A 47071-nucleotide genomic window follows, 5' to 3' on the forward strand; every position below is an offset into this window, starting at 1 on the left:
AGGATAATAAGTAAGTCTACGGCTGTCCCAGAATACAGGATTATTGAAGTAACAATATTTTGAATCATAAAACACCTCATTCAAATATATTTTTGAATGTATTCTAACATTAACCTTTGTAGATGTCAACTTAAAATCCACCAATTAATAATTGCATGTCAATATTTGTATTGTGAAACTAGTTTCAGAAATATATAGTCTTAAAGTATGTCCACTGCCAATGGTTTTTTCAATATTTAAAAGGAGAGAACCAATTTGGTCCTCTCCAGGGTATAATTTTCCACCAACCCACTACAGTTGACAAAGAGCCGTTATTCTCAAATGAGACAACTCCTTTTAGTTTTTATAACCTCAGCTTCTCGGTCTCTTACCTACTTTTAATAGAAAGACTACGAAGGACGATTCTTAAAGTAGTCAGATTGTGCAATATCGAAAGATTAGATGGGCTTAACCAATTTAACAACCCAAATCCAATTAAACTTCCATTTATTACAACTGTTTCTTGAATATTTCTTTGAATTAATTTCTGCAACGATTCAGATAAAGAATTCAATTCCTCGAAGAAATCTAAACGATTATCTAATAATAAAATATCACTCATCTGCTTAGAAATATCAGCACTTTCATTCATCACAACCCCAATATCTGCAAGCGTCAAGGCAGCAGAGTCGTTTAACCCGTCTCCAACCATCAAAATAGTTCGGCCAGCTTTCTGTAATTCCTGAACCAACTGAAACTTACCATCTGGTTTTAAATCAGTATAAACGTTGTCAAATGGCAGATCTTTAACCAACTCTTCTGTTCTAGCCAACGTATCACCAGTTGCCAGAATCAGTTTTTTCCCTTGGCGCTTTAGCTTTTTCAATGCAACTTTCGCCTCGCTTCTCAAGGGAGTGTGGATACAAAACATCCCAATTAATTCTTTCTTATAAGCCAAAAACAATAAATTGTAATGAGTCTTATATTGCTCAATCAAGGCCAGCTGCTCAGAACTAATTCTTACCTGTTCGTCTTGCATTAGTACATAATTTCCAATGACAACCGATTGACCATCAATTTGCGATTTAATCCCTTTGCTTGCAACATACTGAAGCTTGCCATGCATTTCTTCGTGTTCAATGCCTTCAATTTCAGCTTGTTTAACAATTGCATTGGCAATAGGATGATAGATATGTTCCTCCAAACATGCACTTATTCTTAAAATATCTTTCTCAGTATAATCTCCGAAAGGAAGAACCTTTTCAACCAAAGGATAACTCGTCGTGATGGTACCCGTTTTATCAAACAAGAAAGTATCCACTTCCAGATATTTTTCTAATACATCACCATCTTTAATAACCATTTCTCGATTTAGACCTTCCTTTATGGCCGTAAGGTAGGCTACAGGTGTGGATATTTTTAGAGCACATGAAAAATCCACCAATAAAAAGGAAATGGCTTTTGAAAACGAACCTGTTAACAGATAAGTCAAACCAGCACCTAAGAAGTTATATTTTACAACCTTGTCTGCCATCCTAATAAAATGACGTTGTTTTGTCTTCTTACTCTCTTCAGATTTTTTCATCAGATTGATGAGTTGCAAAATACGACTGTTTATCTGATTATCAGTCACACGAATTCTTAACTCTCCTGTTTCCAAAACAGTATTCGCACATACAGAATCTCCCTCTTTCTTTTCAACAGGGAAGCTCTCTCCAGTCAAGGAACTCTCATTGACCATGCCTAATCCTGAAACCACTTGGCCGTCAAACAAGATTTCATTACCTTGGGAGACAACTAATACATCACCTACTTGAACATCAGAACTCTTGATGCTGATGACCATGTCTCCCCGCACTAAGAAAACATCACTTTCTTTAGCAAGAAGGCTTTGTTCCAAATCTGTTGCTGTTTTTTTTAAAGACCACTGATCCAGATGATTACCCAAATCAAGCATAAACATGATGTTGCTAGCTGTCTTGGATTGGTTCATAAACAAGGACAACAAAATGGCCGAACAGTCCAAGACCTCCATGGTTAGTTCCTTGCGCGCTAAAGTTTGATAGGCTTCTTTGACATAACCCAAAGCCTGATAACAAGTCCAAATATAACGAATAGGGTAGGGTACAAAACTTCGAAACAGCAAACGCTTAATCGCTGCACCCGATACAATTGAATAAGCACTCTCTTCTCTACGAATGGGAAGAGTCATCAAGTCCGAAACTTTCCCCTTGTCAATTTTTTTTAAAAAGGCCTCTGCATTTTCTAATACAGAGAAGCCTTCTTTCATACGTAGAGTAAAGTGCTGCTGATCCATATAAAACTGAATAGAGTCGATCCCTTTTTCATCTTTAGCCAAGGAACGAAGATAATCTTGAATATCCAAGGTCAGTGAAAACGAGGACGATAATCGGATATGTTGATATCCTCTGTGTAGCACTTTAAAAGACATATTATTCACCTGTCAGGCTATCTAATTGTTCTTCTTTCTTTTCCTGTTCGTATAAATATTTAGCGTCTTGTAAAACATCATCACCGTGTTGTTTTACAACAGAAACAGATGCATCCAGTCCATCTTTCAATTTGTAAGCTTTAGCCAAGGCCTTAGAATAGCCTTTCTTAGCTTCTTTACTTGCTAAGACTTTCAAGCCAAGCGTCCCAAATGCTACCCCTCCTAAGAAGAGAGATGATTTTTTCGCAACTTTTGCGACGTTTAATACTTCTTTTAACATGTTTATTTCCTCCTTGTAACTATTGTAGCGAAAAATGACAGCAAAAGCAATTGCTGATATCTGATATATAGATAAAATTCTCTATACTGATATTTAATTATATTATGATGAAAACAATATACTTTATTTTTTGATACTGTAAATAATTATGTGTAAACACTTAAGTAGAGTTACGGAGTGTTAATTAAATAAGCTTTCAAGTGTATCAGAACATTGACCAAACCCTTTATGGATTCGTTGACTTTGCTTGAAATTATAATCTTCAAACAACGTAACTAAGTAACGTTCCAGAGCCTCCTCATTAGGAAAAAGAACCTTCTTTTTCGTTTGATGTTTGATTTCTTTGTTAAGAGACTCAATGAGGTTTGTCGAATACATGCTGTGCCAAATCTGGTAGGGAAACTGATAAAAAGTTAAAAGATTATCCGTCTTCTCCAGACTTTCCATGACTTTCCTATACTTTGGTTTCCATTCGGCGAGAAAGTCCTCTAAAGCTTGTCCTGCCATTTCTAAATTTTCAGCACGATAAATCATTATAAATTGCCCCAGAATAACCGCTCTATCTGCTCGTTTCACTTTACTAGCTAGATTTCGACTAATATGAATTAAGCAACATTGTTGTTTAGCTAATGGGTGAGCCTGACTGATAATCTGCTCAAGCCCCTTAAAGCCATCTGTAACTACAAGAGAAATCTGTTGGATTCCTTGGTTTTGAAGCTTGTCTAACAGGGTGGACCAAGAAGCATTGTTTTCTTGAGGCAACTGTGCATAGCATATCTCTATGCGACTAAAGTCGCTAGAGCTATCCTAATTGCGCACCGCCAGTTCTCATAGAAAAAAACACCTTGCAAGATGCAAAGTGTTTTCGTTTGTATTCTGCTGTCCAGTAACGAATTAACGTTTACTAAATTGTGATGCTTTACGGGCCTTTTTCAAGCCTGGTTTGGAAAGTATGAATTTCAGTTGGACTAAAAACAGCGTAATATCAAGACTTTTCTCCGCTTTTATAAAAGCGTTTTTCCAATCAAATTCAACTAATTTTATCTAAATGGTGTGGATTTTACCCCCAAAATTACAGAGAATGGAGCTGATAAACACTAAACGTTCACACCATTAGTTAAATGATTTTTTTCATCATTTTTCTTAGATGATAGAACTTCTAATTTATTTCTTATTCAAGCAAAAACAACCTGCTATAAGTAAGAAAGAGGAAGATACAAGAAAAACACGGCGTAAAAACCGATTCAGTTCATTGTCCTCAATCCTTGTCTGCTTCATTTTCTTTTACGAGATCGTTTTGTGAATCTTTTTCAGAGAGTTTTTGATCAATATACTTGTCAATGTTTTCATAAAATTCCTTGGTCGCTTCACTATCTAATGTTGGCGAGTTCTGAACTTGATTCACTTTCATTTGAACAGATTGAATACCGTAAGAGGCTTGTTTTTGGCGAATGGTTTCTAATTCTTCTTCTGAAATCGGACCTCCAACAACCGTCAAGACTAATTCATTGCTACTTGACTTGTAGACTTGATTAATGACCGTATGATTGGCGAACTCATTTTCTACAAACTGTTTGATCCCTTCTTTTCGAGCTTGATCCATCGTCAGAGTGACTGCTGAATAGCTGGCTGGAAGGACCAACAATACAATCAAGGATATCAACCCAATTCTCATTTTAATGCTTAGCTCTTTAAATGAAGTTAAAGGAGATTTTCTCATCAAAATTCTTGTTCCAACAATGTTGGCTAGCATGATAAAGACACAGTTGATCAAGAAAAGATAGAGAGCCCCCAATAAAAATCGTACATTCCCATTAGCTAAACCATAGCCAGCAGTACAGATAGGCGGCATCAGAGCTGTAGCAATGGCTACTCCTGGCACGATATTGTTTGCTTCTTTTTTCCTTGAACCGATCACACCAGCAATCCCACCAGCAATAGCAATGAGGACATCCCAAATGGTTGGAGAGGTTCGTGCAATCAACTCGCTACTTGCATAAGACAAGGGAGAAATCCAGAAATACAGAGTCGAGACAAGCAAACTGACCAACACTTGAGTCAATAAAACCTCTAGAGATTGCTTGATTAAACGCGTATCAAAAATAGCTAAACCGAATCCCAGTCCAACAATCGGTGTCATGAGAGGTGAAATCAACATGGCTCCTATAATGACAGCTGTTGAATTCATATTTAGTCCGATAGAGGCAATAAAAATTGCACACATCAAAATCGCTGTATCTCTCAATCGAACATGAAGGTCATCGTATAATTTCTCACGGTATTCCCGTGTTGAATAATTGGCAGTCATTTGTCCTCTCCTCTTTCCTTATTTAAATCGGTATAATAATTAATAATAACAGCTGATAAACAGCCAAAAAATATGAGCCCATAAATCGTCAAGAAGACACTGGTAATCCTTCCAATCAAGGTCACAGCTAGGAGATCCCCGTAGCCGACAGTCGTCGAAGTCACAAAAGCATACCAAAGACCGTCTCCGTAATTTGTGATAGCAGGTTCAACTAGGAAAAGCACGCCTCCTGACCCAAAAACAAAGGTCACAAAACTCAGAGCAAACCGAGTAAAACCCGTAACCTGTATAATATGCCATAACATTTTTAAACGTCTCATTTGTTCTCCTTATTCATACTAGCTCCTGACCGAGCCGTTTTTTCCAATAATCAAAGTGAAGATAGGACATGATCTCCATCAGAGAAAGATAGACAAACTGATAGATCTGATTTAAGCTGATTATCAACTGATATTGTTTGAAAAATGACTGGAAGAAAGACCAGATATGACTGTCTTGAATCAGTCCCTTCTTAACATCAGACAGGATATTAGCTAAAGCTCCCAAGGACTGAAACGGTAAATCCTTGACATTTATATAGATCCGGTCCACCACATCATTCAGACTGGTATCTTGGATGGCATGAAATTCTCCAAAGAGAACTCCTGCCGCTCCAAGAGTAGAAACAAATTCCACCAAATAATTTCTGAGGAAATTTTCTCAACCTTTTCCCATAATGTGTTTAGTGCCATCCATAACGATCCCAACCAGAAAAAGGAAAGAAAACAAGCAAAGAAATTTTGCCGTAAATCCCAAAAAGCTTCAAGACTTGGTGTTGTTGGTTTTTCTAACTCTAAAATCAAGATGGTCATAATAATTGCTAGAACAGCATCTGTCAATACAATTAATCTGTCTTTCTTCATCGGATTGCATCCCCTTTCTTTTTTGTAACATTCTATCTTATCGCATAATATTGGATATTCTTTCATAATCCGACTACAAACAAAAATAAACCAAAAAGTCTGTCCCTATTATGCTATATTTAACTCTAGAAGTATTCATCCATCTAATTAATAAATATATCATATTTCACAATAAATGAATACTATCAAAGATTCATCCCCTTTCACTTCATCATTTAGTGTTGCTTAGATTTATCAAAAACAACCAAATTTGTATTAATTTCAAGTATCACCTAGTTACAAAAATTTGGGGTGAACAGAAAAAGCATCCCGTATTTTTGATACGAAATGCTTTCAATAAGTTTAAATAAGTTTTAACGTTTACTAAATTGTGATGCTTTACGAGCTTTTTTCAAGCCTGGTTTCTTACGTTCAACTTTACGTGAGTCACGTGTAAGAAGTCCTGCGCGTTTCAATGAATCGCGGAAGTCTGGGTCTACTTGAAGAAGGGCACGAGCGATACCGTGACGGATAGCTCCTGCTTGACCAGCGTATCCACCACCTACAACGTTAACGAAAACGTCGTATGAACCTGCAGTTGAAGTAACTGCGAATGGTTGGTTGATTACAAGACGAAGGTCAGCGTGTGGGATGTACTCTTCAACATCTTTTTTGTTAACAGTGATTTTACCAGTTCCTGGAACAAGGCGAACGCGTGCAACAGCGTTTTTACGACGTCCAGTACCTGCATATTGTGCTTGTGACATACTTTATTGTTCCTTTCCTTAGATAAGTCCTGAAATATCAAGAACTTCTGGTTGTTGTGCAGCGTGAGTGTGCTCAGCTCCAACGAATACTTTCAATTTCATACCTTGAGCGCGGCCAAGAGTATTGTGTGGAAGCATACCTTTAACTGATTTCTCGATCAAACGTACTGCATTTTTAGAACGAAGTTCACCAGCAGAGATTGATTTCAATCCACCTGGGTGGTTTGAGTGAGTGTAGTAGATCTTATCAGTTGCTTTTTTACCAGTCAATTTAACTTTTTCAGCATTGATAACGATTACGAAGTCACCTGTATCAGTGTGAGGTGTGAATGTTGGTTTGTTTTTTCCGCGAAGCACGCTAGCAACAACTGCTGAAAGGCGTCCAAGAGGTACATCAGTTGCGTCAACAACGTACCATTTGCGTTCTACTTGGCCTGGTTTAGCCATGAATGTAGTTTTGTTCATGATTTCTCCTATATGAATGTCGTTTTTGTTTACAGGGCGGATGTTCCGGTCCGCAAGTTATTTGAAAGGTTCCGGGGCCTTACAAATGGGGTAAACAATACCGCCTACTATTGTATCAAAATTCTAAGATAAAAGTCAACCGATTTGGAAAATTATTTGCGATTTTCTTTTCCAATGACAAATCCGATCAAGGAATTCGGGCCGACGTGGGCTGAAATAACCGGTCCAAGAGGCATCACGAGAACTTCATCGATGCCTTCAAGCGCAAGCATTTCTTGCTTCAGTGCTTCGGCTCCTTCTAGATCGTTGGTATAAGATACCAAGGCTGTGCTTTCACCGATATCTGCTTTGATCAGCTCCAGTAATTCCCGGACAGCCTTTTTGCGTCCCCGAACCTTGCTAATAGGGACTAATTTCCCTTCCGCATCTATCCAGAGAATGGGTTTGATGCTGGCCAAACTTCCCATGATCGCAGCACTCTTAGAAAGACGTCCGCCACGCATGAGGTGGTAGAGATCATCGACGAGGAAATAGGTCCGCAGTTTTGGAGCTAGAGCCATGATTTCTTCTTTGGCTTCTGCTAATGAACGACCTGCATCACGCGCAGCTACTGCCCGCATAACCAGGTAGCCCTCTCCAATCCCAGCCGCCTTCGGATCGACAATCTCAATCACAGCTTCCGGGTAGTCTTCTAAAACCAGGTCTCGTGCCATGACTGCACTCTGGTAAGTTCCTGATAAGACCGATGAAAAGGCTACATAAAGCAGGTCTTTCCCTTCTTTGGCAAATTGTTCAAAGGTTTCCTGAAATTGGCCCACATTGACCTGACTGGTTGTCGGTTTGGCCCCATTTTTCATGGCTTCTAAAAGCTCAGGGCTGGTCAATTGATCTTGGCCTACTGTCTGGTATACTGTTCCCTCTAACTCGATGGTCAAACCGAGAATGGTGACCTGATGTTCCTTGGCCCAGTTTTGGTCCAAATCTGCGGTCGAATCGGTTAAAATAGCAAATGTCATTACTTGTCTCCCATCATTTCTTGTAATTGTCGCAATACTTCGTGATCGAGCGGTCGCATGGGTGGTTTTTGATCGTTGACCACTTGTTGCGCTTGATTAAGGTTTCCTTTGACGACTGCGACCCGTTTTTCTAACTCTCTAGCGGATACCCGAAGGGCCCCTTGAGCAAAGACGGTCCATTGCTCATTTAAGTCACTGGTCGCTACCGATACTTGGTGGAGGGGTGTGTTGAGCTCTGCCGCCAAGCGCTCGATATAGTCATCTGCCGTCTCATCCTCACCGGTAAAGACCACCTGAACATTGAACTCCTCATAGGTCTGCCGCACTCCTGGCATATACTGGGCATCAAAGACACAGATGACTTCGATCCCTTCAAAGCTAGCATAGTGGCTCAGTTTTTGCAGGAGGATGTTGCGCGCCGCATCGAGCTCACTTTTTTGAAAGAGCTGGCGGGTCTCCTGCCAGAAGGCAATCATATTGTAGCCGTCAACCAATAAGATTTTTCGTTTCATATCATTGCCTTTCTACGATTTATAGTCGGTTGCGAAAGACCTCATACATGAGGATGGCTGCTGCCACACTGGCATTGAGGCTTTGAACATGGCCATTCATAGGAATGGTGATCATCTCATCGACTTGCTTTTTGATATTGGTTGAGATCCCTTTTCCTTCATTACCAATGATCAAAGCCAACTTACCAGCCGTATTCCACTGATGAGATGGCGTGCCGTTCATGTCGGTTCCAAAGATCCAGAAGCCCTCTTCCTTCAACTTGTCTAGGGTTTGGCTGAGATTGGTCACACGTGCAATGGGAATGTGTTCCACTGCTCCGGTAGAAGTTTTCGACACCACCGGGGTTACCCCGACTGCCCGGTGCTTAGGAATGATGACCCCTGAGACATTGGTCGCATCAGCTGTCCGCAAGATGGATCCAAGATTGTGCGGATCGGTCAAGCCATCGAGAATCAACAAAAGCGGGTTCTCTTCTTGGGCTGTCTGTTTCAGAATCGCTGCCAAGTCTGTGTAAGCAAAGGCTGCCACACGAAGAACGAAGCCTTGGTGAACAGCTCCTTCTGTCATTTCCTGCAGGGTTTTCTTTGGCGTCCAAGAAATCGACACCTTCTTTTCAGCTGCTAAAGCCTTGATTTTGTCGACATTTTTTCCTCGGAGATCTTCTTGAATATATAATTTATTGCCTGTATTGGCTTGTAAAGCCTCGGTGACTGCATGGACACCGTATACGATATCGTTATTTTCCATAGAACTAGTATACCACAAGAAAGGAGGATGAGGCCAATTCATGATATAATGAAATGAAATCTATCTCAGCGAAACCAACAAAATAGAAAGGAAGCCATGCCTCTTTTTCAACGAACCATCAAGCTCACCTTGGCCACCTGTTTAGCAGCTGCCCTTGCTTATGCTCTGGGCTTGACCTATGCCATCTCAGCTGGCGTCATTGCCATCTTGAGCATCTCTGATACGCGTCGCAGTACGATCAAGCAAGCCTACCAGCGCTTTATGTCGACCTTGCTGGCCCTTGTGATCGGAAGTATCGCTTTTTCCTTTTTTGGATTCAACCTTTGGGCACTGGGAGTCTTTATCGCTCTCTATGTTCCATGCGCCTTTCTAATGGGTTGGCAGATTGGCATCACCCCTAGTACGGTCCTCGTCACCCATCTCTTGATTGAGCAGTCTACTTCCTGGGGGCTCTTGCTCAATGAACTTGCCCTCTTTTTAATCGGGACCAGCTTTGCCCTGCTGGCCAATCTCTATATGCCTTCTAATCAGGCTGCGATTGATCACTACCATGATGTTGTCGAAGACCAACTGAAAAAGATCCTTGGTCGTTTTGCGGAATTACTTGGTAAAGGGGATGGTCGCAACGATGCCCGCTTGATCAAGGAATTGGATGGTATCCTAAAGGACGCTTTAAATCTCGTCTATCTGGATCATTCCAACCACCTTTTTCATCAAACCAACTACCACATTCACTACTTCGAAATGCGCAAGCGCCAAAACGATATCCTGCGGGATATGGCAGAAAACGTCAACCGTTGTCAGTTAGCGGCGAGTGAAAGTATGATCCTGGCTCAACTTTTCAAGAAGACTGCGCAACAGTTAAGTCAGGAAAACCCTGCTCAGGAGCTCCTCAACGATATCGCTCAGTATTTGGCGATCTTCCGCGAACGGCCCTTGCCCAAGACCCGGGAAGAATTCGAAACACGCGCCACCTTGCTCCAATTGTTAAGAGATTTAGAAACCTTCATTCAGGTCAAGGTTGATTTTTACCAACAATTTCATCAGGAGACAGAATAGACAGAGAAGCCCTTGCTAAATGCAAAGGCTTCTTTATTGCGGGATCTATTGAAAACGCTTTCCTAAAATGGTATACTAGAACAGGAAAATAACTTTTTAAGGAGGGTCTTCTATATGAAGTCTTCATATAAGAAACATTTGTACACTACGACACTCAGCCTCTCAGCTGCTGTCTTGCTTTCCGTTATCGGACATGGCCAAGTATCAGCCGATAGCTTAGAAGCACCTCAAACAGAACCAAGTACGGTCCTTGAAGCGGCACCCGCTACTGAGCAAGCTGTTACAGCTGAGACTGCCAGTCCTGCTACAGCTGAAAAAGGAGACACCGCAGCCCCCGCCACTTCTGCAGAAGCAGCAGCGACCTCAGAAGCAACTTCTGCTACACCAACTGCTCCAACATCCAATCGTGCTGCAACGACCGCTGACCAAGCGACACGATTGGCTGATAGCACCATTTATCTCTCTGAAAAGAGCACGATTGATGACAAAGTCCAAGAAAAAGCTCAAGCTGCTGGCAAGATCAACTGGACCTTGGACAACAAGCCTCTCTCTGAATGGAAAACCTGGGATATGGAGACTGGAACCCTGAGCAAGGATCCATTCCTTACTATCACAGAGACTGCAAACGGCAATGATTTGGATCTCCATATGGAAGTAAAAGATCTCTTTGGTGAAGATCTTAGCCTTCGGAGCCCAAATAATATCCGCCGGACTTACCGCAACTACATCGGCAATCATGAGCTGGTCGGAACCAATGCAGACTTGGGTGTGACCATCAATAAAACTCTTGTTTTTCGACCTTACCAAGACTACCATACACATGAAGAGATGCTAGCTGCTATCGAAAAATCCAAGGAAGAAGCGAAACCCGATCGTTTGGTGCAGTTAGAAACCCTTGGTAAGAGCGCCCAAGGCCGGGACATGAAGATGGGAATTGTGAGCAAGGACCAAGCCAGCATCGATCACTACCTGTCTAGCACCAATCCTACAGCTTTGACCAAACCAAGCGAGATGTTGGCAGCTCTGAAGGACAAGACCTTGGATTACAAACTGCCTGTCTTAGTCCACAACACCCACGCGGATGAGCAGCCAGGGATCGACATCATCACAGGCCTCTTCAATACCTTTGCGACCAAGGAAAAGGTGAGCTTTAACACCACAGATGAATCCGGAAATGCTAAGACAGTCACGCTAGACATCCCAACTCTCCTAAACAAATTTATCTTCTTGTTTGACTTCACGGAAAACCCTGATGGGGACGCTCTCAACCTGCGTGCTTTGGCCAATGGACTGGATCCCAACCGCGATGCCAGCTACCAAACCAACCCTGAAGTGCGTACCGTCATCCAAATGATCAACAAGTGGAATCCAATTGCTCTCTATGATATCCATGGATTTGTCAAAGAATTCTTGATTGAGCCTGCAACACCTCCACATGATCCGAACTTTGAATACGACCTCATGTCCAACCTCATGCTAGAAAATGCCCACCATATGGGCAGCGCAGGGGTTGCCAATTCCAAATACGACAGCTACATCATTCCAAAACTGGATTGGGGAGATGGCTGGGATGATTCCTTCTCTGGTTATACAGGTGTCTATGCTGTCTATCACGGCATCTTGGGCCACACCATTGAAATACCAGAATCCAACCAGGAATCTTATTATGCTGGTCGTAATGCTGTCCTCGGCGGCATTGACTTCCTCAACCAAGAGCCAGACAAACTCCTTGAGATGCGGCTCAACTTCTACCTACGTGGTCTCAACAAGATTGAAGATCCAAAAGCAGAAAATGAATTAGTAGGTCCAACTGGTGAAGTTGTCGGTCGTGTGAAGAATGGTCGTCCGAAATTCTTCCCTGACTATTATGTCATCCCAATGAGCCTCGACAAGGACAATGACGCCCAAGAAGCCTTCAATATGATCGACTACTTCAAACGCAATGGTGTTCTCGTCAAAGAACTCAAAGAAGATACAGGCAACTACAAAAAAGGGGACTTAGTCATTGATATGGCCCAAGCCAAACGTGGCTATGCCAACCACATTCTCTACAAGGGCTCCAACGAATCTGCCTGGGCTGCGATGTACGCGGAACTTCTCGTCAACTTCCCTGATATGAGAGGGTTCAAAGCAGAACCAGTCTTCAAGGACGGGCTCTTTACAGGCAAACTAGGGGAGGTCACAACTACCCGTGCCACTCGAACCTCAGAAATCGATCCAAAAGCTCCTTACTATGTGATCGCAAATACCTCAGCCAGTGCCGTTAAAGCTGTTAACCAGGCCATTGCGCAAGGAAAATCTGTCTACCTGACAGATGATGGCTACATCGTTGACCGCGATACCTTTGCTTCGCTCCTGCCAAACTATGCCATCTATGGTGATGCCCTCTACAAGGTACCAAGCGGGCCAACCTTGAAACCGATGAAGGTCTACTCTCCAAACTACCACTATAATTGGGCTGGAGTCGATGCGCCTGCTCATACTAGTCTAGTCCTTGAAAAATTAGGCTTCCAAATTGTCAATACTCCAGAAGAAGCGGATGTTGTTATTTTGGAAAGCAATCGTTTTGATGCTTCCATCTTTGGCAAGAAACCGACCCTTGTCATCGGTGGGGAAGCCATGCAAAAACTGGAAAAATTGGGAGTTCTTGCAGGATTTGACGCTGAAAAACTAAAAGGCGGTAGTGACTACGAAGGCTTGATGAAAGCCATCATTGATGATCAGGATCCATTGACCAGCGGTTACAAGAAGAATACCCTCTTCTACTCCAACTCCGGAAACTGGATTGAAAAGGTTCCAGAGCATTTCAAAACCTTGATGAGCATCGCTTCAAGCGACTACTACATTGCTGGCTGGTGGCCAAAAAATGAAGTCCTAGCCAATAAGGTCATGGCCATCTCTGGAGAACTTCTGGGCCAACCACTCTTTGTCTATGCTGGAAATCCAAGCAACCGTCAGCACCCCGTGCACTTCTTCCGCTGGGTAACCAATGCGATCTTTGGCAGCAAGTTGGCTAGCTTGATGGATTACGTCCCAGCTAAAGAACCAGATCAAGTGGTGGTTCCAATTCATAACCAAACAACCACTCCACAGCCAATCTTGACCAAGAAAGATACTCCTAAAGTTCTCCTTCCACAAAAAGAAACCGCAGCTGAAGCTGAAAAAAGCGCGCAAACCTTGAGCTACCAAGTGGGACAAAGCTTCCAAGAAAGTCCAGCCAAGGCACAATTGCCACAAACTGGAGAAGACACAACTGCGCACTTCATTCTTTCAGGCTTCTTGTTAGCCGTTAGCGGAGGCTTCCTCCTCTTGAAAAAGAAAGAAGTTGAGTAAGTTCCAGGTTTAGACTTGGATGACACGAAAAGAACCTTCGCAGACACGAAGGTTCTTTTTGGAGATAAAATATCTTTCAAAACTTTCCTTAGGTGAGTACGGACGTCAGCGAACTTCTTCGAAGTTCCATGACTTAGTTTTGAGCCTAAGGTCTCAAAACTCCCGAGTGTTTGAAACAATAATGTTTCAAACACTTTTCTCACAGCGGAAAGTTTCAGTTTATACTTGATTGATTCTAAAGTATAGAAAACTTTTATTAATTTCTCCAGAATATTTAATGAAAATACTATTCTACATTAAATCCTAATACTGATGCAAAGTTTCTCCTTATTCCACCAATTCCAACACAACAGTTTGGTAAGGGGTCAATTCGAGCACTTGGTCTCCTTCTTGGAATAATCCTGCTGTATTATTTAAAACGACTGTTTTAATCGGAGCTGGCAACTCCAAGGTGGCCTGGCGATTTTGGAAATTGCTGATCACCAAGAGACGTTTGTTCCCACGGCGTTCAAAGGCGATGATGTTTTCACGGTCCCGATACACTGGGATCATATCTCCAAACCGAATTGTATTTCCATAAAGGGGATGGCGATACAAGGCAGTTAACTGACGGTAATAATTCAAGATGGAGTCTGGATCTTTTTCCTGGTCCTCTACATTAATAGAATAGTCTGGTTTGGGACTGATCAGCCAGGCTGGTCCATCGCTAAAGCCCAGACCTGGCTCCGCTGACCACTGCATCGGTGTCCGCGCATTGTCTCGGCTATAGTTGGCAATCACTGCTAAGGCTTCTTCCTCACTCAAACCAGCTTCTTTAGCAACGTGGTAGCCATTGATGGTCGCGATATCATCAAAGTCCTCCACTGATTCAAAGACTTGGTTCTCCATTCCAATTTCTTGACCTTGATAGATAAACGGAATTCCCTTGCGCAAAACCTGAATGGTTCCCAGGGCTTTTTTACTGGTATCGTTTACTGGACCTTCTGCGATATAATGGGACACCCCACGAGGTTCGTCGTGGTTTTCGATGATGGTCGAGAGAACACCAATCCTATCTGCGCGCTCATGCGCTTGGAAAATACTTTCCTTGAGTTCTTCCGCTGTTGGAAGAGTATGGTCAAACCAGCCCTTTCCTTCCTGCCCCAAGCAGGTTTGCTTGAAGTCAAAGATAGAAGAAAAGACACCGTCTTTTCCAATGAAGAAATGCAATTCTTCATCGGTTTCATTGAAAACTTCTCCTACAGTGAAAGCATTGTACTTGGCAAAGGTTCGCTCCTTTAACTCTTGCAAGAACGGTTCAATCGATTGGGCATTCACTAGAGACTCCAGTACTGGGACCAAGCCATTTTCGCGATCAGACGGAAGCGAACGCCATTCTAGATCTTTTTTGATATTGATAATAGCATCGATCCGGAAGCCCGCGATTCCCTTGTCCAACCACCAATTGATCATCCTGTAAATTTCTTCGCGCAAGACAGGGTTTTGCCAATTGAGATCTGGCTGATCCTTGTGGAAAGAATGAAGATAGTATTTGTTGGTGCCAGGAACCGGCTCCCAAACACTGCCCCCAAAGTAACTTTCCCAGTTGTTGGGTTCTTTGTCACTTTCGATAAAATAAAAGTAATCCGCATAAGGGCCATCTGGATCCGCTAAAGCCTTTTGGAACCACTCGTGATGACTGGAGCAATGGTTAACCACCAAGTCCATAATGATAGAAATTCCTCGCTTCTTACCTTCCGCAATCAACTCTTCCATATCTTCCATGCTCCCAAAAAGCGGGTCAATGGCATAATAATCGGAAATATCATATCCCTGATCAATAAAAGGGCTCTTGTAAACAGGAGATAGCCAGAGAATATCAATCCCCAACTGTTGAAGGTAATCGAGTTTTTCCGTGATTCCTTTTAAATCACCAACACCATCGCCATTGCTGTCCTTAAAGCTTTTTGGGTAAATCTGGTAAGCGACCTTCCCCTTCCACCAATCTTTTTCCATGTCTTGTCTCCTTAAAATGAAAGAGACCGAGACAAATCATCTCAGTCTCTATAGTGTCAGTAGGTATTAGTATACTGTTTTCTCAGTTTCTTTATCGAAGAAGTGAGCTTTGTTCAAGTCAAATCCAAGTTCGATTGTTTCACCAGTTCCAAGGTAGTCACGCGCATCTACTTTTGCGATAAATTCGTTATCACCAACTTGGCAGTACAAGTGAGATTCAGAACCGAGCAACTCAGACACTGAGATGGTTGCTTTCACGACTGATTCTGGGAAAGTTTCAAGGAAAGCAGCTTCTGTATTCACGTCTTCTGGGCGGATACCAAAGATCAATTCTTTACCATCATAGCCTTTTTCTTTCAAGACTTTCAAAGCACCTTCAGGAACTTTCAAATTCAATCCATTGGCAACGATGTGTCCACCTTCCAACTTCACGTTAATGAAGTTCATAGCAGGGCTTCCGATAAATCCAGCTACGAATTTGTTAACTGGGTTTTTGTACACTTCTTGCGGAGAACCAATTTGTTCCACACGTCCAATTGTACCAGTACCAGCTGGGTTTTTAGTAGCAGACATGATAACGATACGGTCAGCCAATGTCATCGCTTCTGTTTGGTCGTGGGTTACGTAGATTGTTGTAGCTCCGATACGACGGTGGATTTTCGCAATTTCAGCACGCATGGATACACGAAGTTTAGCATCCAAGTTTGACAAAGGTTCGTCCATCAAGAACACTTTTGCATCACGGACAATGGCACGACCCATGGCCACACGTTGACGTTGACCACCAGAAAGGTCAGCTGGTTTACGATCCAAGAATTCTTTCAAGCCAAGGATTTCAGCTGCTTCTTGTACACGTTTGTCGATATCTTCCTTGCTGTATTTACGCAATTTCAAACCAAAGGCCATGTTATCGTACACAGTCATGTGTGGGTAAAGAGCGTAGTTTTGGAATACCATGGCGATATCACGGTCTTTAGGTGCCACGTTGTTTACAACAGTGCCATCGATTGAACATTCACCTTCTGTGATGTCTTCAAGACCAGCGATCATACGAAGAGTCGTTGATTTACCACATCCTGAAGGACCTACGAAAACGATAAATTCTTTGTCTTTGATGTCCAAGTTGAAGTCTTCAACTGAGTAATGTTCGCTATTTGGATATTTTTTATAAATGTGACTAAGATTCAATTCTACCATGATGGTACTCCTTTGATTTTTATAGTTCTATTGTAAATGAAAACGTTTTACAAATCTATGGCAAGTCTCACAAAAAAGAAAAAGAGTTTTGTGCAAGTTGCACAAAACTCTGGATTGATTCCGTTTAAATCACATCTTGTAAAACTAAATGATAGCACAGGGCTAGATCTGTCAGATTTTTCAACTGAAGACCCGTCAACTCCTCCCACTTGTCAATCTTATATTGGAGCGAATTGCGGTGGAGATAGAGTTGCTGGGCGGCCTTGGTGACGACTGCCCCATTGTCCCAAAGAGCAACAATGATGTCTTGCAATTGATCTTGACTTTCAATCAACTGATGCAAGCTTGCCTTGATTGGAGTGAGATCTAAATCTGCCTGCTCGATTCCCCATAGATAGAGTTGAGAAAAGCGATAGACACCTTGATGGCCTTCTCGAATCCAGGCTCGAAAGACCGCCCGTTCTGCTCGGATGACCGGAGACACTTTCCCGTCTTTAGACTCGGTCCATACTTGCCCGACCAAGATAGATAAACGAATATTGAAGTCATACTCCATGGCAGAGACGGTATCTTTTAAGATATCGGCCACAGGTAAAGACTGGTCTTGGTCCAGAATGAGCACATAATCTTGTCCGCTCAGTTGCAAGGTTGCTCGGAAGTTGGGCAAAAGTGTCTGCATCATCTCTAGCCAAGAAGCCGTCCCTTCCGCTGTCGAATGCGAAATGTGGCAATAGACAAGCTGCATTTTTTTGATGACTTGAGGGGCTTCTCCCTTTCCATCGATCAGGTACTGGTACCAAGGATTAGGGGCAACCTCTTCTTCACCGCCCAACCAGGAAATCAATTGTTTTTCTCGTTCGGTTAGCTCTTCTTCCTTCAGCAGCAACCATTGATGAGCCTGAAGGGGAATGGCTACATAACCAGCTGGTGGATTGGCTTGATCCGTCACCTCTGCATGAGGAAACCACTCTCTGATATTTTTCACTGCTTTCTTCCTTCTTCTACTTGCTGGATGCACCAGTCAATCAGCTCTTCTAGCCGAGAGAGCTCCCCCGTCATATGGAGATAGCCCATGACAGCCTCAAAGCCCGTCGACATCCGATAGGTCACGACATCCGCATTTTTGGCCTTGGTATGGCTATTGGTATTGCGACCGCGCTTGTAGATCTCCAACTCTTTTTCTGTCAGAATTTCTTGCTCCAGCATGCTTTCAATCAAGCTGGCCTGAGCTCTAGCAGAGACATAGCGGGTGGCAGCCTGGTGAAGCTTATTGGGCTTGGTCATCCCTTGAAAAATCAGGTGTCTGCGAATATACATGGAATAGACCGCATCTCCCTCAAAGGCAAGGGCAATCCCATTGATTAGATTGACATCAATCACGTGTCCACCTTACACCTTCTTTTGTATCCAAGAGCTTGATTCCTTGTGCAGCCAATTCATCGCGAATGGCATCTGCTCGCGCAAAATCTTTCTTAGCCCGCGCTTCCTGACGTTCAGCGATCAAGGCTTCAATATCTGCATCCAAGTCTTCTTCGACAAAGACCACTCCAAAGACTTCTAACATCTTGGTCAAGGCATCCTTGACGTCTTGATTGTAGTGACCTGAATTGATCCATTTAGCCAATTCAAAGACGACGGTGATGCCGTTTGCCGCATTGATATCTTCATCCATAGCCGCGATAAACTTGTCCACAAAGCCTTGTAAGTCTGCTGGATCCACTTCTCCTGTGAACGGTTGCTCATAGGTGTTTTTCAAATACTTGAGGTTGGTCTCCGCATCGCGAACCGCTTTTTCTGTGAAGTTAATGGGCTTGCGGTAGTGCTGGGTTGCAAAGAAGAAACGAAGCACTTGGCCGTCGATAGTCTTCAATGCATCATGCACAGTGATAAAGTTGCCTAAGGACTTGGACATCTTGACATTATCAATATTGACAAAGCCATTGTGCATCCAGTAATTGGCAAAAGTTTTTCCGGTCTTAGCTTCTGATTGAGCGATTTCGTTGGTATGGTGCGGAAACTCAAGGTCAGCACCACCACCGTGGATATCAATAGTATCCCCTAAAATTCCCGTCGACATGACCGAACACTCGATGTGCCAACCAGGACGACCAGGTCCCCAAGGGCTGTCCCAGGAAATCTCTCCTGGTTTGGCAGCTTTCCAAAGGGCAAAGTCAACTGGATTTTCCTTGCGGGCTGTTTCCTCATCTGTCCGACCAGAAGCGCCTAGCTCCAAGTCTTCTAGAGTTTTGTTGGCTAATTTTGCATAGTTGTGGGATTTTTCCACACGGAAATAGACATCTCCCTGGCTCTCATAGGCATAGCCTTTTTCGATCAAGTCAGCGACAAAACGAATGATGTCATCCATAAACTCGACCACACGAGGATGGCGAGTTGCAGGCTTCACGCCAAGAGCCGTCACATCCTCACGGAAGGCCGCAATATATTTGTCTGCCACTTCCTGAGGTGTGATGCCTTCTTCTTTGGCACGGTTGATGATCTTATCATCCACATCTGTAAAGTTGGAAATGTAGGCAACTTCGTAGCCACGATACTCAAAGTAGCGACGAATCGTGTCAAAGGCTACCGTTGAACGGGCATTCCCTACGTGGATATAGTTGTAAACCGTTGGTCCACAAACATACATGCGGACCTTTCCTTCCTCGATGGGGATAAATTCTCGCAGATCACGAGACATGGTATCATAAATTTTTAACACGCTTCATTTCCTTTCTGTTTCTACTCTTTTGGCTTCAAGTAAACCACCTGAGTCTGTTTGATAAAGCCAATCTTTTCATACAAGCGTTTGGCACCTACATTGCTGTCTTCCACTGCAATCTGAAATTTCTTATCATTTTGCTCAATGACTTGGTTGACGAGGGATTTGGCTAGATAGCTTCCATAGCCTTGCCCACGATAGACTTCAGCAATCGCAAGTCCATAAAGGTAATTGCATTTTCCAGATACATCCACCGTACAAACACCAATCACTTGACCTTCTTTGAGTAATATGTAAAGCAGACTATCAGGATCCTTCAAGGCCTCCGAAATGTATCTGTGGCTCACTTCTGGTGCTTCCACTTCATCTGAAAAGGTTTGGTGGTGGAGCTGGGCAATGGCTTCAAGATAAGAAGGTTCTGCCAAGAGCACATCGACATCCGAACGGGAATCTAATGCATAAGCGGTTCGATCACGTCCTAACCAGATTTCAGTCTCTTCATCCTCGACCAGTCCCCAATTGCTGGCAAAATCAGGATGATTCTCTAGAAAAACACGCTCTGTTTGAAAAGTTACAGACTCAATTGGATAAGATGCCGTTTCTTTCTCAAAACTTCTATACAAAGCTTGCGCAATTCCCTGACGACGATGATTAGGGTGGACCAGGATCGCTACTTCCACATCTTGGTCATCTGCATAGACGGTTAATAGGCCAACAAGTTCACCTTTTTCGTAATAAAGGAAAAAGGCTGGCATATCGGGATCAAAATTGAGCATATTGGAGAGATAAGGATCTCGAAAAGTTCCGTCATACTTCTGACAGATGGCAATAAGGGCCTTTGCTTCCAGTAGTTGGTGGTCATTCAATGTATTGGTTGATTGAATCACGTAGCGATCTCCTTACAGGCTCGAAGACCGATGACTGGCTTCCTTGGCATGCTCCAGCTTGTTCATGTAGTATTCCCGTTTTTCTTCTTCTTGATGAATGACTGGTTCGTCTTTTCGACCGTGTACCCGTACAATCTTGGCAGGAACACCGACAACGGTCACATCACTTGGTACATCTGAGACCACGACAGCCCCTGCTCCGACTTTGGCCTTAGCTCCAATTTCCACCGGGCCGATGACTTGGGCATGGGCGGAAACCAAGGCTCCCTCACGTACCGTCGGATGGCGTTTGCCGACATCCTTTCCTGTTCCCCCAAGGGTCACCCCGTGATAGAGCATAACGCCTTTTTCAACAATGGCTGTTTCCCCAATAACAAGGCCCGCTCCATGGTCGATAAAGACACCAGAAGCAATGGTCGCACCTGGATGGATCTCGATCTGGGTCCAAAAACGCCAAAATTGGCTATGCATCCGAGCTAGAAGCTTAAAGCCATGGTTCCACAAAAAGTGGGAAACACGGTGAGCTGCCAGTGCTTTGACGCCCGGATAGGTCAAAAGGACCTCCAGCGAGGTACGCGCTGCTGGGTCATTTTCTTTTACAATATTGATGGTTTCACGCCACCATCCCATACCGTGCTCCTCCTTTTCTAATGCTTATTCTGAATCTTTTTGTGTAATGGTAAAGTCTTTTTTAGGTTTGTGGTCTTTATTGTGGTGACGAGGACGATCGCCGTGACGAGGACCCTTTTCACCTTTTTCTTCTGAATGTTCAGGTTTTGGCGGACGTGGCAATAGTGCCTTCATAGAAGCATCGACACGACCTTTTTCGTCAATCTTGATAATCTTCACATCGACTTCATCGCCGATGGCTACCAAGTCTTCGACACGGTTGGTACGCGTCCAAGCCATTTCAGAAATGTGAACGAGGGCATCCGTCTTGTCAAAAAGGTTGACAAAGGCACCAAATTTCTCGATCCGAACCACTTTGGCATGGTAGACTTCATCCACTTTGGCTTCACGCACCAAACCTGCAATGATCTCTTTGGCGCGGTTAATCGCATCTTGGTCGCTCGAGTAGATCGATACGTTTCCTTCTTCGTCGATATCAATCTTAACGCCTGTTTCAGCGATGATCTTATCGATGGTTTCTCCACCCTTACCGATGACAATCTTGATCTTGTCGACATCAATCTTGATGGTATCAATTTTCGGAGCAGTTGGCGCCAATTCTGGACGAACTTCTGGAATGGTTGCTTCAATCACGTCAAGGATTTCAAAACGAGCTTTCTTGGCTTGAGCAAGTGCTTCAGTCAAAATTTCTGCAGTGATCCCTTGGATCTTGATATCCATTTGAAGGGCTGTAATCCCATCACGTGTACCTGCAACCTTGAAGTCCATGTCTCCAAAGTGGTCTTCCAAACCTTGGATATCTGTCAATACTGTGTAGTTGTTTCCATCTGAGATCAGACCCATGGCAATCCCTGCAACTGGAGCCTTGATTGGCACACCACCAGCCATAAGGGCAAGAGTTCCCGCACAGATAGAGGCTTGTGAAGAAGAACCATTTGATTCTAAGACTTCTGCTACCAAGCGGATGGCATATGGGAATTCTTCCAAGCTTGGCAATACTTGAGCAAGGGCACGCTCACCAAGAGCACCGTGACCAATTTCACGACGACCAGGCGCACCATAACGACCTGTTTCCCCTACAGAATATTGTGGGAAGTTATAGTGGTGCATAAAGCGTTTCTTGTATTCAGGATCCAAACCATCGATGATTTGCGTTTCACCCATTGGTGCCAAGGTCAAGACAGAAAGGGCTTGCGTTTGTCCACGCGTAAAGAGCCCTGAACCGTGCACGCGAGGAAGGTAGTCGACTTGTGCATCCAAAGGACGGATTTCATCGACCTTACGACCATCTGGACGAACCTTATCTTCTGTAATCAAACGGCGCACTTCTGCGTGTTCCATTTGTTCCAAGATTTCAGCTACATCACGCATGATACGGTCAAATTCTTCGTGATCTGCATATTTTTCTTCGTAAACTGCTGTGACTTGGTCTTTCACTGCTTGAGTTGCAGCTTCACGCGCCAATTTTTCTTCTACTTGGACTGCTTTTTGGAGGTCACTGTTATAGGCTGCAATGATTTCAGCCTGCAATTCAGCGTCCACGTGAAGCAATTCTACCTCTGCTTTTTCTTTCCCAACTGCTGCTACGATTTCTTCTTGGAAGGCAATCAATTCTTTAACGGCTTCGTGCCCTTTGAGAAGAGCTTCCAACATGATTTCTTCTGACAATTCTTTGGCACCAGACTCTACCATGTTGATAGCGTGTTTGGTACCAGCAACTGTCAATTCAAGAAGCGAGCACTCAGCTTGTTCTTGCGTTGGGTTGATGACGATCTCCCCATCCACATAACCTACCTGTACTCCAGCGATTGGTCCGTCAAATGGAATATCTGAGATAGAAAGTGCCAATGATGAACCAAACATGGCTGCCATTGGTGCAGATGCATTTTCATCGTAAGAAAGAACCGTATTGATGACTTGCACTTCGTTACGGAAACCTTCCGCAAACATTGGACGGATCGGACGGTCAATCAAACGCGCTGTCAAGGTCGCATCTGTTGAAGGACGACCTTCACGCTTCATAAAGCCACCAGGAAATTTCCCAGCTGCATACATTTTTTCTTCGTAGTTAACTTGAAGTGGGAAGAAATCCCCAGTTGCCATCTTCTTAGACATGACAGCAGCCGTCAAGACAGTTGACTCACCGTAACGCACGACAACAGCGCCATTTGCTTGCTTGGCAACCTGGCCAGTCTCTACGATTAACTCACGACCCGCAAAAGTCGTTTGAAACACTTGTTTTGTCATTGTAATCCCCTTTGGATTGATAAAATTATACGACTTGCCTACAAAGATCAAGATATTTTGGACGGTTCGGCTTGCCGAACATTTCTGTAGAAAAATAGGAAGGTGACGCCGCACTCGATGAGTGCTAGGAAGCTTATCTTTTTTCCTAAGAAATGAGGCCAAAATTCAGTTCATCAGGATACAAAGGGCGTGAAGAATCCCGTATGAAAATAGGAGATTGACGCAGTGTGCCACGCACACCAGGAAATCTATCTTTTTCACTAGGGATTTAGCCCGTATTCAACTATCAAGATACCAAGGCCGCCAAAAGCAAAGTAAAAATAGGAAACTGACGAAGTCTTCGATGAAGACAAGAAAGTTTATCTTTTTTACACAGCTTTTCGGCCGGGTCCAGTTACTCAAGATATCAAGCCGTCAAGCAACTCAACGAGATAGGAATTTCAACAGCCTATCTGTATGTTATATCCTCATCTTTGTATCCAAGCACGTATACCTTTTATTTTAACATATTCAAGCCCAAAAGAAAAAGGCTTTGAGGGCCTTTTTCTTTGATTCTTCAGCAAGTTCTATATAAAAATTTTAGAGCTAGATATAGCTTCTGATTATTTTTACGATTTCACAAATTCTGTACTATCGACATAAAAGCGTGTTTTGTTGGTCCCACCCTTGTAGTTCTTGTTGTTGCGTTTCAAGACAAAACGTCTGTATGGGTCTGAAGTTCCTTGGATAGTCGTTGTCACTTCAACTGAATCTTCATTGATTACCCATTCATCCGGTGAAGGAATTTCCATCGGTGGCATCGCTCCGCCACGACCACCAGGTACAATTTCGTAGAAGGCCTTGTCTTTTGTCGAATAGAGCCAGCCATTTTTCTTTTCATTTGTTAGTTGGATCAGCTTGTCTTGTGAAAGACTGCGGATAGAGTCTGATGTCTCTTCTGCCTCTAATTTATCAATGACATCTTGCAGATTATAGGTCCCCGGCGTGTAGGTATTGTAGTAATCAATGAACATGTCTTGTGGGTAACCATCAACCGCACCGTGGTCATTGTTCAACTCTAGCAAACGAGTCGGTTGCACCTGAAGTGAATAGGTCAAAGACGCACTGTTTTCAATAATCGAATAGATATCCGCTTGGTCCGCTTTTGACAAGGTCCCAATGGCTTCTTTATCATGTTCATCTGACTTATCTCCTTCGGTTTGCTCTTTTTCTTGGGCTTTATCAGATGATTTTTTAACCGATGAGGCTCCTACTGGACTGTGCTTGCGCTCATAGCGTTTGGGAGCACAAGCTGCTAGGGAAATTATCGAACCAACTGTTAAAAATAAAATAATAAATTTTTTCATAATATCTCCTATTTTTTTATCCTACTCTATCAAAGAAAATCTATTTACTCAGTATTAATGAAGAGACCACTAGCAAATATAAGTTAATTTTCTAACCTTTTTTAGTCTTCCTTATAGAACAAGTCGCTTTGATCTGAAATAACATTTTGACCCCAATAAATAATATCCTTGCTATTATCAACAGAAAAATTTCCATATTTTAATGATGCGGGAAACTCTTGACCTGCTGGGAAAAAACTCATTGCTGAAGCACCAGCTGGGGCAGTTGAATGAACACTACTGCTTAAGTATCCAAATTCATGATTAAAGCGGTCTACAACCTGGTCTGTTGGTTCACCATTGATCTTTGATATACCGTTATCATCAAATGTTACACTCATCCCTTTCCCATTTCTCCAGGTTCCTGCGATACTTGAGAAATTTCCGTTCTGAATCTCTTGAATATTCATTCCGCTGCTTTTTTTACTTGAGCTTGCTGATTTAGAACCATCCACGCGCGTTGTGAATTCAAGGGCGATCCAGCCTTGTCCAGATTCCAATTTGCCCCAGGTATGGCCATCTGCCTCTACAGTTTCCGTAATGGTGTGAGTTCCTTTTGCGATCATCCCTGCAGAGGGAGCTGAGGTTGAGGGCTCTTTTCGAATACGGAGATCAGCTACGCTAACTTGTACTTGGAAGCTTTCCGATTTTTTCTCTTCTGCTTTTGCTGTTGATTTAGAGTCTCCTGAATCCTCAAACGTTTTCCAGTCAAGCTTACTAAGGTCCAACTTCTTGGCTGAAATCCCAAGAGCTTGCTCTGCTGTTTCCTTGCCTCCAATTTGAATGGTTGCTTTCTTTTCTTCCTTGGCCTCCCCTTTGCCTAGCGAATAAAGGGTCAATTCCATTTCTGGATTAATGGATTGCCAAGTAGCATAGACAATTTGTCCATTGTCAAAAACATCTAAACTTGAGCGATAGCCACCCACCGCAGCTGTATAAGCTGTATGGAGCAATTCAGCTTTTTGACCTTTAAGGTAATAGATAGCAGAAACATACTGTTTGTTTCCCGTGTATTGATTAGACACCAAGAGCTCATCCACTCCATCTTGGTTCAAGTCTGTAAATGCATATTGGAAGGTGACGGGAGTTCCCAAGCGTTCCAAGGCATCCAGATAGATATTTTCTTCTGAACCCGATTGTAATTTGCCTAATTCCTCAAAGAGGCCTGCTTTATCCCCATTTTTAAGAGCTGCATCATACTTAGCATACCGCTCCAAAACCTCTTGATAGTGCTTCTGACCTGTATCCTTCTTCTCTTTTTTGACCGACGAAGAGCTTGCCGCTTTTGGTTTACTTTGGCGTTCATAACGTTTGGGTGCACAAGCCACTAAAGATAGCACGGATGCACCTGCTAATAGTGTAATCATAACCTTTTTCATAAAAAATTCCCCATTTAACAATCTTTTTCTTAAAATTATATCATTTTAGGCTGGGTTTCCCCAGCCTAAATAGTGTTTTTATTTTGATTCGCGTTTGCGTTTCAATCCAGCAAGACCTAGAGCTGTCATAGCTACGCCCATAAGTCCAAGTGCACTTGTAGATTCACCAGTTGACGGTAATTCTTTCGTGTTTGCTTGTTTAGTTTGTTTAACTTGAGGTGTTGCTGGTGTGATTGCACCAGGTGTTCCTGTTACGATTGGGACAGTTGTCTTCATCACTTTGTTTTCAGTTGGTTCATGACGAACTGGTTCGTTGCGACGAGTTTCTTCTTCGTGTTTGATACGTTCTTGTTCACGACGAATTGTTTCTTCCAATTGTTTTGCTTTAACAAGTTTTTGATAAGCTTCGAAGACACGAATGTAGTCTTCTTGAGAAGCTTTTGCTTTCAATTTCAAAGCTTCAAGTTTTGCAATTTCAGTTTCAAGAGTTGCTTTAGCTTCAGCTGTTTTAGCTTTTGCTTCAGTTAATACTTTTTTAGCTTCAGCGAGTTTTACAGGTGCGTTCTTAAGCAATTCAAGATAATCTTTAGATTCTTTGACTGCTTGTTCAGCTGATTTAACAGCTTGTTTAGCACGTTCAACTTGAGCTTTAGCTTCAGTTGTTGCAAGACCTTTTGCTTTCAAATCGTTTTCGGCATCGATTGCTGATTTGAGAGCTACTTTAAGAGCTTCTTCTTGAGCAATCAATTTAGCTTTAGCGTCTTTCAATTCAGATTCGCGTTGTGCACGAACTTGTTGCAAGTTTGCAAGATTTGATTTAGCTGTTGCAAGTTCATCTTTAGCTGTTTGAAGAGCTTTCGCTGTTTCAGTGACTTTGTCTTGAGCTGCAGGAGTTTGTTCTTTGACAGCAAGTGCTTCATCGTAAGCTTGTTGAGCTTTAGCGATAGCGTTTTGAGCCGCGTTCAATGCAGTTTGAGCGTCAACTTGAGCGGATTTTGCAGAAGCAAGATCATTTTCAGCAGATGTAACAGCTTGGTCAGCAGTTGCTTTCTTATCTTTAGCCGCTTGAAGAGCTTGTTCTTCTGCTTCAACAGATGATGTCAAAGATGCTTTGTATTCAGCGTCAGTGCTGATGTAATCACCTTTGTCTTGGTTTGTTGGACGGTTTGTTGACAAGATGTGTACAGAACCTGAGCTTACGCTAAATCCGATACCTGTGCCTTCAAGTGAAATCAAGTGTTTAGCGTGTCCGTTTGCTTGGTCACCATCAGCGAACATCATTTCACGAATAACGTTAGCGATGTCTTGTTTTAAGTTCAACATGTTGTATCCGCCCATGTTTTCTTTGTGCCATTCAGGTAAAAGTCCACCGAGGGATTCAGATGCGTTATATGGACGAAGAACTGAGTATTGGTGACCCCAGTTTTTAGCGAAGTTGAATTTGTCAGGTGTTCCGCCGTTGTCTGCGTAGAACTTAGAGTATCCACGCGCGATAGCGTCTGCAAATTCTTGACCACCAACTGTCAATTGGATTGGTGTATGAGCTTTACCAGGTTCACGTTGAGACCAGTATTGTTGGTTAAGGTCGTTCAACATTTGAGATACGAATTCAGCAATTTCTTTACGTTGTGCGGATGTGAGGTTTTCAAGGTCAACTTTGTCTTTGTTTGTTCCAAGAGCTGTTTGGTTGTATGCATCCCAGTTGATTTTAGGTTGCAATGCCCGGAGTTCATCTTTATGAGAGATGAACCATGCGTAATCTTTAATGTCGTGTTTTGCGTATTCAGCAGGGATAACAATTTTACGGAGAGCTTCGTCTTGTTGCAATTTAGCAACTTTTTCTTGATAAGCAGCGTTTGCTGCATCGAGTGCTTTTTGAGCAGCATCGACTTCAGTTTGAGCGACACCTGCTTTAGCTTTTGTTTCAGCAAGAGCTTTTTCTTTAGCTTCTACATTAGCTTTTGCATCAGCGAGACCTTGTTCGAGAGCAGGAATGTTCTTTTCAGTGCGTTCTTTATCGAGAGCTGATTTTGTTTCATCAATTTTAGCGTGACGAGATGCGTCGAATTCTTTTGCACGAGTCAATTCATCTTGAGCTGCTTTATTCACAGACTCTGCATCTTTCAGTTTATTTCCCGCAATCGTCACTGTCTCCTGTGCTCTGGTCAGTGTTGTCTCATTAAGAGTTTGTTCTGCCTTCTTCACTTCTTCCTTGGCTAATGCGACTTTTGCTTTTTCATCTTCTATTTTTTTAGTAGCCTCTTCATATTTTTTTCCTGATTCGGCTTCTGCTGTCTCAGCTGATTTCACACCTTCTTCAGCCGTTTTTACACTTTCTTCAGCTGATTTCACACCAGCCTCTTTTGTTTTAATGGCTTCTTCAGCTTTTGAAATATTTTCAGGAGTTGCTTCCTTCGCAGCTTCTTTTGTTTTTTCATAGGTTGCTGCAGCTGTTTTTTCAGCTGCTTCTGCTTCCTTAGCCTTTTGATCCGCTGCACTGACAACCTTTTCTTGTTCTGTTACCGTTTTAGCCGCAGCATCAGCTTGCTCTTTTGCTGTATCAACTGCCTCTTTTGTAACCTCAGCAGTACGATCGATATTTGAAACAGTTGCTGATGTCCCTGTCTGAGGTTGAGCAACTGACGCTTCTTCAGCTTGTACAACTGAAGTTACAGCAGTAGCAGCGATAATACTTGCCCCAAGTGCGATCGTTTGTTTTGTAGATTTTTTCATTTTTTCTCCTTTTTAAAACTCCCACAGTTTTAATAATACATCGCAATAAAATATTACTATGTTTTGATATTATACCAAAGCTAATTATATTTTTCAATAATTAATCGACTATTAGAATTTGAGATATGTGAAGATTTTTACACAAGCATTTTCCCCTCTCCCTCTATGTTTCTGCTCCTTTTTCTGATATACTTAGTATAGTTATTTGATCAAAAGGAGAACACTATGGAATTAAAAAAACGTTCTGAATTTCCTGAGAAGGAACTCTGGGACCTCACAGCCCTCTATCAAGACCAGGAAGACTTCTTGCGTGCCATTGAAAAAACCCGCGAGGAAATTAATGAATTCGTCCGTAACTACAAGGGTAGGCTCCACACTTTTGAAGACTTTGAAGCTGCCTTTGCGGTCTTTGAACAAATTCAGATCCAACTCAGCCACATTGGCAACTACAGTTTTATGCCACAAACCACTGACTTTGGTGATGAAGCTTTCGCAGAGATTGCTCAAGCGGGGATGGATTTCGAAACTTGGGCAAGCGTTGAACTTTCCTTCTTTGATGATGCTTTGGTAGAAGCGGATGAAGATGTCCTTGAACGCCTGGGTCAACTCCCTCACCTCACTTTTGCCATTCGTCAGGCTAAAATCAAAAAAGCTCACTACTTAGGAGCTGATGTCGAAAAAACGTTGACCAACCTGGGTGAAGTCTTCTACGGACCACAAGACATCTATACCAAGATGCGGGCGGGCGACTTTGAAATGGCTGATTTCGAAGTGGACGGAAAAGTTTACAAGAATAGCTTTGTCACCTATGAAAACTTCTACCAAAACCATGAGAATGCGGAAGTCCGTGAAAAAGCCTTTCGTTCTTTCTCAGAAGGTCTCCGCAAGCACCAAAACACAGCTGCAGCTACCTATCTAGCTCAAGTTAAGTCTGAAAAACTGATCGCAGATATGCGGGGCTATGACTCTGTCTTTGACTATCTCTTAGCTGAGCAGGAAGTGGATCGCTCTATGTTTGACCGCCAGATTGACCTAATCATGAAGGACTTCGCTCCAGTCGCTCAAAAATTCCTCAAACACGTAGCAAAGGTCAACGGTCTTGAGAAAATGACCTTTGCTGATTGGAAGTTAGACTTGGACAGTGCGCTCAACCCTGATGTTACCATTGATGATGCCTATGACTTGGTCATGAAATCTGTGGCACCTCTTGGGGAAGAATATTCCCGCGAAATTGCCCGCTACCAAACCGAACGCTGGGTTGATTTCGCAGCCAATGAAGGTAAGGATTCTGGTGGCTATGCAGCCGATCCATACCGCGTTCATCCTTATGTCCTCATGAGCTGGACAGGACGCATGAGCGATGTCTACACCCTGATCCACGAGATCGGACACTCTGGTCAGTTTATCTTCTCAGACAACAACCAAAGCTACTTCAACGCCCACATGTCGACCTACTATGTGGAAGCTCCTTCTACCTTTAACGAGCTCCTCCTCAGCGACTATTTGGAACACCAGTTTGACGATCCTCGTCAAAAACGCTTTGCCTTGGCTCACCGTTTGACAGATACCTACTTCCACAACTTCATCACCCACTTGTTGGAAGCAGCCTTCCAACGCAAGGTCTACACCCTGATCGAAGAAGGTGGTACCTTCGGTGCTAGCAAGCTCAACAGCATCATGAAGGAAGTCTTGACCGAATTCTGGGGAGACGCCGTTGAAATCGATGACGATGCAGCTTTGACCTGGATGCGCCAAAGCCACTACTACATGGGGCTTTACAGCTACACCTACTCAGCAGGCTTGGTTATCTCAACAGCGGGTTACCTGCATTTGAAGAACTCCGAAAATGGAGCTAAAGATTGGCTGGACCTCCTCAAATCAGGTGGTAGCAAGACCCCACTTGAGTCAGCCATGATCATCGGAGCAGATATCTCAACTGACAAACCACTTCGCGATACCATCCAATTCCTTTCAGACACTGTGGATCAAATTATTGCCTACAGTGCAGAATTGGGAGAATAAACTCCTCTACAGCTAACTCTAAAATATGCTAGTGGAAATGCAGAGGTGCTAGGGATGTATCAAGAATTACAAAGTAAAGTGACAGAAGAAAAACCAAGCTATAGTCGAGAAGAAATCCAGTGGTTGCTGGAACATTTGGGTGATCCTTCACCAGAAATTCGTGATGATCTCGTTTTTACAAGCTTGGCTAGAGGGATTCAGGAAGAACTCTTTACACGAGAACAATTTCATTTCATTGCTGAGACGATTTCATCCGACGAAGGAATAGAAAAAGAGATTGATAAGATTGGGCCATCAACACTTGAACGTTCTTTTAGAGCACTCGTTTATGCCAATCTCTTGTCTGCAGATGCCAACCAACAATCGATTTTTTATCAAAGATTAAAAGCTGATATAAGATATATTTTACTGGATCAAGGCTTACACTATCTTTTAAAAGAAAAGGATACAACAGGTTTTTCCAGCCAGTATGGCTGGGTTCACGCTTTTGCGCATGGAGCTGATCTTTTGACAGAAGTAGTTTGTCATCCAGAATTTCCCAATAAAAAAGTTCATGAAGGATTGAACATACTGGGCCAAGTCTTTAAAAGAATTTCAATTCGTTTTACCGATGATGAGGATTGGCGCTTAGCTAGAGTGCTCTATGAACCTATTTTGCAAGGGAAAATCGAGCAAGAACAAGTAGCTTCTTGGATAAAAATGCTTGACTTCCCAATAGAGGAAAGGGAAGATTTTTATAAATTTTCCAACCTTAGATCCTGTCTGTTAGAAGTCTATATTCAACTTGACCAAAGAAACTTTTTACAAGATGAGTTAAAAGTGGCCATTCAATCTTTTCAATACTAACTGTTGATAGTGAAAGTTAAACTCTCCAAAATATTCTAAGTCACTTTTCGTGAAAAATTATTGAAGATAAAAGAGCCTTGCTCCTCATATAAAAGGACAGGGCTCTTTCTTTGGATATAAAAAAGCACTCCTATTTTACCAATGGAAGTGCTTAGGATATTAACTCAATTCAGCCACAATGGCCTTAATTTGTGCTGCAGTGTGTACCCCTGCTACTTGTTTGACAACCTGCCCATCTTTTTTGAAGAGCAAGGTTGGGATTGACATAATGCCGAAAGCACGCGCTGTTTCAGGATTTTCGTCCACATCCATTTTCAGGATTTTTAACTCATCTTCCGAGAGTTCTTCCGATAATTTTTCTAAGATAGGAGCTTGCATGCGACATGGACCACACCAGGTTGCCCAAAAGTCTACCAAGACTAATCCTTCTTTCGTTTCTGCTTCAAATGTTGCATCTGTAATTGCTTTTACCATTGTTTTTCTCCTTTAGTTTTTGTATTGATCGAGGTCTTGCTTCATCAAATAGAAGAAGACATCTCCGTAAGTTCCGTGGTAATCGAGTTCGTGCCCATTATAGGTCAATTTTTGTACGGGATAGTAATCCGCTACACCAATCAAGCAAGCTTGTTGGGAGCGTTCAAACTCTTCATAGGAATCAAAATGCATGACTCTTTCATGTTTTGCACCATCTAGATATGTAATTTCAATCATATCAGTAACCTCTATTTCTTAAGATGTATCCATTGTAACACTGTTCATTACATCTGTCAAACAAAACGACTTCCTCAGAATGATGGATCTTGTGCGAAAAGGAAAAGACAACAAAACAAAAAATCTCCCCGAAGGGAGATCGATCTGGTCTATTTTACCTTACGATGCTAGGAACCGTAGCCGAAGATTATACTGGATAAAACCGTTCTAGAGAAGGCGACGAACCGAAGATTGTAGGCTCTATCGTGCCATTTTCATACATGATGTATAGTCCAAGTGTAATGAATACTAAGGGCACAACGATTCGCTCATATTTTTCAATTGTCTCAGATATTAACGGCATAGAGGATAGCACACGACTAAGCTCGCAAAAGATAATTATGCCGATTGCAAACACAAGCAACGCCACGAGTGTCTGTGACCAATCTAACGAAGCAAAATAAGGTATATAGATACCTAAATTATCTCCGCCAGACGCAATTGTCAGCAATGTAACTGTCCAAAACAGTTGATTTGCCTTGCTTTGTTCAAATCTTTCAATAATTTCTTCCTCTTCTTCCTCACCTTCTCCAACAATTGCAAAGCGAATCCCTAAATAGATAGGGATTAAACCAAGCAATCCAACCATCCATGCTTCAGGCACGAAATTGACGACATAAGCAGCAACTAAACTCGCCCCTACAAGTAAGCCTGTGCCTAGATATTGCCCCGCATAAATATGCCATTTCTGTTTATTCTGTGATAGCTGTGCAAATAAAATAATTAAAATAATTAAATAATCGATACTGGTGGAAATATAAACACCAATAGCAGATATGATTGTCTGTCCCATAAAAAACTCCTGTATTAGTCAGTAATAAATCAGCAAATTTTAGGGAAGCACAGACACATTAATTTAGCTATCGCTAGTGGGTAATGTCGAACGTAGGAAAGCATTTTACTCCTCCTCAAAACGTAGTTACAAAGTAATTTCTAACTGGAATTCGGTGACTACTTCCATGTAAAGTATAACCCACTATACTTTACTTCGTAAAGTGTGGGATCTCCGAGGGGGCTTGCAGACTGCTACCATTTGAGGTTTTTGTAGTCTCCAAAATTGTGGCCGATAAAACCGTGAATAAAAAGGAGTGAATAAACCATGAGTTTTTGTAGTCTCCAAAATTGTGGCCGATAAAACCTCAATAAAAAAGCCCTCTGAATTCAGAGAGCTCCATTCTTGCTGCATAAAACGTTTCTAGACAAGGCGACGAACCGAAGATTGTACCGGATTTCTTCTGAAAACAAAAAAGCTCCCCGAAGGGAGATAGTTCTGGTCTATTTTACCTTACGATGCTAGGAACCGTAGCCGAAGATTATACTCGAGTATATCGAGGCAAGGTGACAAAAAACAAAAAAGCTACTCAACTAGAGTAGCTTTATTTCAAGATATGCTCAATTGAACACGGCCTAAGCACTTGGCAAAAAAGAACAGCCCTCTGAATTCAGAGAGCTGTTTTGAGCTCGGGCTAAAATCCTAGTGAAAACAAAAAATCTCCCCGAAGGGAGATAGATCTGGTCTATTTTACCTTACGATGCTAGGAACCACAGCCGAAGATAATACTTGAGTATATCGAGGCAAGGTGACAACGCAGCGTAAGTGGAAAATAGAGCAGATTAACGACGAAGTCCAAGAGAGTTGATCAACTCACGGTAACGGTTAACGTCGTTTGTACGAAGGTAAGCCAACAAGTTACGACGGCGACCGATTTTCTTCATCAAACCACGGTAAGTAGCGTGGTCTTTTTTGTGTTGTTTGATGTGTTCGTTCAAGTGGTTGATTTCCCAAGTAAGGACAGCAACTTGTACTTCTACTGAACCAGTGTCACCTTCGTGACGTGCGTATTGTGCAATGATTTCATTTTTTTTCTCTTTTGAGATTGCCATGATAAGCTCCTTTTCTTTATGCTCTATCCGAGTGGCAGGTTTGGCATATCCTGCTACCAAGAAAGAGTTAGTTGTCTATTCGACCTTCTTATTCTACCAAGATTTCATCTTTCTGTCAAACACTTATGTTTCCTTTGAGAGGAGCTTTTCTCATTTCTAAAAAGAACCTTGGGAATTTGAACGGTTTGATGGATCATTCTTCAAGCAACTTATTCAAAAGAGAGTGGGACAGAAATCGGTAATTCGTTAGAATTTGATTTCGTCGTCCCACCTCCGCACAGTTGAGTAGGGCTGTAAAAGCTGATGAAATCAGCGTAGTAGAGCCCACTCAACCACTGCGTCTTGCTCGACAATCCAAAAATAATTGAGAGGCTAGGACTTTTGTCCCAGCCTCTTTATCGGTATGAATCTTATTTTTCTTTCCGTTTACCACGCAAGAGCAAAGCCAAAGCAAAAATTGCTAAGAGTGCACCGAGTATGGTCAACCCGTAAGCAACAACTTCACCAGTTGATGGAAGAATTTTTTTCTTCCCTTCTTTTGGTGTAGTTGGAGTTTCTGGTTTTTCCGGTGTGCTTGGCGGCGTTGTTGGTGGTGTCGTCGGTGGAGTTGTAGGTGGAGTCGTTGGCGGTGTGCTTGGTGGTGTGGTAGGAGGTGTTGTTGGCGGAGTCGTTGGCGGTGTGCTTGGTGGTGTGGTAGGAGGTGTTGTTGGTGGCGTATGACGGTTGGTTACCGTGAAACCATCAATGTTGCTTGTATAACCTGCTACTGGATCCTCTGTAATCGTGTAGGCAATCTTCTTACCTTCCTTGTATACAGGTAGATCCGTGAAGCTTGCCTGCCAATTATCAGTAGCTGTGATTTCTTTTACAGCTACTTCTTGACCATCCGCAAGGAGACGAACTGTGATTTTTTCAGGACGAAGACCCTCTTTATTGTCTGCATCATCCCAGATCTTCTTGACCGCTACTTCTGTTACTTCTGGTGTGCGGCTATTGGTGATCACTACATTTCCCTTGTTACTGTCATCGACCGTACTTGTATAGCCTTTGACTGTCCCAACTTCTTTCACTTGGTACTGGATCTCTTTGCCTTTCGCTTTTAGAGGCAAATTGCTAAAGGTATGAGTCCAGTTATTTTTAGCAGAAAGTTCCACTTCTTTTCCTTGAGCTTTGCCATCTGCATAGAGCTGTACCTTAATGGCGCTTGGACGTTTGCCATCTTGGTCATTGTTGTCTTCCCAACGTTTTGTAACAGTAGCGCTGGTTTTACCTGGCTTGTAGCTATTGGTAATGGTTGTTCCATCAATCGCAGCAGAGTAATTGGCTACTGTGTCTTCTGTGACTGTGTAGACAATTTGTTTGCCGTGATTGTATTTTGGAAGATTGGTAAAGACTGTCTTCCAATCAGTTGCTGCACTTAGCTCTTGGCTAGCTACTTCTGTACCATCTGCAAGGAGACGAACAGTAACCTTGTCAGGACGAACACCATCTTGATTATCATTGTCTTTCCAAATCTTCGTTACTGGAATTTCAACAACTTCTGGTGTACGAGTGTTGGTAATATTGGTTCCCTCAATAGTTGTTTCATAACCTTCGACAGGTTCTTCTGAAATAGTGTAGGCAATGACATTACCAGCATCATCGACCACATCGAGATTATCAAAATGATAGGCCCACGTTCCTGTAGCATCTGGTTTCACTTCTTTAGAAGCGACTTTGACACCATTTGCTAGGAGATTGACTGTGATTTTTGACGGACGCTTGCCATCTTGGTTATCATTATCATTCCATGTCTTTTGGCCAGAGACACTTGTTTTTTCTTTTTGGTTTACGACATCACGAGAAATCGCGAGGTCATTTCCAAAATCATCCTTGCTGATCTTGATAGGTTCTTCAGAGAGCACATAGCCTGTCGGAGCTTGAATTTCTTTAACCGTATAAGCCTGCTTGATCAAGCCCGTAATGGTGCCAACACCATTCTCATCTGTCGTAATGGTTCCAACTTGCTCACCTGTATCATCTGCTGTCACAGCAAAAACAGCACCTGCAAGAGCCTGACCATTTTCACCTTTTTTATGAATAGTGAAGGAGTATTTCTCACCATTGAAGTCTCCATCAAGGAATTGATACAGAATATCTGCAACCTTATTTTGCTCCTTGATTTCTGTAGCTGTCATCTTCGCATTGTTTTTGTAGGAAGTATTGATGGCTGGGACCTTGTCCAAATAGACATCATAGCGAATTGTCATTCCTTGTTCAGGAGCTAGATCACCGATATGAACTGTTAAAGAACGCCCATCAGCACTGACAACAGGGGAATAATTCTTGGTGACGTTGGTAGTGTCTCTTAAGTGATAGGCACCATCTTCGTTATCGATCTGCCAAGTTCCTGTATGAATGTTGACAGAACCTGCCTTGATCTTTCCATCTGTAAAGGCCAAATGGTCTTTAATATCAATATTATGAAGGGCTGTGTGACCTTGATTGATATTCAAGGTATAGGTCAATTTTAATTTATCATCTGAGTTGGTCCAACCCCACTTGCTAAAGACTTCTGGAGTAGGAGGATTTTCACCTGGATTGACCCCTTTGTAATCGATATTTCCACCTGAAATCACATCTTTATCGATTTTAAGTTTAAACTCAAGTGTCTTTTGTCCTTTGACAACTTGGTGGTCTACACGCGCAAAGAAACGCAGTTTCCCTTTCACATTAGCCATTCTTTCAGGATAATCTGTATAGGTTACGGTGATGACCTTTCTTTGATCATCTACCGTTGCTGTCGCAACCTTTTGACCACTTGGATCCAGCAGGTCAATGGTGTCCGTTTCAAAGACCTTAAAGTCATCTCCAAGTTGGATAACGGTCTGATCTCCCTTTTTTACACGTCCATTTGGCAACACAAAGTTTGCTTCAACTTGAAAACTCTCCCAAACACCGAGTGGATCTGTAATCGCTCCACCAGTTGATTTCGAGATGTTTACAGATGTCACAACATCATTGATCGTATCTGCATGGACTTTAGCTGGACTATTGGGTTTGGCAAATCCTAAAGCCGCTAGTAAAAATAGGGCAACTGTTGTCACAACAGAATAGAGCCACTTTTTCATAAACGATTTTTCTCCTTTTTCTACGTTTACTAGATAAGGTATGTGAGTAGAAAAATTATCACTACATATTGTGAATTTATACACAACCTATCTTTTTTCATTATAATCGATTTACTTTGAGAAGACAAGCTAATATATATGCTTTTTGTATTTTAAGTACATTTTTTTGAAACAAAGAAAAAATAGAGAGTGGGACAGAAATCGGTCATTCGTTAGAATTCGATTTCGTCGTCCCACCTCCGCACAGTTGAGTAGGGCTGTAAAAGCTGATGAAATCAGCGTAGTAGAGCCCACTCAACCACTGCGTCTTGCTCGACAATCTAAAAATAATTGAGAGGCTAGGACTTTTGTCCCAGCCTCTTGGTTTTTTGCTTATAAAGGAACTCCGAAGACCTCTAGGGACTTGAGTTCAGAAGGATAGAGTCTCCGCCATTCTCCCAATGGAAGAGTTGGATCTAGCGTTAGAGGACCCATAGAGATCCGCTCTAAATCCACCACTTCCTTACCACAGGCAGCGACCATGCGCTTGACCTGATGGAATTTTCCTTCAGCGATTTCGATTTCGACGTAGGAGCTGGTATTTGCCTCATTCACCTCTAAGATCTGCAATCTCGCAGGCAGGGTCGTGAAGTCTTTGAGGGCAATGCCAGCTTCAAAACGGGCCACATCTGCCTCATCCATGATCCCAGCCACCTGGGCACGGTAGATCTTCGACACATGCTTCTTCGGCGAAAGCATGGCATGGGCGAGCTTGCCATTATTGGTCAAAAGTAGTAAGCCATGGGTATCGATATCTAGACGCCCGACAGGAAATACTTCCTTGTGACGGGCTGTCTCGTCCAATAAATCTACCACAGTTTGGTGGTGATCATCTTCAGTCGCTGAGATGACTCCAGCTGGTTTATTAAGCAGATAATACACGAAGGTTTCATGGACCAAGTTTTCTCCCATAAAGGTCACCTGATCCTTGTCTGGATCAATCTGTAGTTTTCCTGCTGTCTCTTTTTTTCCATTTACTGCGATTTTCTTTTGCTTGAGGAGTTGTTTGACCTCGGACCTGCTCCCCACGCCACAATCCACTAAAAATTTATCTAGTCGCATGATTACTTCCCGCTCTTTCGTACAATCCAAAGACCAAAAAAGGAAATCAGGATCATGAGGATACCAGAAAATCCAAAAATGAAGGCTGGAGCAGATGAGATCGTCCCTAATAGACTAAGGACAAAGGTCGTTGCGATCGAACCTGCACTACACCCCAACACCGCAATGGATGTTGCCTGACTTAATACTCCAGCTGGCATCTGATCAGATAAGACATTATAAACAGTTGTGAGAGCCACACTATAGGCAAAACCTGCAAGGATGGTCACAATGGCGAGCATCCAGAGATTGGTAGAAACCCCGATCAACAGTTGGGTCAAGCCATAGGCCACTCCCGAAACTACCAACAAGCGATCGCGGAAGAGCTGGGTTAATGGGGAGAAGGCTAATCCTGCAAGGATTCCGACAAATTGCATGGTTGCTAAAATAATCCCAGCAGTTTGGGCAGTACCATGCCCTACTTGCTCGACCACACTTGGAATCCGAACGGTGATCATGACATTGGACAAGACGATAGCTGCCGCAACGACTGCTAAGCCTAGTGCCGTCCGCCATTGTCCCCCCGTCATCTTGACATCCCGGTGTTTTTCCTCCACTGCTTCTGTCTTAGATCCATAAGGCACAAATAAGAGATACAAAAGTAAGATAGGAATGCTGATGCCGTAAACGAGAAAGGCAGCCTGCCAGCCAAAGCGAATCAAAAGGCTCACTCCAAAGGTCAAAACGGCCGTCCCAACAACTTCTGCAGAACCACGAATACCAAGAGTTTGGACGCGTTCTTTTCCTTTATAGCGCTCACTGATAATGGCAATGGCAGAAACATTGAGTAAGCCAACCGCCATCCCGAAAATAATCCGAGACAAAAAGACAACCGGATAAGCTGGACTGATTAAGGGAATAAAGCCACATAGAGCGTAAGCAACTAAGCCCGTCACAATCATCTGACGCTCTGAAAATAGGCGTCCAATCCATTTATTGAAGATGAGTGAAACCATGATCCCGGCAGAAGGAAGCGAGACCAAGAGCTCAATCATGCTGTGAGGAATTCCCTTGTAATAGGCAAACATGGCCGACTGCGCACTCGAAATCGAAAACGAGGTCGTCAAAATAAATGAAAGCGCGAGAATACTCACTTTCTCCATGATTTTTTTCATTATTCTATCCTTTAAACTAATCTTTTTTTCACACTCCTCCTATAATAACACGAGCTAGTGACAGGACGCAATAGATTGAATTAAAAAAACGAAATGATTTCTCCATCATTTCGTTCGTGCTAGTAATTGTGAGGCGAAGACTCCCGTTAGGACCATCAAAGCACCAATCCAGACAAAGAGCAGATGATTGGTAGGAGCTAGTGGCGTCACCAACTGGATGAAGAAAGAAGAGAGGGCTGACCCGAGATTGCAGCCGATCAAGACCAGCGAGGTCGCAAGGTTCAAGAGATTGGTCGGGATTTTTTCAGATAGGTGATAGAAGATACTGGTAACTCCCGTACTGTAGGTAAAACCGGCCAAGAGGGTTCCTAGAATCAGGCTCCACAGCTGGCTGGACAAACCAATCAAGGCAAAAGCCAGACCGAAACCAAAGCACATGATCATGAGCAAGTTCTTTTTGAAAACATGTGTCAAACTGGCAAAGCCCACTCCTGCTACAATCCCTGTCAATTGCATCAGGCTCAAGACGGTTCCAGCTGTTGTCGCTGTTCCGATACGCGCATCAACGATGATATCCGGCACGCGCAGGCTGATAATAGAATTGAAGCAAATGATGATACCAGCAATCACGGCTAGCATCAGACTAAAACGCCATTGAGGGGAGCGTAGGCGGACGGATCCCGACTTTTTCTCCTTCAAGCTAGCCTGTTTTTTCCCCTTAGGATAGGGAACAAAAAGGAGATAGAGGAGTAAAATAAAGTAACCACCACCGTATATGGCAAAGATCGCTGGCCATCCCAGAGGCAAGAGTTGCCCCACGATAAAGGTCAAGATGGCAGAGCCCACCACTTCAGCAGACCCCCGATAACCCAGCATCCGGGTCTTGTCATTGCCTGAGTAGCGCTCACTGATAATTGAAATAGCCTTGGCATTGATCATTCCTGTCCCCAAGCCAAAGAGCAAACGACTCAGAAAGATGAGAGGATAGTCCTGCACGAACAAAGGCACGAGACCACTAGTTGAAAAGAGCAAGAGCCCTGCAACAATCATCTGGCGCTCACTCATCCACCGCTCGATCACGCTATTTAAAAAGAGCATGGCCACGACCGCAAAAGCTGGCAGGGAAACCAAGAGTTCTACCTGACTTGCTGTATAGCCGAATTGGCTAAAATAGGCCTTCATAGCTGGCAAACCGGCTGTAATTGAAAAAGATGAGATCAGCATGAGCGACAAACTCAAGAGACTGATTCTTTCCATTGTTTTTTTCATTTTTTTATTTCCTATACTTTACTGGTAATACTTTGATTTCACTAGTTTTTTCAAAAAAGATTCAAACTAGTATTTTCAATAGAATCCTAGTATAATCAATTTAGAAATAGAAAAACAGGACATTTGTCCTATTTTAGGAGATTGAGATGAAAAAAATTTCCCCATCTACAAGACTCAAGGAAATCATCACAGACTACCAATTGGACCAGATCTTTCCGGGCGACTGCCTCAGCCAGCTGGACCTCGTTCTCTACCAGGCTGGAGATTATATCTGTCGCCAGGGTTCTGAGCAAGATGTCATTCCTTATTTTCTCAAAGGCCGGCTTAAGATTGTCCACAGTCTCGAAAATGGCAGCGACACCATCCTTGAAATCCAAGAAAAACCTGGACTCTTAGGAGAGATTGAGCTCCTGCTCGATCGGGTCTGTATCTCATCAGTCATTGCAGACCAATACTCGCTAGTCGTCCAGCTCCCAGCCCTGCACTTTAAGAAGCGCCTCCTGCTTGATCCAACCTTTTTGCGCTCTACGGCCAAGACCTTGGCTGAGAAATTGCACCAGATCAACTATTTGGCTCCTGCCAACTTTCATTATTCGGTCAAGGAACGCCTCGCCTCGCATTTTCTGAAGCATTGCGACGAAAATGGGACCCTCAAGCCCAAGATGAATCAGCTGGCCCTGCGTTTTGGGATCAGCTACCGCCACCTTAGCCGTGTCATCAAGCAGATGATCGAAGAGGGCTTAGTCCAAAGAGAAGGACGAATCTATACGATTTTAGATGCAAAAAGGATGAATGATTTGTCCATCAAACATGCGGAAACCGTCGACAGATAACTTTAATTTTAGGCTCTTTTGTGTTATCATGGAGGGTAGAAAGAAAGTGAGAGTAAAACGATGAAAGCAATTGAAAAAGTTACAAGAGCATCCCATTTGATTGATATGGATGACATTATCCGCGAAGGAAATCCCACACTTCGAGCTGTTGCAGAAGACGTGACCTTCCCTTTGTCTGATCAGGAAATTATCCTAGGTGAAAAAATGATGCAATTCTTGCACCATTCTCAAGACCCTATTATGGCTGAAAAACTTGGCCTCCGTGGAGGAGTGGGACTCGCAGCTCCTCAGCTGGATATCTCTAAACGAATCATCGCTGTTTTGGTTCCCAATCCAGAAGATGCCGATGGTAACCCACCAAAAGAAGCCTATAGCCTTCAAGAAGTCATGTACAATCCAAAGGTTGTCGCCCATTCTGTTCAAGATGCGGCTCTTGGCGACGGGGAAGGCTGTCTCTCTGTTGACCGCAACGTCCCAGGCTATGTGGTTCGACATGCCCGCGTGACGGTTGAGTATTTCACAAAAGATGGGGAAAAGAAACGCATCAAACTCAAAGGCTACAACTCCATCGTCGTTCAACATGAAATTGACCACACCAACGGTATCATGTTCTATGACCGCATCAATCCAAACAATCCATTTGAAATTAAAGAAGGCCTTTTGATTTTAGAATAGCGTAAATGACAAAAATACCTAACTGAGGGAACTCTCGGTTAGGTATTTTTCATTATTTTTTGCCTTGCCTTTTATTCGAAAACTTGCGCATGATAGCACGAACCATGCTAATGAAGAAGTCCAAGACGATTCCTAGGGTAATCATTCTGACAATCCACACCAACCAGATTGGTCGTCTTACACTTGCATCAGCATATCCTAAATGATCAAGTGCTACAATTATCAATAGATAGCTCACTATTTCTAACGGAATACGAAGTTTAGCTTTTTTCAGACTGAAGCCTTTCAACCAATTCCATAGTAAATCCCACAACGTCGGATTATCCTCAGGTTCATCCTCCCAGCATTCCTTGCTTTTTGTTTTCAAATACAAGAGGTAACCCACTTCTGTCAGCAACTGAGTAAAGGCGTAACTGAATAGTATGCTTACGGATACTCCTAGCACCACTCCATAATAGCCAGTAAGGGCCGCTCCTATCATGGAGCAGACGAAGATGATCGTTAGGGCATTGCTACTGTAACTACTTGATTTTGCGAAATAATTTCCCAAGGTTCTAGTTGGTGAAAAGCCAATCTTTAACTGCTTCTTAAGCCAAAAATAATGATAAATAAAGCCCAATAAGGTACAAATCACAAGAAAAGTAATGACGATGAAGCCATATTTTGGGAAACCTACCTCAAATTCTTTATTTGCCAGAGCAGAAACAATGATGAGCAAGCCCATGACTTGGAGCGATAAAAACATTCCTGCATAGGTGAATAAGAGTAGAGTCGTTGACAACACTTGTCTTCTATATATAAATGCCCCCATTAACGGCAAGAAAAATGCAATGATATGGTAAACACAATAGATGACAAGGATATCAAAAAACCAATGACTAAATGGTTTTATACCTTTCGATACATCATACGAATAAAAACAAAGGATTTCAAATGCGAACAGAAATACGCCTGTCCACGAATTGATCATCATAGCCGCTGAAGCACGTGTATTGGCTAAACTTTTAAAGTAGACTTTGTTCGCCTGCTCAATATTGACTTTCTTTTCGTTTTTCATGACAAACTCCTTTCTAAAAAATTCTTTTAAGATCCAAAAGCAGATGGATGTTGCTCTTGCTTCTGAATTTCACTCGACTGGATCTACTTGATTTTAGCTTTGAAAGAGATAATTGGGGAATAAAAAATTAAATTCCCAGAGATAAAAAACAGAAATGATGAGATTAATAGACCAAAATGTATTATAAAATTGGGCTCAAAGTTTATTAAAATTGCATAACATACTGCAATGAACATGACTATAAGAAAAGTTACATATATTAGAGGTAATAGTATATTTTTTATATATTCTGGAAAGCAATACACTTTTCGAGGTGTTTTATCTGCCACAATTTCCTGCATCCCTTCTCCTCTACCCATCCAAATCCGAAGTCCCACTACAAAAATTAAAATCAACATCATCAAGGATAGATTAAGCAAGTGAGAGGTAAAATTGAGGTATTTTTCTATTGGAAATGCCCTTGCTAATAGCATGGAGGTTATACCTAAACCAAGCGAGGTCTTCCCAATTTGATTATTCACTAAACTCTGATGCTTCTTGTCTCTCTCAAACACTTTCGGAGCTAGGACTCCCACTTCATCCTCTGTCAGCTGATAGGCTTTATGAGGGATAAAATAAACAAACCATGGCAGAAAATAGGTGATGATAATCGGCCGATCGACCTCCATCAAATACCACACCCCATCGACTTTTAATAAATGGTAGCGAAAGTTCATTTTGGGCAACCGTTCGATTTTTGCTGGTTGAAACATAGATTGTCCTTTCTTGGTCGTTTTATACTTTAGGAGAAAAACTAGTCCGCTCTTTTCATTTTTTTAATTTTCACCTTATAATCATCGTCTGAAGCATATAATACTACATTACCTGATGCTAAATAAAAAAATGAAAAAACACATAAGCCTATATGAACAAATAGATTTGGCTTACTTTTACTCAAAACTGAATAAAACATTGCACTTGATAGAAACAAAGCAAAAGTCGCTAAAAAAAGTTTTTTTAGTACTATCCTCAATTTCATTGGACGACAATAGATTGTATTGGCTTTTTGAGAAGCCATCATTACAGTCTCTATTTTCCTAGTGCTCAGCCAAATACGAAGCCCAACAACAATACATAGAACAAGGATCATTAGCACTAGATTGAGTAGATGGGAAGTAAAATATAAATAATCCTCTATCGGAAAAGCTCTGCCTAGTAAAACTGCTAAGGAACCAGCACCAAGAGCTGAAATCCCTGCTTTAGTCTGAGTTGAAAGTATGTTATTATCTCTTTCAAACACTTTTGGAGCTATTGTTTGTACTTCATCCTCTGTCAGCTGATAGGCTTTATGAGGGACAAAATAGGTAAACCATGGGAGAAAATAACTTGTCATAATTGGCCGATCGACTTCCATTAAATACCACTCATTCTCTACTTTTAACAAACGATAGCGAAAATTCATTTTCGGCAAATACTCGAGTTTTACTGGTTTAAACATAGATTGATCTTACTTTCTATACTGTTTCATTCTTAGACGGAGAAACTAAACTAACTTTTCACCAGTCTACCACAGCCATAATTATCTTATTTAATCATAACAGAACATACCTTCCATCATACCTGATTTTACTTTGATGATCAAGTTTTGACTAAAAAAGAGGTTGGAAGATTTCCAACCACTCTATCTGTTTTAGCAAGTTAAACCTAGCTTCCTCTTTCCCAGAAGATGGCTAATAAAATCATGGCACCGAGAATCGATGGGATAATTGCTGTACCGTTTAGGCTTGGTCCCCAAGCACCAAAGAGTAATTGTCCTAAAAAGGCACCAATCCAGCCCAGGAACATTTTCCCAAAACATCCCATGCGTTCGCCACGATTGGTGATAGCTCCAGCTAGAAGTCCGATCAAAAGACCGACAAACATACTTCCAATCATAGTTTCTCCTTAAATTGCCCAATCTCCATTACGGAAGAGTGGTACGCGTGTTCCATCCTCACGGATACCGTCGATATCCATTTGGCTTGAGCCAATCATGAAGTCAACATGGACGTCTGAGCGGTTGAGGCCGGCTGCTTCGAGTTCTTCTTCTGTGAATTCTGCGCCCCCTTCTACGCTGGTTGCATAGGCTGCCCCGATGGCCAAGTGGTTAGAGGCATTTTCATCAAAGAGGGTGTTAAAGAAGGTAATGCCTGATTGGGAAATTGGGCTTGGGTCTGGTACGAGGGCACATTCCCCCAAGGCACGCGCTCCCTTGTTTTTGAAGACCAAATCTTTCATGACTTGATCGCCTTTTTCAGCTGTGATATCCACAATTTCTCCATTTTCAAAGGTCACTTTGATGCCTTCGATGATGTTCCCATTGTAGCTAAGCGGTTTTGTGGAAGTGACATGACCTTCTGCACGACGGAAGTCAGGAGCTGTGAAGACCTCTTCTGTCGGCATGTTTGGCAAGAAGCCTTCGCCTTGGGCATTGATAGCTCCAGCAGATTCCCAAACGTGGTTCTTCGGCAAGCCAAGAGTCAAATCAGTCCCTGGTGCTGTGTAGTGAAGGGCTGAGAATTGTTCTTTATTAAGTGTATCTGCCTTGCTCTTGAGAATAGCTGCATGCTCTTCCCAAGCCTTGACTGAGTCTTCTTCGTACACCCGGCAGGTCTTGAAGATTTGATCCCACAGGAGATCCACTGCTTCTTCATCACTAGTCGCATTTGGGAAGACCTTTTTCGCCCATTCTAGTCCTGCTGCTGCAGCCACGGTCCAGCTAACCTTGTTGGATTGAGTGGCGATGCGCATTGGTTTCATGGCCATGCCCAAAGCCTTGGCAGAAGCAGACAATTTCTCTGCATCGACACCATTTAAGGCACCTGGATCAGATGAGCGCACACCCAAACGACTCGCCTTGTGTTCCAAGAGGTAGTTCATCTCTGCAATCTTATAGTCAGGCACGTTGTCCAAGCGATCCATCGGTGCATGGAGGAATTTCTCCCGGGTCGTAAAATCATCTGCCCATTGGACAATCACTTCGTGCGCACCCAAGGCATAGGCTTCCTTCACAATCAAGTGGGCCAATTCTCTTTGTTCCACATCGATGTTCAAAGCCAAGGTATGGCCAGGTTGCACGTTGATGCCGTTCGCCACCAACAATTTGGCATATTTTTCGAGGTTTTCTTTAAAATTTGGTAAAACCATTATTTTCTCCTTCATAAGTGAATGATCTCTTCCTAGTATACCACAAGTCCATGTAGAATTCTTTTAGAACATAAACAACCTTTTTTAATATAAGATAGGTTAAGTGATTCTGAAAAGAAATAAAAATGAGTTCTTTTTAGAACAAATCAAAAAATACCGAAACTTTCCGCTATGAGAAAAGTGAGAGTGGGACAGAAATCGGTTATTCGTTAGAATTCGATTTCGTCGTCCCACCT

Annotated in this window: 41 protein-coding genes and 2 pseudogenes; 6 read left to right on the forward strand and 37 right to left on the reverse strand. The window is 42.6% G+C overall.

Features of this window, described 5'->3' with window-relative positions; translation table 11 throughout:
• The 13 genes and pseudogenes from LIZ08_RS06970 to rlmB all read right to left on the reverse strand — a co-directional run.
• Window positions 1–68 (reverse strand): annotated as a pseudogene (locus LIZ08_RS06970) (cadmium transporter); the annotation flags it as partial.
• A gap of 299 nt (window positions 69–367) precedes the next feature.
• Entirely contained in the window at window positions 368–2431 is a 2064-nt protein-coding gene (locus tag LIZ08_RS06975; RefSeq protein WP_002893754.1) for a heavy metal translocating P-type ATPase, read from the reverse strand.
• A gap of 1 nt (window position 2432) precedes the next feature.
• Complete coding sequence (locus LIZ08_RS06980) at window positions 2433–2711, reverse strand: DUF6110 family protein (RefSeq protein ID WP_002893755.1); 279 nt, start codon at window positions 2709–2711, stop codon at window positions 2433–2435.
• A gap of 180 nt (window positions 2712–2891) precedes the next feature.
• Window positions 2892–3482: pseudogene (locus LIZ08_RS06985) on the reverse strand (transposase); the annotation flags it as partial.
• A gap of 487 nt (window positions 3483–3969) precedes the next feature.
• On the reverse strand, window positions 3970–5019 hold the full coding sequence (locus tag LIZ08_RS06990) for a DUF389 domain-containing protein (protein ID WP_227038568.1): 1050 nt from the start codon (window positions 5017–5019) through the stop codon (window positions 3970–3972).
• Window positions 5016–5339: a potassium channel family protein gene (locus LIZ08_RS06995; RefSeq protein WP_001253404.1), complete on the reverse strand. Its 324-nt coding sequence runs from the start codon at window positions 5337–5339 to the stop codon at window positions 5016–5018. The genes LIZ08_RS06990 and LIZ08_RS06995 overlap by 4 nt, the downstream gene beginning before the upstream one ends.
• A 13-nt stretch (window positions 5340–5352) precedes the next feature.
• Entirely contained in the window at window positions 5353–5694 is a 342-nt protein-coding gene (locus LIZ08_RS07000; RefSeq protein WP_000397556.1) for a hypothetical protein, read from the reverse strand.
• The gene (locus LIZ08_RS07005; protein ID WP_004240734.1) at window positions 5619–5921 is read right to left on the reverse strand and encodes a TMEM175 family protein; all 303 of its coding nucleotides are present in this window, start codon (window positions 5919–5921) and stop codon (window positions 5619–5621) included. Before LIZ08_RS07005 ends, LIZ08_RS07000 begins: the two co-directional genes overlap by 76 nt.
• Window positions 5922–6274: 353 nt before the next feature.
• The gene (rpsI, locus tag LIZ08_RS07010; protein WP_002893764.1) at window positions 6275–6667 is read right to left on the reverse strand and encodes a 30S ribosomal protein S9; all 393 of its coding nucleotides are present in this window, start codon (window positions 6665–6667) and stop codon (window positions 6275–6277) included.
• Between the two features lie 18 nt (window positions 6668–6685).
• Entirely contained in the window at window positions 6686–7132 is a 447-nt protein-coding gene (gene rplM / locus LIZ08_RS07015; protein WP_002876943.1) for a 50S ribosomal protein L13, read from the reverse strand.
• A gap of 152 nt (window positions 7133–7284) precedes the next feature.
• The gene (locus LIZ08_RS07020) at window positions 7285–8148 is read right to left on the reverse strand and encodes a DegV family protein (protein WP_227038569.1); all 864 of its coding nucleotides are present in this window, start codon (window positions 8146–8148) and stop codon (window positions 7285–7287) included.
• Window positions 8148–8660 carry an NYN domain-containing protein gene (locus LIZ08_RS07025; protein WP_227038570.1) on the reverse strand — a complete coding sequence of 171 codons (513 nt, stop codon included), beginning with the start codon at window positions 8658–8660 and terminating at the stop codon, window positions 8148–8150. Before LIZ08_RS07025 ends, LIZ08_RS07020 begins: the two co-directional genes overlap by 1 nt.
• Before the next feature lie 19 nt (window positions 8661–8679).
• Window positions 8680–9408 (reverse strand): 23S rRNA (guanosine(2251)-2'-O)-methyltransferase RlmB, encoded by a 729-nt coding sequence (gene rlmB, locus LIZ08_RS07030; protein ID WP_227038571.1) that lies wholly within the window; start codon window positions 9406–9408, stop codon window positions 8680–8682.
• Between the two features lie 96 nt (window positions 9409–9504).
• Here rlmB and LIZ08_RS07035 point away from each other — a divergent pair, with 96 nt between their 5' ends.
• On the forward strand, window positions 9505–10467 hold the full coding sequence (locus LIZ08_RS07035; protein ID WP_227038572.1) for an aromatic acid exporter family protein: 963 nt from the start codon (window positions 9505–9507) through the stop codon (window positions 10465–10467).
• Window positions 10468–10581: 114 nt separating this feature from the next.
• Window positions 10582–13800 (forward strand): LPXTG-anchored zinc carboxypeptidase, encoded by a 3219-nt coding sequence (locus tag LIZ08_RS07040; protein ID WP_227038573.1) that lies wholly within the window; start codon window positions 10582–10584, stop codon window positions 13798–13800.
• 327 nt (window positions 13801–14127) lie between these two features.
• Here LIZ08_RS07040 and LIZ08_RS07045 read toward each other — a convergent pair whose 3' ends face one another.
• The 11 genes from LIZ08_RS07045 to LIZ08_RS07095 all read right to left on the reverse strand — a co-directional run bounded on the left by LIZ08_RS07045 (window position 14128) and on the right by LIZ08_RS07095 (window position 28969).
• A complete protein-coding gene (locus tag LIZ08_RS07045) occupies window positions 14128–15795 on the reverse strand; it encodes an alpha-glucosidase (protein WP_227038574.1) in 1668 nt (555 codons plus the stop codon).
• Window positions 15796–15861: 66 nt separating this feature from the next.
• The gene (locus LIZ08_RS07050; RefSeq protein WP_227038575.1) at window positions 15862–16992 is read right to left on the reverse strand and encodes an ABC transporter ATP-binding protein; all 1131 of its coding nucleotides are present in this window, start codon (window positions 16990–16992) and stop codon (window positions 15862–15864) included.
• A gap of 124 nt (window positions 16993–17116) precedes the next feature.
• Complete coding sequence (locus LIZ08_RS07055; protein WP_049516411.1) at window positions 17117–17977, reverse strand: helix-turn-helix domain-containing protein; 861 nt, start codon at window positions 17975–17977, stop codon at window positions 17117–17119.
• Entirely contained in the window at window positions 17974–18372 is a 399-nt protein-coding gene (locus tag LIZ08_RS07060) for a Mini-ribonuclease 3 (RefSeq protein ID WP_003004765.1), read from the reverse strand. Before LIZ08_RS07060 ends, LIZ08_RS07055 begins: the two co-directional genes overlap by 4 nt.
• Window positions 18365–19708 (reverse strand): cysteine--tRNA ligase, encoded by a 1344-nt coding sequence (gene cysS / locus LIZ08_RS07065; RefSeq protein ID WP_049516408.1) that lies wholly within the window; start codon window positions 19706–19708, stop codon window positions 18365–18367. Before cysS ends, LIZ08_RS07060 begins: the two co-directional genes overlap by 8 nt.
• Before the next feature lie 20 nt (window positions 19709–19728).
• Window positions 19729–20595 (reverse strand): GNAT family N-acetyltransferase, encoded by an 867-nt coding sequence (locus tag LIZ08_RS07070; protein ID WP_227038576.1) that lies wholly within the window; start codon window positions 20593–20595, stop codon window positions 19729–19731.
• Window positions 20596–20607: 12 nt separating this feature from the next.
• Window positions 20608–21225, reverse strand: a complete 618-nt coding sequence (gene cysE, locus LIZ08_RS07075; protein ID WP_003018264.1) for a serine O-acetyltransferase — start codon at window positions 21223–21225, stop codon at window positions 20608–20610.
• Between the two features lie 24 nt (window positions 21226–21249).
• Window positions 21250–23472 (reverse strand): polyribonucleotide nucleotidyltransferase, encoded by a 2223-nt coding sequence (pnp, locus tag LIZ08_RS07080; protein WP_227038577.1) that lies wholly within the window; start codon window positions 23470–23472, stop codon window positions 21250–21252.
• A 608-nt stretch (window positions 23473–24080) separates the two neighbouring features.
• Complete coding sequence (locus LIZ08_RS07085) at window positions 24081–24818, reverse strand: hypothetical protein (RefSeq protein ID WP_031576164.1); 738 nt, start codon at window positions 24816–24818, stop codon at window positions 24081–24083.
• Window positions 24819–24919: 101 nt separating this feature from the next.
• On the reverse strand, window positions 24920–26236 hold the full coding sequence (locus LIZ08_RS07090) for a DUF6287 domain-containing protein (protein WP_227038578.1): 1317 nt from the start codon (window positions 26234–26236) through the stop codon (window positions 24920–24922).
• Between the two features lie 78 nt (window positions 26237–26314).
• Window positions 26315–28969, reverse strand: coding sequence for an SEC10/PgrA surface exclusion domain-containing protein (locus LIZ08_RS07095; RefSeq protein WP_227038579.1), 2655 nt, complete (start codon window positions 28967–28969; stop codon window positions 26315–26317).
• Window positions 28970–29194: 225 nt separating this feature from the next.
• Here LIZ08_RS07095 and pepF point away from each other — a divergent pair, with 225 nt between their 5' ends.
• On the forward strand, window positions 29195–30991 hold the full coding sequence (pepF, locus tag LIZ08_RS07100; protein WP_227038580.1) for an oligoendopeptidase F: 1797 nt from the start codon (window positions 29195–29197) through the stop codon (window positions 30989–30991).
• A gap of 54 nt (window positions 30992–31045) precedes the next feature.
• Window positions 31046–31837 carry a DUF2785 domain-containing protein gene (locus tag LIZ08_RS07105; protein WP_125826731.1) on the forward strand — a complete coding sequence of 264 codons (792 nt, stop codon included), beginning with the start codon at window positions 31046–31048 and terminating at the stop codon, window positions 31835–31837.
• 159 nt (window positions 31838–31996) lie between these two features.
• On the opposite strand, the gene trxA is transcribed toward LIZ08_RS07105, so the two are convergent.
• From trxA to LIZ08_RS07145, 8 genes are all read right to left on the reverse strand, one after another.
• Complete coding sequence (gene trxA / locus LIZ08_RS07110) at window positions 31997–32311, reverse strand: thioredoxin (RefSeq protein WP_023919472.1); 315 nt, start codon at window positions 32309–32311, stop codon at window positions 31997–31999.
• Between the two features lie 12 nt (window positions 32312–32323).
• Window positions 32324–32548, reverse strand: coding sequence for a DUF4649 family protein (locus LIZ08_RS07115; protein WP_049487777.1), 225 nt, complete (start codon window positions 32546–32548; stop codon window positions 32324–32326).
• Between the two features lie 187 nt (window positions 32549–32735).
• Entirely contained in the window at window positions 32736–33380 is a 645-nt protein-coding gene (locus LIZ08_RS07120; protein WP_003010035.1) for a CadD family cadmium resistance transporter, read from the reverse strand.
• A gap of 821 nt (window positions 33381–34201) precedes the next feature.
• Entirely contained in the window at window positions 34202–34471 is a 270-nt protein-coding gene (gene rpsO / locus LIZ08_RS07125; protein ID WP_003004251.1) for a 30S ribosomal protein S15, read from the reverse strand.
• A gap of 410 nt (window positions 34472–34881) precedes the next feature.
• Complete coding sequence (locus tag LIZ08_RS07130) at window positions 34882–37581, reverse strand: Cna B-type domain-containing protein (protein WP_227038581.1); 2700 nt, start codon at window positions 37579–37581, stop codon at window positions 34882–34884.
• Window positions 37582–37953: 372 nt separating this feature from the next.
• Window positions 37954–38682 carry a pseudouridine synthase gene (locus tag LIZ08_RS07135; RefSeq protein ID WP_024056310.1) on the reverse strand — a complete coding sequence of 243 codons (729 nt, stop codon included), beginning with the start codon at window positions 38680–38682 and terminating at the stop codon, window positions 37954–37956.
• Window positions 38683–38684: 2 nt separating this feature from the next.
• Window positions 38685–39836 (reverse strand): MFS transporter, encoded by a 1152-nt coding sequence (locus LIZ08_RS07140; protein WP_227038582.1) that lies wholly within the window; start codon window positions 39834–39836, stop codon window positions 38685–38687.
• A 105-nt stretch (window positions 39837–39941) separates the two neighbouring features.
• Complete coding sequence (locus tag LIZ08_RS07145; protein ID WP_227038583.1) at window positions 39942–41105, reverse strand: MFS transporter; 1164 nt, start codon at window positions 41103–41105, stop codon at window positions 39942–39944.
• 146 nt (window positions 41106–41251) lie between these two features.
• Here LIZ08_RS07145 and LIZ08_RS07150 point away from each other — a divergent pair, with 146 nt between their 5' ends.
• Complete coding sequence (locus LIZ08_RS07150) at window positions 41252–41938, forward strand: cyclic nucleotide-binding domain-containing protein (protein ID WP_227038584.1); 687 nt, start codon at window positions 41252–41254, stop codon at window positions 41936–41938.
• A 60-nt stretch (window positions 41939–41998) separates the two neighbouring features.
• Complete coding sequence (def, locus tag LIZ08_RS07155) at window positions 41999–42613, forward strand: peptide deformylase (protein ID WP_003010019.1); 615 nt, start codon at window positions 41999–42001, stop codon at window positions 42611–42613.
• Between the two features lie 52 nt (window positions 42614–42665).
• Here the strand turns inward: def and LIZ08_RS07160 are convergent, their stop codons facing one another.
• The 5 genes from LIZ08_RS07160 to LIZ08_RS07180 all read right to left on the reverse strand — a co-directional run bounded on the left by LIZ08_RS07160 (window position 42666) and on the right by LIZ08_RS07180 (window position 46835).
• Window positions 42666–43670, reverse strand: coding sequence for a hypothetical protein (locus LIZ08_RS07160; RefSeq protein WP_003010017.1), 1005 nt, complete (start codon window positions 43668–43670; stop codon window positions 42666–42668).
• An 83-nt stretch (window positions 43671–43753) separates the two neighbouring features.
• Window positions 43754–44422 carry a DUF443 family protein gene (locus LIZ08_RS07165; RefSeq protein ID WP_201088188.1) on the reverse strand — a complete coding sequence of 223 codons (669 nt, stop codon included), beginning with the start codon at window positions 44420–44422 and terminating at the stop codon, window positions 43754–43756.
• Window positions 44423–44463: 41 nt separating this feature from the next.
• Window positions 44464–45147 (reverse strand): DUF443 family protein, encoded by a 684-nt coding sequence (locus LIZ08_RS07170; protein WP_003010013.1) that lies wholly within the window; start codon window positions 45145–45147, stop codon window positions 44464–44466.
• A gap of 206 nt (window positions 45148–45353) precedes the next feature.
• Window positions 45354–45584, reverse strand: a complete 231-nt coding sequence (locus tag LIZ08_RS07175) for a GlsB/YeaQ/YmgE family stress response membrane protein (RefSeq protein ID WP_003010011.1) — start codon at window positions 45582–45584, stop codon at window positions 45354–45356.
• A 9-nt stretch (window positions 45585–45593) separates the two neighbouring features.
• Window positions 45594–46835 carry an aminopeptidase gene (locus LIZ08_RS07180; RefSeq protein WP_227038585.1) on the reverse strand — a complete coding sequence of 414 codons (1242 nt, stop codon included), beginning with the start codon at window positions 46833–46835 and terminating at the stop codon, window positions 45594–45596.
• Window positions 46836–47071: the final 236 nt, after the last annotated feature.

It is taken from the genome of Streptococcus sp. 210928-DFI.4.42, assembly GCF_020554365.1.
In the GTDB taxonomy this organism is placed as follows: domain Bacteria; phylum Bacillota; class Bacilli; order Lactobacillales; family Streptococcaceae; genus Streptococcus; species Streptococcus parasanguinis_S.

Excerpts from the sequence above, each read along its gene's own strand:
- LIZ08_RS06975 (WP_002893754.1), bottom strand. The coding sequence starts at position 2,431 with ATGTCTTTTAAAGTGCTACACAGAGGATATCAACATATCCGATTATCG.
- LIZ08_RS06980 (WP_002893755.1), bottom strand. The coding sequence starts at position 2,711 with ATGTTAAAAGAAGTATTAAACGTCGCAAAAGTTGCGAAAAAATCATCT.
- LIZ08_RS06990 (WP_227038568.1), bottom strand. The coding sequence starts at position 5,019 with ATGACTGCCAATTATTCAACACGGGAATACCGTGAGAAATTATACGAT.
- LIZ08_RS06995 (WP_001253404.1), bottom strand. The coding sequence starts at position 5,339 with ATGAGACGTTTAAAAATGTTATGGCATATTATACAGGTTACGGGTTTT.
- LIZ08_RS07005 (WP_004240734.1), bottom strand. The coding sequence starts at position 5,921 with ATGAAGAAAGACAGATTAATTGTATTGACAGATGCTGTTCTAGCAATT.
- rpsI (WP_002893764.1), bottom strand. The coding sequence starts at position 6,667 with ATGTCACAAGCACAATATGCAGGTACTGGACGTCGTAAAAACGCTGTT.
- rplM (WP_002876943.1), bottom strand. The coding sequence starts at position 7,132 with ATGAACAAAACTACATTCATGGCTAAACCAGGCCAAGTAGAACGCAAA.
- LIZ08_RS07020 (WP_227038569.1), bottom strand. The coding sequence starts at position 8,148 with ATGACATTTGCTATTTTAACCGATTCGACCGCAGATTTGGACCAAAAC.
- LIZ08_RS07025 (WP_227038570.1), bottom strand. The coding sequence starts at position 8,660 with ATGAAACGAAAAATCTTATTGGTTGACGGCTACAATATGATTGCCTTC.
- rlmB (WP_227038571.1), bottom strand. The coding sequence starts at position 9,408 with ATGGAAAATAACGATATCGTATACGGTGTCCATGCAGTCACCGAGGCT.
- LIZ08_RS07035 (WP_227038572.1), top strand. The coding sequence starts at position 9,505 with ATGCCTCTTTTTCAACGAACCATCAAGCTCACCTTGGCCACCTGTTTA.
- LIZ08_RS07040 (WP_227038573.1), top strand. The coding sequence starts at position 10,582 with ATGAAGTCTTCATATAAGAAACATTTGTACACTACGACACTCAGCCTC.
- LIZ08_RS07045 (WP_227038574.1), bottom strand. The coding sequence starts at position 15,795 with ATGGAAAAAGATTGGTGGAAGGGGAAGGTCGCTTACCAGATTTACCCA.
- LIZ08_RS07050 (WP_227038575.1), bottom strand. The coding sequence starts at position 16,992 with ATGGTAGAATTGAATCTTAGTCACATTTATAAAAAATATCCAAATAGC.
- cysE (WP_003018264.1), bottom strand. The coding sequence starts at position 21,225 with ATGGGATGGTGGCGTGAAACCATCAATATTGTAAAAGAAAATGACCCA.
- pnp (WP_227038577.1), bottom strand. The coding sequence starts at position 23,472 with ATGACAAAACAAGTGTTTCAAACGACTTTTGCGGGTCGTGAGTTAATC.
- LIZ08_RS07085 (WP_031576164.1), bottom strand. The coding sequence starts at position 24,818 with ATGAAAAAATTTATTATTTTATTTTTAACAGTTGGTTCGATAATTTCC.
- LIZ08_RS07090 (WP_227038578.1), bottom strand. The coding sequence starts at position 26,236 with ATGAAAAAGGTTATGATTACACTATTAGCAGGTGCATCCGTGCTATCT.
- LIZ08_RS07095 (WP_227038579.1), bottom strand. The coding sequence starts at position 28,969 with ATGAAAAAATCTACAAAACAAACGATCGCACTTGGGGCAAGTATTATC.
- pepF (WP_227038580.1), top strand. The coding sequence starts at position 29,195 with ATGGAATTAAAAAAACGTTCTGAATTTCCTGAGAAGGAACTCTGGGAC.
- LIZ08_RS07105 (WP_125826731.1), top strand. The coding sequence starts at position 31,046 with ATGTATCAAGAATTACAAAGTAAAGTGACAGAAGAAAAACCAAGCTAT.
- trxA (WP_023919472.1), bottom strand. The coding sequence starts at position 32,311 with ATGGTAAAAGCAATTACAGATGCAACATTTGAAGCAGAAACGAAAGAA.
- LIZ08_RS07115 (WP_049487777.1), bottom strand. The coding sequence starts at position 32,548 with ATGATTGAAATTACATATCTAGATGGTGCAAAACATGAAAGAGTCATG.
- LIZ08_RS07120 (WP_003010035.1), bottom strand. The coding sequence starts at position 33,380 with ATGGGACAGACAATCATATCTGCTATTGGTGTTTATATTTCCACCAGT.
- rpsO (WP_003004251.1), bottom strand. The coding sequence starts at position 34,471 with ATGGCAATCTCAAAAGAGAAAAAAAATGAAATCATTGCACAATACGCA.
- LIZ08_RS07130 (WP_227038581.1), bottom strand. The coding sequence starts at position 37,581 with ATGAAAAAGTGGCTCTATTCTGTTGTGACAACAGTTGCCCTATTTTTA.
- LIZ08_RS07135 (WP_024056310.1), bottom strand. The coding sequence starts at position 38,682 with ATGCGACTAGATAAATTTTTAGTGGATTGTGGCGTGGGGAGCAGGTCC.
- LIZ08_RS07140 (WP_227038582.1), bottom strand. The coding sequence starts at position 39,836 with ATGAAAAAAATCATGGAGAAAGTGAGTATTCTCGCGCTTTCATTTATT.
- LIZ08_RS07145 (WP_227038583.1), bottom strand. The coding sequence starts at position 41,105 with ATGAAAAAAACAATGGAAAGAATCAGTCTCTTGAGTTTGTCGCTCATG.
- LIZ08_RS07150 (WP_227038584.1), top strand. The coding sequence starts at position 41,252 with ATGAAAAAAATTTCCCCATCTACAAGACTCAAGGAAATCATCACAGAC.
- def (WP_003010019.1), top strand. The coding sequence starts at position 41,999 with ATGAAAGCAATTGAAAAAGTTACAAGAGCATCCCATTTGATTGATATG.
- LIZ08_RS07160 (WP_003010017.1), bottom strand. The coding sequence starts at position 43,670 with ATGAAAAACGAAAAGAAAGTCAATATTGAGCAGGCGAACAAAGTCTAC.
- LIZ08_RS07165 (WP_201088188.1), bottom strand. The coding sequence starts at position 44,422 with ATGTTTCAACCAGCAAAAATCGAACGGTTGCCCAAAATGAACTTTCGC.
- LIZ08_RS07170 (WP_003010013.1), bottom strand. The coding sequence starts at position 45,147 with ATGTTTAAACCAGTAAAACTCGAGTATTTGCCGAAAATGAATTTTCGC.
- LIZ08_RS07175 (WP_003010011.1), bottom strand. The coding sequence starts at position 45,584 with ATGATTGGAAGTATGTTTGTCGGTCTTTTGATCGGACTTCTAGCTGGA.
- LIZ08_RS07180 (WP_227038585.1), bottom strand. The coding sequence starts at position 46,835 with ATGGTTTTACCAAATTTTAAAGAAAACCTCGAAAAATATGCCAAATTG.